General features: G+C 69.0%; 55 protein-coding genes and 1 pseudogene (2 of these 56 cut by a window edge). 20 read left to right on the forward strand and 36 right to left on the reverse strand.

What is annotated here, in order from left to right; all coding sequences use genetic code 11:
* The 19 genes from CA951_RS20150 to mftA form a co-directional block, all read right to left on the reverse strand.
* A protein-coding gene (locus tag CA951_RS20150; protein ID WP_087558498.1) for an AMP-binding protein crosses the window boundary here: on the reverse strand, nt 1–124 show its 5' portion. The gene continues 1514 nt to the left of window position 1, outside the view; only the first 124 of its 1638 coding nucleotides appear in the window; its start codon is at nt 122–124; its stop codon lies beyond the left edge, outside the window.
* Between the two features lie 161 nt (nt 125–285).
* On the reverse strand, nt 286–1626 hold the full coding sequence (locus CA951_RS20155; RefSeq protein ID WP_373414029.1) for an MFS transporter: 1341 nt from the start codon (nt 1624–1626) through the stop codon (nt 286–288).
* Nucleotides 1627–1745: 119 nt separating this feature from the next.
* Complete coding sequence (locus tag CA951_RS20160; RefSeq protein WP_087558499.1) at nt 1746–2291, reverse strand: hypothetical protein; 546 nt, start codon at nt 2289–2291, stop codon at nt 1746–1748.
* A gap of 78 nt (nt 2292–2369) precedes the next feature.
* Entirely contained in the window at nt 2370–3137 is a 768-nt protein-coding gene (gene eutC / locus CA951_RS20165) for an ethanolamine ammonia-lyase subunit EutC (RefSeq protein WP_087558500.1), read from the reverse strand.
* Nucleotides 3134–4546, reverse strand: a complete 1413-nt coding sequence (locus CA951_RS20170) for an ethanolamine ammonia-lyase subunit EutB (RefSeq protein ID WP_087558501.1) — start codon at nt 4544–4546, stop codon at nt 3134–3136. The genes eutC and CA951_RS20170 overlap by 4 nt, the downstream gene beginning before the upstream one ends.
* Nucleotides 4543–5997 carry an ethanolamine permease gene (eat, locus tag CA951_RS20175; protein WP_087558502.1) on the reverse strand — a complete coding sequence of 485 codons (1455 nt, stop codon included), beginning with the start codon at nt 5995–5997 and terminating at the stop codon, nt 4543–4545. Before eat ends, CA951_RS20170 begins: the two co-directional genes overlap by 4 nt.
* A 154-nt stretch (nt 5998–6151) precedes the next feature.
* A complete protein-coding gene (locus CA951_RS20180) occupies nt 6152–6694 on the reverse strand; it encodes a DUF779 domain-containing protein (protein WP_087558503.1) in 543 nt (180 codons plus the stop codon).
* Entirely contained in the window at nt 6694–8217 is a 1524-nt protein-coding gene (adh, locus tag CA951_RS20185) for an aldehyde dehydrogenase (protein ID WP_015889872.1), read from the reverse strand. Before adh ends, CA951_RS20180 begins: the two co-directional genes overlap by 1 nt.
* Nucleotides 8218–8295: 78 nt before the next feature.
* On the reverse strand, nt 8296–9612 hold the full coding sequence (locus CA951_RS20190) for a helix-turn-helix domain-containing protein (protein ID WP_087558504.1): 1317 nt from the start codon (nt 9610–9612) through the stop codon (nt 8296–8298).
* Between the two features lie 66 nt (nt 9613–9678).
* Nucleotides 9679–11151 carry a mycofactocin system GMC family oxidoreductase MftG gene (gene mftG, locus CA951_RS20195; protein WP_087558505.1) on the reverse strand — a complete coding sequence of 491 codons (1473 nt, stop codon included), beginning with the start codon at nt 11149–11151 and terminating at the stop codon, nt 9679–9681.
* Nucleotides 11151–12551: a mycofactocin biosynthesis glycosyltransferase MftF gene (gene mftF, locus CA951_RS20200; protein ID WP_087558506.1), complete on the reverse strand. Its 1401-nt coding sequence runs from the start codon at nt 12549–12551 to the stop codon at nt 11151–11153. The genes mftG and mftF overlap by 1 nt, the downstream gene beginning before the upstream one ends.
* Before the next feature lie 106 nt (nt 12552–12657).
* Nucleotides 12658–13380, reverse strand: coding sequence for a mycofactocin biosynthesis peptidyl-dipeptidase MftE (gene mftE, locus CA951_RS20205; RefSeq protein ID WP_087558507.1), 723 nt, complete (start codon nt 13378–13380; stop codon nt 12658–12660).
* Between the two features lie 50 nt (nt 13381–13430).
* Nucleotides 13431–15392, reverse strand: a complete 1962-nt coding sequence (locus CA951_RS20210; RefSeq protein ID WP_087558508.1) for a mycofactocin system FadH/OYE family oxidoreductase 2 — start codon at nt 15390–15392, stop codon at nt 13431–13433.
* On the reverse strand, nt 15389–16201 hold the full coding sequence (locus tag CA951_RS20215) for a mycofactocin-coupled SDR family oxidoreductase (protein ID WP_087558509.1): 813 nt from the start codon (nt 16199–16201) through the stop codon (nt 15389–15391). The genes CA951_RS20210 and CA951_RS20215 overlap by 4 nt, the downstream gene beginning before the upstream one ends.
* Nucleotides 16202–16209: 8 nt before the next feature.
* The gene (locus CA951_RS20220; protein WP_087558510.1) at nt 16210–18171 is read right to left on the reverse strand and encodes a mycofactocin system FadH/OYE family oxidoreductase 1; all 1962 of its coding nucleotides are present in this window, start codon (nt 18169–18171) and stop codon (nt 16210–16212) included.
* A 16-nt stretch (nt 18172–18187) separates the two neighbouring features.
* Complete coding sequence (gene mftD / locus CA951_RS20225) at nt 18188–19369, reverse strand: pre-mycofactocin synthase MftD (protein ID WP_087558511.1); 1182 nt, start codon at nt 19367–19369, stop codon at nt 18188–18190.
* 29 nt (nt 19370–19398) lie between these two features.
* Nucleotides 19399–20616, reverse strand: coding sequence for a mycofactocin radical SAM maturase (gene mftC / locus CA951_RS20230; RefSeq protein ID WP_087558512.1), 1218 nt, complete (start codon nt 20614–20616; stop codon nt 19399–19401).
* A 36-nt stretch (nt 20617–20652) separates the two neighbouring features.
* On the reverse strand, nt 20653–20955 hold the full coding sequence (gene mftB / locus CA951_RS20235; RefSeq protein WP_167372162.1) for a mycofactocin biosynthesis chaperone MftB: 303 nt from the start codon (nt 20953–20955) through the stop codon (nt 20653–20655).
* Between the two features lie 2 nt (nt 20956–20957).
* Nucleotides 20958–21053 carry a mycofactocin precursor MftA gene (gene mftA, locus CA951_RS20240; protein WP_005573048.1) on the reverse strand — a complete coding sequence of 32 codons (96 nt, stop codon included), beginning with the start codon at nt 21051–21053 and terminating at the stop codon, nt 20958–20960.
* 133 nt (nt 21054–21186) lie between these two features.
* On the opposite strand from mftA, the gene mftR reads away from it, so the two are divergent.
* The gene (gene mftR, locus CA951_RS20245; RefSeq protein WP_087558513.1) at nt 21187–21810 is read left to right on the forward strand and encodes a mycofactocin system transcriptional regulator; all 624 of its coding nucleotides are present in this window, start codon (nt 21187–21189) and stop codon (nt 21808–21810) included.
* Between the two features lie 38 nt (nt 21811–21848).
* On the forward strand, nt 21849–22673 hold the full coding sequence (mftM, locus tag CA951_RS20250) for a mycofactocin oligosaccharide methyltransferase MftM (RefSeq protein ID WP_087558514.1): 825 nt from the start codon (nt 21849–21851) through the stop codon (nt 22671–22673).
* Nucleotides 22674–22678: 5 nt separating this feature from the next.
* Here mftM and CA951_RS20255 read toward each other — a convergent pair whose 3' ends face one another.
* The 7 genes from CA951_RS20255 to CA951_RS20285 form a co-directional block, all read right to left on the reverse strand.
* Nucleotides 22679–23992, reverse strand: a complete 1314-nt coding sequence (locus tag CA951_RS20255; protein WP_087558515.1) for an HNH endonuclease signature motif containing protein — start codon at nt 23990–23992, stop codon at nt 22679–22681.
* 88 nt (nt 23993–24080) lie between these two features.
* Nucleotides 24081–24794 (reverse strand): copper homeostasis protein CutC, encoded by a 714-nt coding sequence (locus CA951_RS20260; protein ID WP_087558516.1) that lies wholly within the window; start codon nt 24792–24794, stop codon nt 24081–24083.
* Complete coding sequence (nagB, locus tag CA951_RS20265) at nt 24795–25574, reverse strand: glucosamine-6-phosphate deaminase (RefSeq protein ID WP_087558517.1); 780 nt, start codon at nt 25572–25574, stop codon at nt 24795–24797.
* Nucleotides 25562–26746, reverse strand: a complete 1185-nt coding sequence (locus CA951_RS20270) for an N-acetylglucosamine-6-phosphate deacetylase (RefSeq protein ID WP_087558518.1) — start codon at nt 26744–26746, stop codon at nt 25562–25564. Before CA951_RS20270 ends, nagB begins: the two co-directional genes overlap by 13 nt.
* Nucleotides 26743–28416, reverse strand: a complete 1674-nt coding sequence (gene ptsP / locus CA951_RS20275) for a phosphoenolpyruvate--protein phosphotransferase (RefSeq protein ID WP_087558519.1) — start codon at nt 28414–28416, stop codon at nt 26743–26745. Before ptsP ends, CA951_RS20270 begins: the two co-directional genes overlap by 4 nt.
* On the reverse strand, nt 28416–28685 hold the full coding sequence (locus CA951_RS20280; RefSeq protein ID WP_306300853.1) for an HPr family phosphocarrier protein: 270 nt from the start codon (nt 28683–28685) through the stop codon (nt 28416–28418). The genes ptsP and CA951_RS20280 overlap by 1 nt, the downstream gene beginning before the upstream one ends.
* Nucleotides 28686–28687: 2 nt before the next feature.
* On the reverse strand, nt 28688–29935 hold the full coding sequence (locus CA951_RS20285) for a PTS transporter subunit EIIC (RefSeq protein ID WP_087558521.1): 1248 nt from the start codon (nt 29933–29935) through the stop codon (nt 28688–28690).
* A 166-nt stretch (nt 29936–30101) separates the two neighbouring features.
* Here CA951_RS20285 and CA951_RS20290 point away from each other — a divergent pair, with 166 nt between their 5' ends.
* Both CA951_RS20290 and CA951_RS20295 read left to right on the forward strand, forming a co-directional pair.
* Nucleotides 30102–30413: a PTS glucose/sucrose transporter subunit IIB gene (locus CA951_RS20290; RefSeq protein ID WP_275957313.1), complete on the forward strand. Its 312-nt coding sequence runs from the start codon at nt 30102–30104 to the stop codon at nt 30411–30413.
* Nucleotides 30410–30871, forward strand: coding sequence for a PTS glucose transporter subunit IIA (locus CA951_RS20295; protein WP_087558522.1), 462 nt, complete (start codon nt 30410–30412; stop codon nt 30869–30871). The genes CA951_RS20290 and CA951_RS20295 overlap by 4 nt, the downstream gene beginning before the upstream one ends.
* 21 nt (nt 30872–30892) lie before the next feature.
* Here the strand turns inward: CA951_RS20295 and CA951_RS20300 are convergent, their stop codons facing one another.
* From CA951_RS20300 to CA951_RS20325, 6 genes are all read right to left on the reverse strand, one after another.
* Nucleotides 30893–31636, reverse strand: coding sequence for a GntR family transcriptional regulator (locus CA951_RS20300; protein WP_087558523.1), 744 nt, complete (start codon nt 31634–31636; stop codon nt 30893–30895).
* Between the two features lie 114 nt (nt 31637–31750).
* The gene (locus CA951_RS20305) at nt 31751–32230 is read right to left on the reverse strand and encodes a DUF1990 family protein (RefSeq protein WP_087558524.1); all 480 of its coding nucleotides are present in this window, start codon (nt 32228–32230) and stop codon (nt 31751–31753) included.
* A gap of 80 nt (nt 32231–32310) precedes the next feature.
* Entirely contained in the window at nt 32311–33735 is a 1425-nt protein-coding gene (locus CA951_RS20310; protein ID WP_087558525.1) for an FAD-binding oxidoreductase, read from the reverse strand.
* 48 nt (nt 33736–33783) lie between these two features.
* The gene (locus CA951_RS20315; RefSeq protein ID WP_087558526.1) at nt 33784–36795 is read right to left on the reverse strand and encodes an AAA family ATPase; all 3012 of its coding nucleotides are present in this window, start codon (nt 36793–36795) and stop codon (nt 33784–33786) included.
* Between the two features lie 60 nt (nt 36796–36855).
* Nucleotides 36856–37629: an SWIM zinc finger family protein gene (locus CA951_RS20320; RefSeq protein ID WP_087558527.1), complete on the reverse strand. Its 774-nt coding sequence runs from the start codon at nt 37627–37629 to the stop codon at nt 36856–36858.
* A complete protein-coding gene (locus CA951_RS20325; RefSeq protein ID WP_087558528.1) occupies nt 37626–40457 on the reverse strand; it encodes a DEAD/DEAH box helicase in 2832 nt (943 codons plus the stop codon). Before CA951_RS20325 ends, CA951_RS20320 begins: the two co-directional genes overlap by 4 nt.
* Before the next feature lie 373 nt (nt 40458–40830).
* On the opposite strand from CA951_RS20325, the gene CA951_RS20330 reads away from it, so the two are divergent.
* From CA951_RS20330 to CA951_RS20340, 3 genes are all read left to right on the forward strand, one after another.
* A complete protein-coding gene (locus CA951_RS20330) occupies nt 40831–41733 on the forward strand; it encodes an NADP-dependent oxidoreductase (RefSeq protein ID WP_087558529.1) in 903 nt (300 codons plus the stop codon).
* A gap of 73 nt (nt 41734–41806) precedes the next feature.
* Nucleotides 41807–42124 carry a hypothetical protein gene (locus CA951_RS20335; RefSeq protein WP_087558530.1) on the forward strand — a complete coding sequence of 106 codons (318 nt, stop codon included), beginning with the start codon at nt 41807–41809 and terminating at the stop codon, nt 42122–42124.
* Between the two features lie 65 nt (nt 42125–42189).
* Nucleotides 42190–42891: an HNH endonuclease family protein gene (locus CA951_RS20340; protein WP_087558531.1), complete on the forward strand. Its 702-nt coding sequence runs from the start codon at nt 42190–42192 to the stop codon at nt 42889–42891.
* A 5-nt stretch (nt 42892–42896) separates the two neighbouring features.
* Here CA951_RS20340 and CA951_RS20345 read toward each other — a convergent pair whose 3' ends face one another.
* Nucleotides 42897–44471, reverse strand: coding sequence for a molybdopterin-dependent oxidoreductase (locus CA951_RS20345; RefSeq protein WP_087558532.1), 1575 nt, complete (start codon nt 44469–44471; stop codon nt 42897–42899).
* Nucleotides 44472–44556: 85 nt separating this feature from the next.
* Here CA951_RS20345 and CA951_RS20350 point away from each other — a divergent pair, with 85 nt between their 5' ends.
* The 7 genes and pseudogenes from CA951_RS20350 to CA951_RS20380 form a co-directional block, all read left to right on the forward strand.
* Nucleotides 44557–45372, forward strand: coding sequence for a shikimate 5-dehydrogenase (locus tag CA951_RS20350; RefSeq protein ID WP_087558533.1), 816 nt, complete (start codon nt 44557–44559; stop codon nt 45370–45372).
* A 1-nt stretch (nt 45373) separates the two neighbouring features.
* Nucleotides 45374–45841, forward strand: a complete 468-nt coding sequence (locus CA951_RS20355; protein WP_087558534.1) for a DUF6328 family protein — start codon at nt 45374–45376, stop codon at nt 45839–45841.
* A 214-nt stretch (nt 45842–46055) separates the two neighbouring features.
* The gene (uraD, locus tag CA951_RS20360; RefSeq protein ID WP_087558535.1) at nt 46056–46565 is read left to right on the forward strand and encodes a 2-oxo-4-hydroxy-4-carboxy-5-ureidoimidazoline decarboxylase; all 510 of its coding nucleotides are present in this window, start codon (nt 46056–46058) and stop codon (nt 46563–46565) included.
* On the forward strand, nt 46562–46906 hold the full coding sequence (gene uraH / locus CA951_RS20365; RefSeq protein WP_087558536.1) for a hydroxyisourate hydrolase: 345 nt from the start codon (nt 46562–46564) through the stop codon (nt 46904–46906). Before uraD ends, uraH begins: the two co-directional genes overlap by 4 nt.
* A 2-nt stretch (nt 46907–46908) precedes the next feature.
* Nucleotides 46909–47802, forward strand: coding sequence for a factor-independent urate hydroxylase (pucL, locus tag CA951_RS20370; RefSeq protein ID WP_087558537.1), 894 nt, complete (start codon nt 46909–46911; stop codon nt 47800–47802).
* 10 nt (nt 47803–47812) lie between these two features.
* Nucleotides 47813–49279, forward strand: coding sequence for a nucleobase:cation symporter-2 family protein (locus CA951_RS20375; protein WP_087558538.1), 1467 nt, complete (start codon nt 47813–47815; stop codon nt 49277–49279).
* Nucleotides 49272–49538, forward strand: a pseudogene (locus tag CA951_RS20380) (LysR family transcriptional regulator); the annotation flags it as partial. The gene CA951_RS20375 and the pseudogene CA951_RS20380, both read left to right, overlap by 8 nt.
* A 60-nt stretch (nt 49539–49598) precedes the next feature.
* Here the strand turns inward: CA951_RS20380 and CA951_RS20385 are convergent.
* Nucleotides 49599–50108 carry an O-acetyl-ADP-ribose deacetylase gene (locus CA951_RS20385; protein WP_087558540.1) on the reverse strand — a complete coding sequence of 170 codons (510 nt, stop codon included), beginning with the start codon at nt 50106–50108 and terminating at the stop codon, nt 49599–49601.
* Between the two features lie 7 nt (nt 50109–50115).
* Complete coding sequence (locus CA951_RS20390) at nt 50116–51306, reverse strand: benzoate/H(+) symporter BenE family transporter (RefSeq protein ID WP_087558541.1); 1191 nt, start codon at nt 51304–51306, stop codon at nt 50116–50118.
* An 82-nt stretch (nt 51307–51388) separates the two neighbouring features.
* On the opposite strand from CA951_RS20390, the gene CA951_RS20395 reads away from it, so the two are divergent.
* Nucleotides 51389–51826: a thioesterase family protein gene (locus tag CA951_RS20395; RefSeq protein ID WP_087558560.1), complete on the forward strand. Its 438-nt coding sequence runs from the start codon at nt 51389–51391 to the stop codon at nt 51824–51826.
* Nucleotides 51827–51847: 21 nt separating this feature from the next.
* On the opposite strand, the gene CA951_RS20400 is transcribed toward CA951_RS20395, so the two are convergent.
* Complete coding sequence (locus tag CA951_RS20400; protein WP_087558542.1) at nt 51848–52876, reverse strand: phosphotransferase family protein; 1029 nt, start codon at nt 52874–52876, stop codon at nt 51848–51850.
* A gap of 115 nt (nt 52877–52991) precedes the next feature.
* Here CA951_RS20400 and CA951_RS20405 point away from each other — a divergent pair, with 115 nt between their 5' ends.
* The 5 genes from CA951_RS20405 to CA951_RS20425 all read left to right on the forward strand — a co-directional run.
* Complete coding sequence (locus tag CA951_RS20405) at nt 52992–53360, forward strand: DoxX family protein (protein ID WP_087558543.1); 369 nt, start codon at nt 52992–52994, stop codon at nt 53358–53360.
* A gap of 241 nt (nt 53361–53601) precedes the next feature.
* Nucleotides 53602–54699 carry a pyruvate dehydrogenase (acetyl-transferring) E1 component subunit alpha gene (pdhA, locus tag CA951_RS20410; protein WP_087558544.1) on the forward strand — a complete coding sequence of 366 codons (1098 nt, stop codon included), beginning with the start codon at nt 53602–53604 and terminating at the stop codon, nt 54697–54699.
* Nucleotides 54696–55679, forward strand: a complete 984-nt coding sequence (locus CA951_RS20415) for an alpha-ketoacid dehydrogenase subunit beta (protein WP_087558545.1) — start codon at nt 54696–54698, stop codon at nt 55677–55679. Before pdhA ends, CA951_RS20415 begins: the two co-directional genes overlap by 4 nt.
* Before the next feature lie 30 nt (nt 55680–55709).
* Nucleotides 55710–56954: a dihydrolipoamide acetyltransferase family protein gene (locus tag CA951_RS20420; RefSeq protein WP_087558546.1), complete on the forward strand. Its 1245-nt coding sequence runs from the start codon at nt 55710–55712 to the stop codon at nt 56952–56954.
* A 61-nt stretch (nt 56955–57015) separates the two neighbouring features.
* Nucleotides 57016–57671, forward strand: the 5' portion of a protein-coding gene (locus CA951_RS20425; protein ID WP_087558561.1) for an MFS transporter. Its footprint extends 493 nt past the window's final position; only the first 656 of its 1149 coding nucleotides appear in the window; it begins with the start codon at nt 57016–57018; its stop codon lies beyond the right edge, outside the window.

Consider the following 57671-nt stretch of genomic DNA (forward strand, 5'->3'; position numbering starts at 1 on the left):
GGTCGACCAGGGCGTCACGATCGGCGTGGGCCGCGACGGTCCGGTCGAAGTTGTCTCCGATGGTGTCGCCGAGCATGGGGGCGTCCCACACGCCGTGGGTGTAACTGGGAAGCGGGGTTGTCATCACTCTTCCTCTCCAGGAGCCCGTTCGGGCGCCTACGGGACGGGCAGACCGGAAGGCCCTTCCGCGGTCGAACTTACTCTTGGTTGTTGTGATCCAGGGCATACTGCACGGCGAGGGGTGCCGGTAACTGTGCGAAGTCCGGACACCCCTCGCCTGCGACGTCAGAGCGCGTCGTCTTTCGTTTCCACCAGGGCCTTGGTGCACAGCAGGCTCACCACGCCGAGGACGGCGAGCAGCACGCCGATCGCGGCGCTGCCGTACGCGGACGCCAGGGGCGCTGCGATCAGCGGCGGTACCGCCCCGCCGAGCACGCCGGCGAGGTTGTAGCCGAGGCCCGCGCCGGTGTACCGGTACCGCGTCTGGAACATCTCCGGGAGCAGCGCGCCGCAGGGACCGTATGCGATTCCGAAGATGGCGAGCGTGACCATCACGCCGATCGTGAACGCGACGGGCGAACCGGTGTCGAGCAGCGGGAACAGCGCGAGCGCCCACACGACGGCCAGCCCGCAGGAGATCATGATGACCCGTCGACGTCCGATCCGGTCCGAGTACAGCGCGGACACGACGATGGTGAATCCGAAGACCACCGCCGACGCGATCCCGACCGTCAGCACGAACGGGCGGCTGAACCCGAGGGTCTTGGTGCCGTAGCTGGTGAGAAACGCCGTGCCCATGTAGAAGAACGCGAACAGGGTGGCCAGTGCACCGGCCGAGAGGAGGATCTCCTTGGTCTGGAATCGCCAGGCGTCCATCAGCGGGAGGGTGCGCGGGGCCGCGTCGGCGCGGTCGGCCTGCTGAGCGGCGCGGAACACCGGCGTCTCCTCGATCGCCAACCGCATGTAGAGACCGATTCCGACGAGGACGGCACTGAACAGGAACGGAATCCGCCACCCGTAGTCGAGGAAGACCTCGTTGGTGTCGCCGAGCAGGCTGCCGGTGACGAGGAACGTGGTGCTGGAGAGGATGAACGCGACCGCGGGCCCGAGTTGTGGGAACATCGCGTACAGGCCGCGCTTGCCCGGCGGTGCATACTCCGCCGTCAGCAGCGTAGCGCCCGCCCACTCGCCGCCGACCGCGAAACCCTGCCCGAAACGCAGCAGCACCAACAGGATCGGGGCCGCGACGCCGATGGTCGCGGCGCCGGGCAGCAGGCCGATGAGGAAGGTCGAGACGCCCATCAGGATGAGCGTGGAGATCAGGGTCTTCTTCCGCCCGATCCGGTCGCCGTAGTGGCCGAACAGCATCGCACCCACCGGCCTGGCGACGAAGGCCACAGCGAACGTCGCGAAGGAGGCGACGGTGCCCGCGGTGGAACCGAGGGCGGGAAAGAACACCGTGGGGAACACCAGGGCTGCGGCGGTGCCGTAGATGAAGAAGTCGTAGAACTCGATGGTCGTGCCGATGCCACTGGCAATGGCCACCTTGCGGACGCTGGTACCGCCCTGTCGCACCGGTGTCGGGGCGTGGGGGGCGCCCGCACCCGAGTTGGAGACTGTGGTCACTCGATTCCTCCGTGGTCCGTGGGCAACGCCCTGGTGGGCGTATCCCGGATGAGAGGAAAAGTAGTGATCCGGCTCACTGCGTCACCACCCCCGAATGGGGGGTGGTGACGCGGCTCACGTCACTCGGTGGCGCCGGACGCGCCGATCAGCTCCCTGCGCAGCTCGGTCCACACGGTGGCGTACGAGTCGATCACCGGTTCCGAGATCCACTTCGTCTCCCCCGCAGCAACTTTCGCGAGAGCGTCGGCGAACAGGTCCTGGTAGCGGGACAACCGGGGCACGAACGCCGACAGGTCGTCGAACACGACCGACGCGCGGCGGTCCAGGTCGGCCAGCTGATCGGCGTCGGCCGTGTCGATCAATCCGACGAACTCCTCGTGGAACGGCACGAAGCTCTCGTACACCTCGGCGATCGAGTCCTCGTCGATGGACACGCGCTCGGCGTCGAGTTGGTCCTCGAGCTCCGCCAGCCCGGCGTCGGTGAGCGCGATCCGGCCGTCGGAGGCTTCCTGCGCCTTGCCCTGGGTCAGCAGCGCGTCGTACGCGGCCTGCGCGGACGCGGCGCTCACACCGAGATGTTCGGCGAGTACCGCCGCGCTGACCTGCTCTTTCAACCGGACCGCCTGCAGCAGGGCCAACTCGTCCACATTGCCAGCGAAGGCCATAGATCTCTCCTCGTCACACCCCGTCCAGGGCGGTTCTCCGCAGGCCCGGTCGGACCTGCCGCCCTTTAGATAACACGACTACAGTTCGAGGATCTCCGAGGGGGCTGCCAGCGCATCCGCGCGGGAAGTGTCCTTCAACTCCACTCCGGACCGGCCCAGTTTCCGGGCGCCGGATACGAGGCCCGCCACGACGCGCGCGGCGAGTTCGTAGCCGAGCCCCTCGGGTGGGTGGATGTTGGACACGCAGTTCCGGTCGGCGTCGGTGCGTCCGGGGCGCGGCAGGTGTGTGAGGTAGACGCCGACGCTGTCGGCCACCGACAGTCCCGGCCGCTCCCCGATCAGCAGGACGAGCGTCTGCACACCCAGCGCCTGCGCGATGTGGTCGCCGAGCGCCACCCGGGCCTGGGTCGCGATCACCGGCGGCGCCAATGAGTACGTTCCCCCGAATTCGTCGACCAGCGCCGACAGCAGGGACACCCCGTGATCGGTGAGCGCGCGAGGCGACAACCCGTCGGCGAGGACGAACCCCACCTCCGCGTTCCCCGCGGGGACACCGGACAGGTCTGCCGGCGTGCGGCCCAGGTCGGGGCGGCGCAGGTATTCGCTGCGATCCGACGCCTGACTCGTGACGACCACCGGTCTGCCCAGGCCCACCGCCTCGACCTGCTCGGCCAGCGCCTGTGCGTCGAGCGGCTGATGGACCGCATCGCGAGCCGCGGCGTGCGCCGACCGGAACTCGAGAACACGCTGCGTGGGCAGCGCGTCCCCGGTGCGGCCGAGTCCGATACGCGCCTGCGTCGTGGCTCGCATTTCCGCCCAGAAGTCTTGTGCGACAGGATCGGTCATCGTGCCCCCGTCAGTGCTCGCAGCGGCGACGCCGCGGCGTCGACCGGCAGCACCCGCCCCGCGTCGTCGACCATGCCGAGGCGGCGCATCCAGTCCTCGAATTCGGGCGCAGGCCTGAGTCCGAGCACCTGGCGCGCGTACAGCGCGTCGTGGAACGACAGGCTCTGATAGCCGAGCATGACGTCGTCCGCACCCGGCACCGCGATGACGAACGCCGCGCCCGCCACCCCGAGCAGGGTGAGCAGCGTGTCCATGTCGTCCTGGTCGGCCTCGGCATGATTGGTGTAGCACACGTCCACACCCATCGGCAGACCCAGCAGTTTCCCGCAGAAGTGATCCTCGAGCCCGGCCCTGATGATCTGCTTGCCGTCGTACAGGTACTCCGGCCCGATGAAACCGACGACCGTGTTGATCAGCAGCGGTTCCAGGTCGCGGGCCACCGCATACGCCCTGGTCTCCAGGGTCTGCTGGTCGACGGGCCTGCCACCCGTGCCGAGGTGCGCGCCGGCGCTCAGGGCCGACCCCTGCCCCGTTTCCAGATACATCACGTTGTCGCCGACGGTGCCGCGTTTCAGCGACCGGCCTGCCGCGTTCGCCTCCCGCAGCAGCGAGATGTCGACGCCGAAACTGGAATTGGCGCCCTGCGTCCCGGCGATGGACTGGAACACCAGATCGACGGGAACACCTTCCTCGATCAGGCCCATCGTGGTGGTCACGTGCGACAGCACACACGACTGCGCCGGAATGTCGAAACGCTGACGGATGTCGTCGAGCAGGTGCAGCAGTTCCGCGGTGGCGTGCGGCGAATCGGTGGCCGGGTTGATGCCGATGACGGCGTCACCACACCCGAGCAGCAGTCCGTCGAGGGTCGCCGCCGCGATACCGCGGGGATCGTCGGTGGGATGGTTGGGCTGCAACCGGGTTCCCAGATGGCCGGGTACGCCGAGCGTCGTCCGGAACCCCGCGGTGACGGTGACCGCCCGTGCGACCGCGATGAGGTCCTGGTTGCGCATGATCTTGCTGACCGCCGCCACCATCTCCGGGGTGAGCCCCGGGGCGACGCGGCGGAACGTCTCGGCCGCGCCGGCCCGCGCCGCGACGTCCAGCAGCCAGTCGCGCAGGCCGCCCACGGTGAGGTGGGAGATCTCGCCGAACGCGACCCGGTCGTGCGAGTCGATGATGAGCCTCGTGACCTCGTCGTCCTCGTAGGGCACGACGAGTTCGTTCAGGAACGTGCCGAGCGGCACATCGGCCAGCGCCCACTGCGCGGCGGCGCGTTCGGCGTCGGACGACGCCGCGCACCCGGCGAGTTCGTCCCCGCTGCGCAGCGGCGTCGCCTTGGCCATCAGGTCGACGAGACCGTCGAACGCGTACCCGGTTCCTGCGACTCCGTGACTGTAGGTGGTCATTCGAGTTCTTCCTCCGCCTTTGCAAGAACAGCAAACTCCTCGTCGGGCGAATTGGCAACGAGGTGATGACGGCTGTACAGGCCGAAGTACGCCATGAAGGCCGCGAACGCTATCAGCGTCCAGAGTGCCGCGACCGGATCGACGAGGAACGTGGCGATCACCGCGGCAGCCGCGATGACCAGCGCGAACGATGTGGTGACGATGCCGCCGGGTGTGCGGTACGGCCGCTTCATCTCCGGCTCGCGCCTGCGGAGGACGATGTGGCTGACCATCATCAGCACGTAGCTGACGGCCGCGCCGAGCACCGCCATGTTCAGCAGCATCGCGCCTTCACCGGTGAGCGAGAGTACGAACCCGATGACACCCGGCACGATGAGTGCGAGCGTGGGCGCCTTCCGCGAGTTGGTGACCGACAGGTTCGTCGGCAGGTAACCGGCGCGGGACAGCGCGAACGTCTGCCGCGAGTAGGCGTACATGATCGAGAAGAAGCTGGCGACGAGTCCGGCCAGGCCGATGTAGTTGACGACCTTCGCCGCGGTTCCGTCACCGAGCGCCTCGACCAGCGGATTCCCGGACGTCGACAGGCTCTCGGCACCCAGTGCCCCCGTCGCGAGGAACAGGACCGATGCCCCCGTGACGATGAGGATGAGCATGCTGATGATGATTCCTCGGGGCACGTTCTTCTCCGGCTCGCGTGCCTCCTCCGCGGCCAGCGGCACGCCTTCGACGGCGAGGAAGAACCAGATGGCGAACGGGACGGCCGCCCAGATGCCGAACGCGCCGAACGGCAGGAAACTCGACGCCCCCGCCGCATCGGTCGCGGCGATGTCGGTGAGGTTGCCCGCGTCGAACAGCCCGATCGCGGAGACCGCGAAGATCACGAGCCCGACGAGTGCGATCGCCGTGATGACGAACATGGCCTTGAGCGCCTCGCCGGCGCCGGTCAGGTGGATTCCGATGAAGATCGCGTAGACCGCCAGGTACACCCACCACCCGTCGGTGATGCCGAACAGGTTCAGCGATTCGACGTAACTGCCGATGAACGTCGCGATGGCGGCGGGCGCGATCGCGTATTCGATGAGAATGGCGGTGCCGGTGGCGAATCCGCCCCACGGCCCGAGCGCCCGCCGGGCGAACGTATAACCGCCGCCCGCGGCGGGCAGGGCGGAGGACATCTCGGCCATCCCCAGCACCATGGCCAGATACATGCCCGCGATGACGACACCGGCGATCAGCAGTCCGCCGAATCCGCCCTCGGCAAGCCCGTTGTTCCATCCGGCGTAGTCACCGGAGATCACGTAGCTGACGCCGAGCCCTGCGAGCAGCACCCAGCCCGCCGAACCCTTTCGGAGCGTGCGTTTTTCCAGATAGCTGTTGTCTTCGGAGTGGAAGTCGGCAGCATCGTGGTGGTTACCGGTTCCGGAATTCTTGGATGGTTCTACGAGTGACATTCCGTCCCCTACGTCGATCCGAATATTGCCTCGCCGACGCCACGCGAGATGCGGTGCCGAACGGCCGAGGCCAATGGTGAATGAGCTGTGTACACGTCGTGTCAGGAGAACGTGACCACGACGTAAAAACCGCGGTCGCAGTGAACTTCGGGCGCTAGGGGCCCGGGCGGCGAGCGGGCACGGGACATGCGTCGACGGCTTCGGCGACCACTTGCGGTTCGGGTGACGGTGCGGGCCTCCAGCCCTGCTCCCACCGCTCGCCCACGATGACGTCCTCCGCGGCGAGGCTGGTGTTCTCCTCCGGGGTGAAGGCACGCGCACGGCTGAGGAAGCGCATGCCTTCCGGGGTTTCGAGGCTGAAGCCCGACCCGCGACCGGGGACCACGTCGAGCACCAGCTGGGTGTGCTTCCACGCCTCGAACTGCGAACCGGAGATCCACACGGGCACGGCGTCGGCGCCCTCGGGCCGGGTGGACGGGGTCTCCCCGACACCGAGACGCAGGTCGAGGACACCGAGCAGCACGTCGCGGTCGCCGACGATGAATTCGCCGTCGGGATAACACATCGGCGCGGACCCGTCGCAGCATCCGCCGGATTGATGCATCATCAGCGCCCCGTGGGTACCGCCGAGGCGGCGGAGAAGCTCCACCGCCCCGGCGGTTGCCTTCAGGCGCTGAGGCGCCCGGGCTGCGTCCATCAGAAGAAGCCCTGAGCCTTCTGGGCGTAGCTGACCAGCAGGTTCTTCGTCTGCTGGTAGTGCTCGAGCATCATCAGGTGGTTCTCGCGGCCGATGCCCGACTGCTTGTAGCCACCGAACGCGGCGTGCGCCGGGTACTGGTGATACGTGTTGGTCCACACACGGCCGGCCTGGATGTCGCGGCCCGCTCGGTAGGCGACGCCACCGTCGCGGGACCACACGCCGGCGCCGAGGCCGTACAGCGTGTCGTTGGCGATCTCGATGGCCTGGTCGTAGTCCTTGAACGACGTGACGGACACGACGGGACCGAAGATCTCCTCCTGGAAGATCCGCATCTTGTTCTGGCCGGTGAAGATGGTCGGCTGCACGTAGTAGCCGCCGGACAGGTCGCCGCCGAGTTCGGCGCGCTCACCACCGGTGATCACCTTGGCGCCTTCGCCCTTGCCGATCTCGATGTACGACAGGATCTTCTCGAGCTGATCGTTGGATGCCTGCGCGCCGATCATCGTGTCGGTGTCGAGCGGGTCGCCCTGGCGGACGGCCTTGGTGCGGATGGCCGCCATCGCGAGGAATTCGTCGAAGATGTCCTCCTGGATCAGCGAACGCGACGGGCAGGTGCACACCTCACCCTGGTTGAGGGCGAACATCGTGAAGCCCTCGAGCGCCTTGTCCTGGTAGTCGTCGTTGGACGACAGGACGTCGGAGAAGAAGATGTTGGGGCTCTTGCCACCCAATTCGAGGGTGACGGGGATCAGGTTCTGCGACGCGTACTGCATGATGAGCCGGCCCGTGGTGGTCTCACCGGTGAACGCGATCTTCCGGATCCGCGGGCTCGAGGCCAGCGGCTTGCCCGCCTCGACACCGAAACCGTTGACGATGTTCACCACACCGGCGGGCAGCAGGTCGCCGATGACGGAGATCAGATGCAGGATCGAAGCCGGGGTCTGCTCGGCGGGCTTGAGAACGACCGCGTTGCCTGCGGCGAGCGCGGGGGCGAGCTTCCACACGGCCATCAGGATCGGGAAGTTCCAGGGGATGATCTGGCCGACGACGCCGAGCGGCTCGTGGAAGTGGTAGGCGACGGTGTCGGAGTCGATCTCCGACAGGGCGCCTTCCTGCGCGCGGATCGCACCGGCGAAGTAGCGGAAGTGGTCGATGGCCAACGGAATGTCGGCGTTCAGGGTTTCGCGGATCGGCTTGCCGTTGTCCCAGGACTCGGCGAGGGCGATGGACTCGAGGTTCTCCTCGATGCGGTCCGCGATCTTGTTCAGGATGATGGCGCGCTCGGCTACCGACGTCTTGCCCCAGGCCGGAGCCGCGGCGTGTGCGGCGTCGAGTGCAAGCTCGATGTCCTCGGACGTCGACCGCGCGACCTCGCAGAACGGCTGCCCGGTGACGGGGGTCGGATTCTCGAAGTACTGGCCCTTGACGGGCGCAACCCACTGGCCGCCGATCCAGTTGTCGTAACGCGATTGGAAGGACATGACGGCGTCGGGCGAACCCGGGCGGGCATACACGGTCATCGATAACTCCCTGGTGTCGTGAAACTCGATGGAACTTTCTCGGTGTGACTCACAACACTAGGGACCGTACCGTTGCAACTACGTTGCGTACTGCTGATCGAACAGATCGATCCTCGACTTGACCTGCGAATACAACGGGGAACGCGGATCGAGGCCCGCGAGGTACGCCTCCCATGCGGCGACGTCCTCGCGGCCGTGGACGGACGTGGTCCACTTCGCGAGCAACCGTTGATCGCCCTCCCGCAGCAGCGCCGCCTGGACGCGGGCCCGCAGTTCGCCGCGCAGGTCCTCGACCCCGGGAGCCTCCGACCCGGGCAGGACCGGACCCGAGTAGACGTCGAGGGCGGCGGACAGCTCACCGCGGTCCAAAGCTCCGCGCACCTGCCGGACGTCGGACGTCAATTCGGTGAGCAGCCGGTACGGCCGCGAACCGAGGTTCGCCGGACCGAAAACCTTGCGCAGGCGTGACATCTCGGCACGAATGGTGACGGCGTCGAGTTCGTTCTCGTCGAGCAGCACCGCGAGCCGGTCGGAGCTCAGGCCCTCGGGGTGTTCTGCGAGGAGCAGCAGGATTTCGGCGTGCCGCTGCGACAGCGGGATGCGGTCGGCGCCGCGCACCAGAGTCGGTCGTCCCGACCCCAGCACCTCCAGCCGCAGCACCGTCTCGACCAGCGGCTGCGGTGAGCGCAGCAGGTGCAGGCGCAATTCCGCCTCGGCGGCCGCGACGGTGGCCCGGATCAGCGACAGCACCTCGGGTACCGCCACCCGCGGCCCGCCGGTGATGTCGATGGCGCCGACGATCAGCCCTGTCGCCGGGTCGTGGACGGGCGCCGCCGAACAACTCCAGTCGTGCACCGACCTGCTGAAGTGCTCGGCTCCGAAGATCTGCACGCAGTGGTCGAGCGCCAGCGCGGTGCCCGGTGCGTTGGTGCCGACTGTGTCCTCACTCCAGTCGGCACCCTCGACGAAGTTCATCTCCAGTGCGCGGTCCTTGGCGGACGAATCGCCCTCGACCCACAGCAACTGGCCCTTCTCGTCCGTGATGGCGACGAGCAGACCGGTGTCGGCGGCGTCCTCGACGAGGAGTTTGCGCACCACCGGCCGGATGATCGACATCGGGTGCGACGCCCGGTACGCGGCGAGGTCCGCGGCCGCCAGATCGACCGCGCGGGCGGACCCGTCCGGGCTGACGCCCTTGCTCGTGCTGCGCATCCACGAATCGAGGATGACCGACCGCACCGAATTTCCGTCACCTGCCTGGTCACGGCCTGCGGGGGCGCGACGATCGACGAACAACTGATGCGCCGACGACACCCTGCGCGCCAGCATCGCGACGTCGTCTCCCGGGCGCACGGCGACCCACGGATTGCCCCCTGTGGGCGGTTGACTTTGCATCGAACTCCTCCACGGCGTCTCTGCCTACTGTAACCCGGGTCACACGGGGCCGGGTTCCGCCCTCCGTCACTCCCCGAGGAAGGTACTGACCCGCTCGGCGACCATGACCGCGGTGGCGTGCGGCCCCCGGCTCGGGACCACCGGGAACACCGAGGTGTCCGCGATGGTCAGACCCTCCATGCCGCGGACGTTGCACCGATCGTCCACGACCGCGCCCGCGTCTGCGCGTCCGCCCATCCGGCAACTGCCGCACAGATGCAGCGACGTCCCCAGGTGCGCGAGCACGGAGCGGTCGGACACCTCCTCGGACAGCGGCCGGACCAAGGGGCCGAGTTCCGGCGAGCGCAGCAGGTCCAGTGCGACGGCCAGCCCCTCACGCAGCGCCCGGCGGTCGGCCGCCGATTGCGCGTAGCGGTACTGGATCCGGGGACGGTCCCGGCGGTGCCCCGACGTGAGCCGGATGTCGCCCCGGCTCTCCGTCACCATGAGCCCGATCCCGAGGACCGGGTCGGGTTGCCCGGATCCGGGGACGAGCACGTCGAACGGCGCCGTGTACGGACGGATCTCGAGGTCGCCGACGTTCAGCACCGTTTCGACGACCGGACTCGTGCCACTGCGGCGGAGCGTGTTCCGGATACGGTACGGTAGCGCGACTTCGGGGTGATCGCTGAAGTCGCTGCCCACACCGGGCGCATCGAGGACGACATCGATGTCGTTGTCCCTCAGATGTTCTGCCGGACCGATTCCCGAAAGCATCAGCAGCACCGGGGTTTCGACGGGTCCCGCCGCCAGTACGACCCGGCCGGCGCGGACCGTGCGACGGATGCCGGCCGACTCGACCTCGACGCCCACCGTCTCGTGACCGGAGAACAGGATTCGCACGACAGCGGAGTTCGCCTCGACCGTCAGATTGGGCCGCTCCACTGCCGGCAGCAGATACGCGAGGGCGGTGCTGACCCGGCGGCCACCGTCGACGTTGAGCGGCACCGGGCCGATCCCGCCGTCGCCGGCTCCGTTCTTGTCGGGTTCCTCGGGATGTCCCGCGCCGAGCGCCGCGGCGCGGAACGCCGCGCTGATCTCGCTCAGCTGCTCCGCGGGCTGCCTGCGCACGGGCATCGGGCCGGTGGTGCCGTGCCGGGGGTCGTCGAAGTCGGCGTCGCGCTCGAGCGTCCGGAACGTGGGCAGCACGTTCTCGTACGACCACGACACGGGCCAGTTCCGGAAATCCGCTTCCGTCCCGCGGACGAAGTAGGCGCCGTTGACGGCGCCCGACCCGCCGAGGACGTGACCGCGCACCATGGCCGAGGGCACGCTCGGCGCCAACTCCACGCCGTACGCCTGCGCGAATGCGCTGCCCGGACCGACGGGCAGCGTTCGGTAGTCGAGGACGGGACAGTCGAGCGCCGACCGGTAACCGGGTCCGGACTCGAGGAGGAGGACCGATCGTTCAGGATCCTCGCTGAGCCGCGCGGCCACCACGCATCCACTCGAACCGCCGCCGACGACCACGACGTCGGCGGCGCGAATCGGATCGGCCACTACGACTTCAACCGGGGCTTCAATGCGTCGAAGTCGCGGGCGGCGACAGCGCCCTTCCAGAGCCCGGCACCGTACGCGACGTCGTCGAGCCGCTTGAACACCGTGTGCCGCACCGGTCCCAGCCCGCCGGGCTCCCGGTGGGTGACCCAGTCGGCGACCCCCTCGGCGACGGCGATCGCGAGCGCGATCCGGCGAATCCGTTTCGAGAACAACACCGCCAGCAGCGTGACGGGCCAGTAGTGGCGGCACATCGCGGACGCCAGCTGCCAGGCACCACCAGCGAAGCCCTGGGCGGCGAGGATGGCGGCGATGCGGGTCGGCTGGTCGAGTCCCGTGAACATGCGGCGCAGGCGCACCAGCATCATCGCGAGCGTGGCGACGGCGCCGAGCAGACCCAGCCGGGTGCAGGTGGCCGCGGCGAGGCACGCGAAGAACGTCCACGGCGACATCGACAGCGGTGGGACCATGCCCGAATGCCTCGCCGCCAGCGGCGCCGCACCGGTGCCGTAGAACAGCTTGCGGCCGAACCACTTTCCGAACGCCACGCGATGGTCGTGCGCGACGTGGGCCACGGGCTCGTACCGCAGTCGCCAGCCCGACTCCTGGAGTCGCCAGCACAGGTCGACGTCCTCCGCCACATGCATGGACTCGTCGAAGCCGCCGAACTCGTCGAGCACCTCACGACGGGCGATCATCGCGGCGCTCGGGACGTACGACACCGGGCCGCCGGACTGGACCGCGGACTCCTTCCGTCCGAGGTCGAGGGAGGAGCGGGCGTGCTCGTACCGGGCGAGCGTGCTCGCCTCGGATTCGAGCGCCACGATCCGCGGGGCGACCAGCGCGACCGCCGGGTCGCTGAAGTGGCCGAGCATGACCTCGATCCACCCGGTGCGCGGCAGGACGTCGGAGTCGAGGAACGCCACGAACGGAGTTGCGGCGTAACGCAGACCGGTGTTGCGGGCCGCGGCGGGCCCCTCGGCCGTCTCGTGGCGCAGCACGGTGACGTTGCCACCGCACCCGTTCTGCAGCGCGGGGGCGACGATCGGGACGTCGGAACCGTCGTCGACGACGACGACCTCGAGTCCGCGGAGCGCGGCCAGCACCCGGTGCAGGCCGGACGCGTTGTTCTTCACCGGAATGACGACGGTGACGTCCCGCGGGGACGGCGTGCTCATGGGGCGCGGGTTGGCGACCCCCGAGTCGAGGAGGCGGCGTGCGACGACGGCGGACTGCGGATCGACGACCTCGAGGTAGCCGTCTCCGATCATGGCCGCCGCGGTGGGCGCCAGCTTCAGCATCCGGGTCGGCGAACCGCCGATGAGCACTCGACCTCCGGAATATGCGCGTACCTTGGGGTCGATTCGGATCCCGAATCCGTCGGGAAGTCGAGCTTGGCGCATCAGTCGATCGTATGCGGATCGGACAGCGCCGGCAGGGCATGCCGGAAATCAGCCGCAAGGATGTGCCGAAAATCCGCCCTCGGCAACTCGAGGGCGCCCGTGCGGGTCATTGGAGCCTCCCATCGGCGCCCGGTTCGCACCGGAGCCGTCCGTCGGGGCCCGGTTCCCACCGGGCCAGTGCCTTGGTGACTGTGTGGACGAGCACGCCGAAGATCTGCGCCCCCTCCGCGGCCGTTGCGCCCGTCGGGTCACCGAGCACCCCATTGGCCGACACGGCGACCATACCGCCTTCACGCAGTCTTGGCATCAACCTCGCGACAGGTTCCGTATTACCGGGCTCGGCCCTGGACAACCGCACCCGACCAGGCGAAAGGTGTAGCAACAAGGAGGTTTCCGTACGCCCGGCATGCGCGTCGGCTCCGGGGACCGCGCACGGCACCCAGGCCACGTCCCGGGCCTCGTAACGAAGCAAGGCGACAGCCTTGACCAATGCGGGTCCGTTTCCTCCGTGCCCGTTGACGAACAGCACGCGGTCCGCCCACCGGCATGCGGACCTGCCGTATTCGACCAGGACGGCCTCGAGCGCCTCCGACCCCAGCGAGACGGTCCCGGGAAACCCCTCGTGCTCGCCACTGGCGCCGTACGCGATCGGGGGTGCGACGAGCACGTGCGGCAGCGCGCGGGACACGGCGTCGGCGATGGTGGTGTCGGTGTCGAGCGGCAGATGCGGTCCGTGCTGCTCGAGGGAGCCGACTGGGACGACGACCGTCGACACGTGGGACACGAGGTCGGGCCACACCGCGTCGTCGAGGTGTCCGGAATGGGGCATCCCCCGATGCTAGGCGACCGCGGATTCGACCCGGGCCGTGACCGCCTGCGTCAGAGCGCGAGCGCGACCCGCTCCCCCTCGATGACGGCGGAGTGCGCGCGGCGCGGAGCCAGGGCGTCCCCGACGCGATGCACCTCGATACCACTGTCGGCCAGCTGTTTCCAGAGCCCGTCCTCCGGTTTCTGATGTGCGGACGACACCACCCAGTCGACGGTGAGTCGACGCGACGCACCGGTCGGGTGGTGCAGGAGCGTGACCACGAGCCTGCCCTCGCCGGCGTCGTCGCACCCGGTCGGCACCACATCCGAGACCTGGGTGATGCCCTTGCCGTGCGCCCGCCGGTTCCATCCCTCGAGGTCCAGTGTGATCCCGAGATCCTGGCCGACGATCATCCCCGGCGTGCAGATCGTGACGGCACACCCGGCGTCGGCGACGAACTCCGCGACGGACGTGCCCTGATGGAATCCCAGTTCGTCGACAACCAGCACCGACCCGGACGGGTGCGCGCGACCCTCCAGCACGTCCCGCACATCCACCACCCGGTCCGACGCACCCGCCCAGCGCGGACGGCGCGGACGTGCCCCGGTCGCGAGCACCACCACGTCAGGTCGTCCCTGCGCGAGCGCCTCGGCGGTCGCGTCGGTGCCGGTCCGCACATCCACGCCGCGCCGAACGCATTCCGCTTCCAGGTCGACGACGAGATCGAGGAACTCGCGGCGTCCCGGGACGACGGCGGCCGTCCGGACCTGACCGCCGAGGACGGCGGCGCGTTCGAACAGCGTCACCTGGTGCCCCCGCTGCGCGGCGGTGGCGGCGGCCTTCAGCCCGGCAGGTCCGCCGCCGACCACCACGACCCGCCTGCCGCGGATCGTGGGTTCGGGCAGCAGGACCGATTCCCTGCCCGCACGCGGGTTGACGACGCAGCCGAGCCACCGGCCGAGACCCATGCGTCCGATGCATTCCTGATTGCACGCCAGGCACGATCGGATGGTGTCCTCTTCGCCGGCCAGTGCCTTCGCCGCGAAGTCCGGGTCCGCGATCTGGCCGCGCACCACCCCGATCAGGTCGCAATGCCCCTCGTCGAGAGCCCGGTCGGCCTGATGCGGATCCGAGAACCGTCCGACACCGACCACCGGAAGTCCGACTCGCTGCCGGATCGCATCGGGGACGAACAGCGCATACCCGCGGGGGACGGCCATGGACGCCTCGATCATGTGCAGCGTCTCGGTGGCCATCCCGATGGACGTGTTGAGGTAGTCGACCCGGCCGTCCGCCTCCAGCAGAGCGGCCACCTCCACCGCCTCGTCGAGGTGCACCCCGCCGTCGAACAGGTCCTCCCCCGCGAGCCTCACCCCGAGCGCGCGGTCCGGGCCGATCGCCGCGCGCACCGCCTCGACGACCTCGAGGAGGAAGCGCGCACGGTTGGCCAGCGACCCGCCGTAGCGGTCCCTGCGCTGATTCGTGGCGGGGGCGAGGAAACTGCGCACCAGCGACGAGTGCGAGCACTGCAGTTCGATGCCGTCGAATCCGCCTCGGACACAGTGCTCCGCCACGCGCGCGTACCCGTCGACGAGGGCCCGGATCTCCCGGTGATCGACCGCCTTCGGGACTTCGCGGAACAGTGGGTCCGGGACGGCACTCGGCGCCCACAGTGGCCGCCGCGAATACATGCTCGACCCCTGGCCGCCGTTGTGGTTGACCTGCGCGAGGATCGGGACTCCGTGTGCGTGGACCGCGTCGGTGATCCGCCGGTATCCCGGGACGACCTCCGGCCGGTAACCGGCGATCACCTTCTCGTACGGCCAGTCACCCGGGTGGATGGCGTGCTCTTCGGAGATGATCAGGCCCGCACCGCCCTTCGCGCGCGCCGCATAGTAGGCGGCGTGCTGAGCGGTGGGCAGACCGTCGACGGCGTACCCCGTGAGATGCGCCGAGAAGACCACCCGATTGCGCAGAGTCAGCGGTCCCAGGCGCAACGGGGTGAACAGGTGGCGGTACGCGGAGGTGCTCACACCTTGGTGTTGCCCATGTCGACGGCGACCTGGCTGCCCGTGACCCGCCGCGACCCGTCACCGGCCAGCCACACCACCGCGTCGGTGATGTCGTCGGTCTCGGCCAGCGGGTGCTCGGTGAGGATGGTGCCGAAGCTCGACAAGTAGTGCGGGTGCTTCTCGAGAATCACGAGGCTGCCCGGGTCGGTGCCCATCGGGGTCTTCACCCCGTACGGGTGAATGGAGTTGACCCGGATGTCGTACTCGCCCAGTTCCTTGGCCGCGGTCTGGGTGAGTCCCACGAGCCCGAACTTGGAGGCGGCGTAATTGGCCTGCCCCGGGAGCGGTTTGATCCCGGCGACGGAACTGATCACGATGATCGACCCGCCGCGGCCACCCTCGATCAGCGCCGGGACCGCTGCCTTCAGTGTCTTCCACGCGCCGGTGAGATTTACGTCGATCAGCGTCTCCCATTGCTCGTCGGGCATCTCCCAGAAGCGATTCCAATTGCAGATCCCGGCGTTCGCGATCACGATGTCGAGACGGCCGAACTGTTCGACTCCCCGGTCCACGACCGCCTTCAGTTGCGCGCTGTCCCGCACGTCCGCCTGCTCGGCGAGAATCTTGCCGCCCTCGGATTCCACGAGCCGCACCGTCTCGGCGAGGTCGTCCGCCGTCGCCGGCTCATAGGTGTTGAACTCCGACACCGGTCCGCAGATGTCGACACCGATGATCGCCGCACCTTCGCGCGCCAACCGCACCGCATGCGTCCGCCCCTGCCCACGGGCAGCCCCGGTGATGAACGCGACCTTGTCGTCGAACTGTCCCATGAAATGTCCTATCTCTCGGTGACGAGGGTGAACGGATGGTGATCGAACTCGGACCGCCGGTGTGCGGCCACGGCCAGCGCCTCGGTGCGACCCTCCCGGACCGCCTCGAGCAGTGTGCGGGGGGCCACGCAGTCGCCGGCCCGCACCGCGTCCGGGCGGGTCGCGCCGAGCGTGTCCGCGGGGAGACGATGCGAACAGTCGATCAGCACGGCGCACGGCACCACCGACTCTTCGCCGGTGTACCGGTTGCGCAACCGCATTCCGTCGCCGTCGATCGACACGATGCGGCTGTCGAGGTGACGCGTCACCCCGGCCCGTTGCAAGCGGGTGTTGGCGTCGGCGAGGTCGCCGGTCAGGCCGAGTCGTGAGCCGGCCACGGAGTCCTGGGTCACGATGCTCACGTCGCGTCCCCGCGCCGCGAGCCAGTCGGCGACCGCCACGCCGACGGGTCCGCCGACCGGGTCGAAGACGACGTGGGGTCCCTCAACCGGTTCGTCACCGTCCTGCAGGTCCGCGGCGCCGAAACACCGGACACTTCCCCCGACGGGGAACGGCAGCGGCCTGGGCGTGCTGCCGGTCGCGAGGATCACCGTCACGCCGTCCCGTTCCGCGGCGTCGAGTTCGGCTTCGAAGACCGTTGTGCCGAGACGGAATTCGACGCCGAGACCGCGGCATTCGTTCTCCAGCCAGTCGGTCAGCGCCCTGAGGTGCGGCGCCCCGACCGCAGCCCGCACCATCCCGCCGAGCCGTGTCGACGCCTCCGCCACGGTGACCCGGTGACCTCGCAGCGCAAGTACCCGCGCCGCCTCGAGTCCGGCCGGACCACCCCCGACCACCAGTACCGTGCCGCCGACCACAGCGGCGTCCTCGGTGGGATCGACGGTCTCGTGCCCGGCCGTCGGATTTCCGATGCACGTGACGACCGGGTTGCGGGGGTCGAGTACCTGGCACGTCTGATTGCACAGGACGCACGGCCGCGGCGCTGCACCGCGGCGGATCTTGACGACGAGATCGGGATCGGCGATTTGGGCACGCGTCATCTCGACGACGTCGGCGACACCCTCCTCCAGCGCCCACCGGGCATCGGCCGGATCGACGACGCTGCCCTGGAGAACGACCGGGACCGCGCCCGTGACGGCCGTGCGGATGCCGCGGCAGAGTTCGGTGCCGAACGCCTGCGGCCGGTGGAAGTCGGGGCGGTAGGCGTTCGGCGACAGCGGCCCGCCCCGGACCACCACGAGCAGATCGAGTGCGTCGGCCACGTCCCGTACGTGACCGGCGGCGATCGACGGCGTGATCCCCGCCCAGGACGTCTCCTCGTCGCAGCTCAGGCGCAGGGACAGTATCCGGCCGGGGCCCAGCTCTGCGCGGACGGCGGTGAGGACCTCGCGGATGAGCCGGAGCGGGTCGGTACCGTACTCGTCTTCGCGCACGTTGGTGAGGTTCGAAAGGAACTGTCGCAGTAGCGCTCTCGGTCCGGCGTCGAGTTCGACACCGTCCACGTCCGCTGCGACCGCCGCAGCGGCCCCGGCCCGGAAGCCGTCGACGAGACTGTCGATCTCCGCCTGCTCCATCTGCATCGGCATCTCACGGGAGATCACGTCGGCGACCCCCGACGGTCCCCACAGCACCGACTGCGAGTAGGCGCTCGACCCCTGCAGTCCGGTGTGCCCCAACCCGGCCAGCACCAGCGTGCCGTGCGGGCGGCAGGCCGCGACCACGTCCCGCCATCCGGCGACGCAGTCGGTCGCCAGCGGAGCCCGCTCGTACGGCCAGTCGGAGGCATGGACCGACGCCACCTCGGTGACGACGATCCCCGCGCCGCCACGCGCCCGGCGCTCGTAGTACGCGACGTGACGCGGTGACAGTGTTCTACCCGCACCGAGATTGGTGGGATGCGGACCCAGAAGCACCCTGGACGGAGCGTGGCGTCCGGCCAGGGTGATCGGGCCTGTCAGTTGCGCAGACATCTACGCCGTTCGTGGTTCAGGATTCGGCGCCGAGTACGCGGGTGAATCCGGGTGGGATCACCACGTCGGACGGGGTGAGGTCGTGGATGTTCGAGTGGCCCAGCCCGAGCAGTGCCGAATCGATACCGCCGCGCAGGACGTCGAGGACGTTCTCGACGCCGGCCTGACCGTTCGCCGAGAGACCCCACAGGTACGCGCGGCCGATCATCACCGCCCGTGCACCGAGCGCGACGGCCTTCACGACGTCGCTGCCGCGGCGGATGCCGCCGTCGAGGAGCACCTCGACCTGATCGCCCACGGCCTCCGCGATGGCGGGCAGCGCGCGGATCGGCGCCGGGGTGCCGTCGAGGTTGTTGCCACCGTGATTCGACACGGAGATCGCGGTGACACCGGCGTCGACGGCCCGCTTCGCGTCGTCGACCCGCATGACACCCTTGAGCATGAACGGGCCGCCCCACTGCTCACGCAGCCACGCGATGTCGTCCCACGTCGGCAGCGGCGTCTGCATCCACTCGCCGTAGGCGCCGAAGAAGGTCGGCGGTTCCTGACCGGGCTGCGCCAGGTTCGGGGTGGTCAGATCCGGGATCTTGCGGGTCTTCGCGAACTCGTACAACCACTTCGGCCGGGTGATTCCCTCCGGCGCGAACTGGAGAATGGCCCTCAGGTCCATCTTCTCGGGGATGGCCGGGCTACCCCAGTCACGTCCGTACGAGAACGACCAGTCGGTGGTGATGATCAGTCCGGTCGCCCCAGCGGCGCGGGCGCGCTCCATCCGCTGGATCAGCACCTCGCGGCTGCCGACCCAGTACATCTGGAAGAATGTCTGAGGATTGGCCGCCGTGACCTCCTCGACCGACTTGCTCGCGAACGAACTCAGACCGATCGCCGTCCCCCGTGCCGCCGCCGCACGCGCGACCGCGACCTCACCGTCGGGATGCACCGCCTGCACACCGGTCGGGGAGATGATGACGGGCAGCGAAATCGGCTGTCCCATCACGGTCGTGGACAGCTCGCGCTTGTCGGACAGCCCCACCACGTGCGGGGCGAACCCCAGTTCGCCGAACGCCGCGATGTTGTCGTCGACCGTCACGCCGCGCTCGGACCCGGCGATCAGCGCCGCGTACACCGACTTCGGCAGGCGCTTCTTCGCGCGTCGCTGAGCCTCGGCCACCGTCTCGAAGAACGGATTCTTACCCATGGAAATACCTCTCGTACCCGGCAGACGTGTTACGTCTGGTCCATGCCCGCAAGCGGGTTCTCGTCACAAATCTTTGCCGGCGGACGCACCATCAGCGTCAACGGAACCGGCGCCCGCGGAGTCCGGCGCTGGCCGGTGCGGGAGTGGTCGACACTGGATTTGGGGATCTCCCCCGCGGCAGCCAACGCCAGTTCGCCGTTGCCGATCACACATTCGGGGTCCGGGCCGTCCATCGGCAGGCCGGTGAAGAACTTCGCGGCCATGCACCCGCCGCGGCAGGAGTCGTAGTGGTTGCACTTGCTGCACGCGCCGCCGGTCTGCGGGGACCGCAGCTCCTGGAAGAGCTCCGACGTCTGCCACACCTGCTGGAAACCGCCGTCCGCCACGATGTTTCCGGCGAGGAACTGGTCGTGGATCGCGAACGGGCAGGCGTAGACGTCGCCGATCGGGTCGATCAGGCACACCACCCGTCCGGCGCCGCACAGGTTCAGGCCGGGCAACGCGTCGCCATAGGCGGACAGGTGGAAGAAGGAGTCGCCGGTGAGCACACCCTCGCCGTTGGCGACCAGCCAGTTGTACAGCTCGCGCTGCTGCGCCTGCGTGGGATGCAGTTCGTCCCACACGTCCGCGCCGCGCCCCGACGGTCGCAGGCGGGTGATGCGCAGGGTGGCGCCGTACTTGTCGGCCAGCGCCTTGAAGTCGTCGAGCTGGGACACGTTGTGCCGGGTGACCACCACGGAGATCTTGGCGTCCTTGAAACCGGCCTCGGACAGATTCTCGAGCGCCCGCACCGCCATCGCAAACGAACCCGGACCACGGACGGCGTCGTTGACCTCGGCCGTCGCACCGTCGAGGGAGATCTGCACGTCGACGTAGTCGCTGGCCGCGAGCCGGGCGGCGACCTTCTTGTCGATCTTCACCCCGTTCGTGGAGAACTTCACCCCGACCTGGTGGGCGGTCGCGTAGTCGACCAGCTCCCAGAAGTCCGAGCGAACCGTCGGTTCGCCGCCACCGATGTTCACGTAGAACACCTGCATGCGCTGCAGTTCGTCGATGATCGACTTGCACTGCTCGGTGCTCAGCTCCCGCGGGTCACGCCGGCCCGACGAGGACAGACAGTGCACACACGACAGGTTGCACGCGTAGGTCAACTCCCAGGTCAGGCAGATCGGGGCGTCGAGACCGAGTTCGAACTGGTCGACGAGGCGGCCGACCGGGGCGGAAGGCCTTTCGAGCATGGAGGTCATGGGCTGTGTCCTCTGATACGGGGTGAAGAGAGCTGGTCAGGCGGGGACGATCATGTGCGACTCGGCCAACGTGCCGAGCGCTCGCGCGTACTGCGCGGCCGCGTCGTCCCCGATACCCTGCGCCCGCAGTGCGGACCGGGCGTCGGCGTGTGAGGGAAGCGATTCGACCACCGCGACGATCGTGCGGTTCTTCAGGAACGACAGTTTGCGCGTCCCGAAGTGGTAGAGCAGCGCCCCGAAAGGTTCGGGACGCAGCGCCACCTGCGGATGAAGCTTCCAGCCCACATCGAGATCGATACCGGCGTTGCCGGTCACTGAAGCAGATGCTGGAGCGGACATGATCAGTACACGCCGCACATGCCGTCGATCGAGACCTCTTCCACCAGGGATTCCTCGACCAAGTCGTTTTCCAGCACGTTGTTGTCGCGATCCGACATGATTTCCTCCTACTGTTCGGTGATACGGCGCGAGCCGGAGGGATGTTCCCCGTCATAGGTGACCATTCCTGTGACTCGCCTCACCACTGTAATGGCATCGAGTGCAGAATGACAGCTCGGGAGGGTACGAAAGTTGAGAAGTCGGCGAAAACCATCCAGTCGGATAGGGCGACGCCCGTCCACGACGCAGGATCGGATCAGCACCGTCGGGATCGAGTTGTTCACGGAACAGGGGTTCGACGCCACCAGCGTCGACGAAGTCGCCGAGGCGTCCGGCATCGCCCGCCGCACCCTGTTCCGCTACTTCCCGTCCAAGAACGCGATCCCGTGGGGCGACTTCGACGCCCACCTCGCCGAAATGCGCGCCCAACTCGCCGCGCAACCCGGCGACATCCCGATCGTCGACGGGCTCACCGCGGCACTCCTGGAGTTCAACGCGTTTCCCGAGAGCGAGGAAGTCAACCACCGCAAACGCATGGGGTTGATCCTGCGAGTGCCCGCCCTGCAGGCGTATTCGGTGGTGATGTACGAAGGGTGGCGCAACGTCATCGCCGAGTACGTCGCGAGCCGGCTCGGGGTCTCACCGACCGACCACGTTCCGCGGACCGTCGGCTATCTCCTACTCGGCGTTGCGATGTCGGCGTACGAGCAGTGGCTCGACGACGATTCGCTCGAACTGAACGAACTACTCGCCAGCGGAATGCAATCGCTCTACGATGGGCTGAGTTCCCTCGGCGAGCCCGACACCCGAACCTGACCCACTCCCGCCATCACCTCTCGGCAAGGTTGCTTCGAATGACTTCCACTCTCGACACACCCGCGTTCGACTCTCTCGCTCCGTGCGAACCCGGGCTGTGGTCGCACGGCCACGTCACGGTCGAACGGGTGGCGGACGGGCCGCTCACCCTCACCCGCGACGGCGACCGGTTGCGGGTCACACACGCCCTGACACCCGAGGATCTGAGCGAGAGACTCGTCGCCGCGGTCACCGCGTCCATCGAGGACGCCGACTTCGGTCAGGGTGAGTTCGAATCGACGATGGTCGGACTGGTGCGCTCCACCGTCGACGGTGCGCTCGAGGCGTGGACCGTCTACTACCGCAACTCGCTGAACGAGCTGCTCGACGGCACCGCCGACTTCGCACCGATCCACGAGAAGGCGGAACAACTGGTCCGCGGCTCCGTCCTCGACCTCGGGTCGTGCTTCGGCTTCCTCCCTTTGCGACTCGCCCGCGCCGGACGGTCCGTCACGGCAACCGACATCCTTCCCGGCACCATGACCCTCCTCGACGCGGTGGCACCGGAACTCGGACTCCATCTGCGCACCGTCGTGTGCGACGCCGCACACGTGCCGGTCCCCGACGACAGCGCAGACACCGTCACCGCCATCCACCTCCTCGAGCACGTCGACGAAAACATCGGGGCCGCAGTAATATCCGAGGCCCTCCGGGTTGCGCGCGAACGGGTTGTCGTCGCCGTCCCCTACGAGGAAGAGGCAACGGCCTGCCACGGACACATCCGCACCTTCGACACACCGTCGCTCACCGAACTCGGCGAATCGACGGGACGCCCGTTCGAGGTGTTCGAGCACCACGGCGGCTGGCTCGTCATCGACTGCTGATCTCCTCATGACGCTCGGAGGTGCGCGATCAGGATCGCCTCGATCTCCGACCGTCGCGCCGCGGACGGCAGTCGTGGGGCCGCCGACCGGTAGTGATGCCCGGTCGGGGTACCGAGGTCGAAGAGATGCGTGCGGCCGTGCCGCCTGACGGGGCGGGCGGTCCAGCCGTCGCCTTCCTTCGCGTAATTGCAGGCCGCGCACAAACCGGCCCCGTTGTGCGCGGTGGTGGCACCCTTATTGCGGCGGGACAGGATGTGGTCGTGATGCCGGATCGGCGCATCACACCACGGCGTCCGGCACGTCCGGTCCCGCAGGTCGATCAACGTCCGCAAGCCTTTCGGGAACGCCCGCGACTGCGACTCCATCGCCGTCAACGCCCCCGACAACGGACACGAGTACACGTTTCGCAGGGTCACCGCGGCATCGCCATCGAGGGCATTCGCCACCAGTTGCCGCGCGATCCCCGCCGGCACCGGACCGAAGCCCGCCACATCCGCCGCCTCGTTCTCCCCTGCCAACAAGGCCTCGTCGGAGATCACCAGATTCACTGCCACCGGCACACCATCGGCCACCGAGGCTCCGGTGCCGCGGTCGAACAACAAATCCGCCATCAACTGATTCCGGGTGCGGCCACCACTGTCCCCGGTGGCGATGAGACTGTCGGCGTCCCGACCCAGCGTCGCCCGTAGGCACACCGCTTGCTCCATCGGCAGCAGCACACTCAGATACGCCATCGAATCCGGGGCCGGCCGCGTCGTCACCCGACGCTCGGAGACGGCCTTGCGGTACCGGGCCACCACCGCGGCAGCGTCGAGTTCCACCGCCANNGCCTTCGCCTTCGCGACCAGCCCGCGGTCACCGACNCCGTCGAGAACGTCCGGGTCCGAACACAACCGCCGATCCACCACCGCGCGATCCTGAGCCGACAGGCACGCCGTCTCCCGCACCAGAAGCGTCGCACGCCATTCGTTCAACCGCCCCGACCGCAGCAACGCCAACGTGTGCGGCATCTCGTGCACCACNGCCTGCGCGAACCCCAGATGCCGGCCNCCNCGGTTCGGGGATTCCCTGCGCGCCAACGCGATCTGCGAGGCNATGCCGCGGTTCCACTCCGCCCGCGGCAACCGGCGGGCCTTGCGGTCCTCCCGCATGCAGGTGGCGACATCATCGGTCACGACGGCCTGCACCGCACACCCCACCGACTTCAACGACTCCACCGCGTCGATCCACTCGATCCCCAACCCGGCATCACCACACGCCTCGACGCACCGCAACCGCGTCGTGAACGCCCGCAACTCCTCCAGGTCCGGTGCCTTCATTTCCCCCACGACCAGCCCTCCCCCGAGGTTGTTCGAAACTTTGTTCGACTCTAGCAGCCCGACTGGACCACAGGCAATGACCGAAAGTTCAGATCCCCAGTGCCGCAGCGGCCGCGAGGACGAGGGATTCGTCGACCGCGTCGTAGCCGCCGGACCCACCGCCGGGGCCGCCGCTGTCGGCGACGGTGCGGCGGGCGGACAGGTGTATCGCATCGACACCGGTCCCCGCGACCGCGGCGATGTCGTCGACGCGGATCCCGCCTCCTGCCATCACCTGGATCCGCCCGTGTGCGTGGGCGACCATAGCCGTCAGCGCGTCGAGGCCGTCGATGCAGCGCGGCGCTCCGCCGGAGGTGAGGACGCGGATGATGCCCGACCGTGCGAGCGCGTCGAGGGCGGTCGCCCTGTCGACGACGACGTCCATCGCACGATGGAACGTCACCTCCACCGCGTAGGGGTCGATGCCGTCGAGCAGGCGGGCCAGAGCGCCGCGGTCGACGGCCATGCCGGGCGTCAGCGCACCGACAACGACGCCGGATGCGCCCGCGCCCACGGCGGCCCGGATGTCGCGCGCCATGACCGCGATCTCGTCGGCGTCGTAGACGAATCCGCCGGGCCGGCAGCGGATCAGCGGATGCACCGCGATCCCCTGAGCCGCAACGGCTTCGATCATGCCGATGCTCGGCGTCAGCCCACCGGTCGCGCCGAGCGCGGTACACAACTCGACCCGCGAGGCTCCGGCGCGCCGTGCGATCCGGGCGCCCGCGACGTCCTGGACGGCCAGTTCGAGTACGGGCGCCATCTAGAACGACTGCCAGGAAGGCTTGTGTTCCAGCGCATACCGGTAGTAGTCGGCGAGTTGCAGCTTGCTCGCTGCGGCTTCGTCGATGACGACGGTGACGTGCGCATGAAGTTGCATCACCGAAGCGGGGCAGAACGCGGAGAGCGGTCCCTCCGCGGCGGCGGCGATCGCCTCTGCCTTGCCCTTGCCGAACGCGATCATCACCAGGTGCCGGGCTTCGCAGATGGTGCCCAGCCCCTGAGTGAGGACGTGGTGCGGGACGTCGTCCACGCTGTCGAAGAACCGCGCGTTGTCGAGGCGGGTCTGCTCGGTGAGGGTCTTGACGCGGGTGCGTGACGTCAGCGCGGAGCCCGGTTCGTTGAACCCGATGTGGCCGTCGGTTCCGATGCCGAGCAGTTGCACGTCGACGCCGCCCGCCGCGGCGATGGCCGCGTCGTAGCGTGCGCCTTCCTCGGCGATGTCCGGCGATTCGCCGTTCGGGCTGAGCACCCGGTCGGGGTCGAGGTTGACGTGGTCGACGAACTCCGAGCGGATCACCGAGAAGTACGACTGGTCGTGACTTTTCGGCAGCCCGACGTATTCGTCGAGGAGGAAGGCCCGCGCGTCCGTGAAGTCCAGTCCGGACTCGCGGTGCCGTCGCGCGAGTTCGCGGTAGCTCCCGAGCGGGGACGACCCGGTGGCGAGGCCCAGTGTCGTCGGCCCGCGCCGGACGTACCTCTCGACGATGTCCGCCACGGTCGTGCTGACCTCCGACGGGGTCTGCCGGATTACGATTTCCATGCGAGTCCTTCCGTTCCGGCGGGCATTCCGCCGGAAAACACGCCACGCGGGCGCAGTTGGTGATCGGTCACGACGATGTCGGCGCGGAGGCCCGGGGCCAGGGTTCCGCGTTCGGTTTCCAGGCCGAGCAGCCGGGCCGGGGTCCTGGTGGCGGACGCGACGGCGTCGACGAGTCCGACGCCGCTGTCGACAACGGCGGTGCGCACGACGTCCAGCAGTCGTGCGGTGCCGCCCGCGATGGCCCCCTCAGATCCGTCGGCGGTCGCGAGCCGGGCAACACCGCGGGAGACGCACACGTCCAGAGGCCCGAGTTGGTAGTCGCCGTCCGAGACGCCGGCGGCGGCCATGGCGTCGCTGACGAGGACGATCTGCTCGGGTCCGACGGTGTCGAACACCATCGACACGGTGTCGGGCGCGAGATGCACTCCGTCCGCGATCAATTCGACGACGATGTCGCCGCGACCGGCTGCGGCGAGAAACGCGGCCACCGGGCCCGGCGCGCGGTGGTGCAGCGGCGGCATCGCATTGAACAGGTGCGTGGCGGTCAGCGGCCCGCCGGCGGCGTCGGCGATCCGCGCGGACGTCGTCGCCGCGTCGGTGTCGGTGTGGCCGAGGCTCGGCAGCACGCCGCGCCGGCGCATCGCGGTGAGAAGCTCACCGAAGTGCGCGGTCTCCGGTGCGAGCGTCATCGACCGGACGGAGCCGCGCGCCGCGTCGCAGATCCGCTCGAACAGGCCGGGGTCGCCGGGCATCACGGACGCGGGATCCTGCGCACCGCAGCGGGCACCGGAGATGAACGGGCCCTCCAGGTGGATCCCGAGGAGATCACCGCGTTCCACCAGGTCGGCGAGGATTCCGGCCTGCCGGAGCAGGTCCTGCTCCCCCGCCGACACCAGGCTTCCGAGCAGCCCGGTGGTGCCGTGCCCGCGGTGGTGGTCCGCGGCCAGCCTCGCCCCGTCGGCGTCCGCGTTGGGAAAGCCCGCGCCGGCGCCGCCGTGGCAGTGCAGGTCGATCAGGCCCGGAAGCAGTATCGACGAACTCGGGTCCGGCAGCGGCACCTGCCCGCGGTACTGCGACGCCGCACCGACCCAGGAGATTCGGTCGCCGTCGGTGACGACGACGCCGTCGGCGAGGACGCCGTCCTCCACGACGGCCCTGCCGCGCAGGATCATCGCGGTGCCCCGGACGCGAGAGCCGCGACTGCCGACCGGGCGGCCTGTGGGGACTGTGCGCTGCGCGCGGCGACCGCCATCTCCCGGCACCGGTCGAGGTCGGTGGCGGCCAGGCGGGCCCGCACGGCGCCCAGCGACGGCGCCACCATGGACAGGCTCGTGACACCCAGCCCGACGAGCACCGGCGCCAGCGCGGGATCGGACGCGGCCTCACCGCAGACCCCGACGGGTACCCCCGCCTCGGCGCCGGCCGCGCCGACCAGGCCGACGAGGTCCAGGACGGCGGGCTGCCACGGGTCGAGCAACGTGGCGAGACCGCCGGCCATCCGGTCTGCGGCGCAGGTGTACTGGCTCAGATCGTTGGTGCCGATGCTGACGAAATCGAGGTGTTCGAGCAGGTCGCGGGCTCGAAGGGCGGCCGAGGGGATCTCGATCATCGCCCCGACCTTCGCGATGCCTCGGGACCGGGCGAGCGCGGCGAAGCCCTCCGCCTCGTCCGCCGTGGCGACCATCGGGGCCATCACCCACAGGTCGGCGCCGGTGGCGGAGGCAGCGACGCCGAGCGCTTCCAGCTGGGTGGCCAGGACGTCCGGGTAGACGGAGCCGACCCGCAACCCGCGCACGCCGAGGGCCGGGTTCTCCTCGGCGCCCAGGTCGAGGAACGTCAGTGGTTTGTCGGATCCGGAATCGAGTGTCCGGACCACCACCTTCCGTCTGGCGAACTTCTCCAGCACGGCGGTGTACGTGGTGATCTGCTCGTCGAGGGTGGGCGCGGTCTGCCTGCCGAGGTACAGGAACTCGGTGCGGAACAGTCCGACGCCCTCCGAATCCGCGGTGGCGGCGCGCACGGCGTCGTCGACGGTGCCGATGTTGACGAGCAACCCGACGGGTGCGCCGTCCCGGGTGCGGCCCGGACCGGTCGTGACCGCGACCCGCGCCTCGGCGATCCGCGCCGCCACCTCCGACCGTCGGTGTTCGCCGGGGTCGACGACGACCTCACCCGTGGCGCCGTCGAGCACCACCGGTCGCCCCTCGACCAATCGGTCGAGGCCGGCGCAGTTCACGATCGCGGGCAGGCCGAGCGACTTCGCCAGTATCGCAGTGTGACTCGTGGGCCCGCCCTCCGCGGTGAGCAGACCCACCACCTCGCTGCCGCCGAGCATCGCGGTGTCCGCGGGCGACAGGTCCCGTGCCACGAGCACGAACGGGTGTCCCGGATCGGGGATTCCGGGCATCGGCACGCCCAGCAGCACCGCGACCGCGCGATGTCCGAGGTCCCGCAGGTCCGCGACACGCTCGGCGAGATACCCGCCGAGGGCCTCGAGTGTGGTGCAGAAGCCGTCGAACGCGACGCTGACGGCGTGTGCCGTCGGCATGCCGCAGCGAAGGTTCTCCTCGGCGGCGGACACGATTCCCGGGTCGCGGGCCATGGCCGCCGACACGAGCAGGATCTCGGACGCGACGCCGTCCACCTGCGCGGCGCGGGCCTCGAGGTCGCCGGACACCGTCGCGAGGGCGTCGCGCACCCGGGCGATCTCCGCTGGGACCGATTTGCCGACAGGGTCTTCGGCGGACGTCTCGACCGGCGTCCCGAACGCGAGCCAGGGCGCGCAGACCAGCCCCGGACTCACCCCGAGTCCGTGCACCACCTGTTCCGTGGTCGTCGGCATCAGGCGGCGTCGAGGTCGGAGGCGAGCAGGTCGGCGAGGCGGTCGAGGGCCTCCTCGCTGCCCTCCCCGTCCGCGGTGATCGTCACCTCGGTACCGAATGCGGCGCCGAGGGTCATGACCGCGAGCATGCTGCCCGCGTCCACCGGCGCGGATTCGCCGACCGCGATCTGCACCGGGATGGGCACGGCCGCGGCGGCCTGGGTGAACTTTGCGGCGGGGCGGGCGTGCAGGCCCACCTTCGAACCGATGAGGACCGTTCGTGAAGCCATGATCACTGACCTGCCTTTTCCGTGTCGGTGTCGGTGTTGGTGTCCGCGTCGTCCTCCCGGCCGGGGGTGCGCAGGTTCCATTTCTTGATGACGAAGCTGAACAGGACGTAATAGATCACCGCGTACCCGAGCCCGATGGGGATCAGCATCCACGCGTTGGTGGCCTTGCCGAAGTTGAGGACGTAGTCGAAGAAGCCTGCGGAGAACGTGAATCCGTCGTGGATGCCGAGCGCGTTGACCAGGGCCATCGAGGTGCCGGTGAGGAACGCGTGGATCAGGTACAGCGGCCAGGCGACGAACATGAACGCGAATTCGAGGGGCTCCGTGATCCCGGTGAGGAACGCCGTCAGCGCGGTGGAGAGCATGATGCCGCCCACGACCTTCTTCTGCGACGGCCGGGCGTTGCGCCAGATCGCCAGTGCGGCAGCGGGAAGCGCGAACATCATGATCGGGAAGAAGCCCGTCATGAAGATGCCGGCGCTCGGGTCGCCGGCGAAGAACCGGTTGAGGTCGCCGCGGACGAGTTCTCCGCTCGAGTTCTGGTAGTCGCCGACGAGGAACCACACGGTGGAGTTCAGGATGTGGTGCAGGCCGGTCGGGATGAGCAGGCGGTTGGCCATGCCGTAGACGCCGCCACCGATCACCGAGTTCTCCGCGACGGTCTCGCCCACCCACGTCAGGGCGGAGTTGAACGCCGGATACAGGAACGCCATGAGGACGCCGACGACGAGACCGGTGACGGCGGTGAGGATGGGAACGAGCCTGCGCCCGTTGAAGAATCCGAGGTAGTCGGGCAGTTTGGTGCGGTAGAACCGCTGCCACAGGATGGCGGACAGCAGACCCATCACGATGCCCGCGAGGACACCGTAGTTGATCAGCGCCTGGTCGCCGTTCGGATCGGTCTTGCCTTCCAGCACGACCGGGGACATGGCCTCGAACACGCCGTTGATGACCATGTATCCGACCACGGCGGCCAGGGCGGTGGATCCGTCCGCCTTCTTGGCCCAGCCGATGGCGATGCCCACCGCGAAGATGAGGGGAAGCCAGGTGAACACGGCCTGGCCGGCCGCGGAGATGACGGACGCGGCGGTGTGCATCGAGTCGAATCGTCCGAGGAGGTCGTCCTGGCCGAGCCGGAGCAAGATGCCGGCCGCGGGAAGTACCGCGATCGGCAGCATCAGGCTGCGCCCGAGGCGCTGTAACCCGGCAAACACCGCTGATTCCTTTTTCGGGCTGTCTACGACAGTCATATCGGCCTTCTCTGTGCGCTTCGGTCGCCGAATCGGCGTCTGGTGAGTCCCGAAACCAGTGGCGGCGAGCGCGTCGTACGGCTTCGGGAAAACTATTGTGGACCAGCACCCCCAACGGGTACTGTCCGGTCATAACCAGTTGCTAGTTTGACCAGGTGAGCACAGGATGTCAACAGGCAAATGTGATCCAGCTAACTCATTCCGCACCTTCACCTGCAGCGCAAACACGAACTACGAGGGAGAACCGATGTCCAAAGCGGACGCAATCATCAGCGGCCTCGGCGGTGCCGACAACATCGTCGAGATCGAGGCCTGCATCACCCGGCTGCGTACCGAGGTCAAGGACGGCGCCAAGGTCGACGAGGCCGCGCTCAAGGCCGCAGGCGCCCACGGGGTGTTGAAGGCGGGCAGCGTCGTGCAGGTCATCGTCGGCCCCGAGGCGGACACCCTGGCCGAGGACATCGAGGACATCCTGTGAGCCTGTCCGTACAGGCACCACTGCCCGGCCGGGTACTCGCCCTGGCGGACGTGCCCGACCCCGTGTTCGCCGGACAGATGGTGGGTTCCGGAATCGCGATCGAGCCGGCACGCGACCGCGGCGCCCTCGACGTGCTCGCGCCCATCTCCGGCAAGATCCTCAAACTCCACCCGCACGCGTTCGTCATCCTGGGCTCTGCGGGCGGCGGCGTACTGGTCCACCTGGGTATCGACACGGTGAAGCTGCAAGGCGAGGGGTTCACCCTGCTGGCCGCGGAGGGCGACGAGGTGGACGCCGGCGACCCCGTGGTGCGATTCGATCCGACCGAGATCGACGGCACCGGGTACTCCGCCGTCTGCCCGATCGTGGTGATGGATTCCAAGCCGGATTCGGTGTCCACCGACACCATCGGATCCGACGTGACCACCGGCGACGTCCTGTTCGACTGGACGGCGTAATAAAAGCCGGGGCTGCCGGGCTCAGACGCTGCGCCGAGTCCGCTCCCCTTGCACTTCCATCTGCAGTTGGTAGCGATCGGACCGGTACCAGCTGCGGGTGTGCTCGACCGGCGTGGGGCCGCTGAAGGACACCCGGTCGAAGTACATCACCGGGGCGCCCTTCTTGATGCCGAGCAGGGTCGCGATCTCCTGGCTCGCCCCGTCGGCGCTGACGGTCTGCTCCGCCCGGTCGATCGGCATGTCGTACCGGTCGGCGGTGGCCCGGTAGATCGACCCGGTGAGGTCGAGGTCCAGCAGGCCGGGAAGCAGCGCGGCGTTGAACCAGCCGTCGTCGACGCTGACCGGTTCGCCGTCGGCCAGTCGCAGCCGTTTGACGTGATAGGCGCTGGTGTCCGGCGCGATCCGCAGCGCCTTCGCGGTGGCCTCGGGCGCCGCGTCCTCCTCGCTCTGGAGCACCACCGTCGTCGGCTTGTGCCCCTGCGCCCGCATTTCCTCCGTGAACGAGGCCAGGTGCAGTTTCGACTGCACCGGACGATGCGCCACGAACGTGCCCTTGCCGCGCACCCGCACCAGGTGACCCTCGTTGACGAGCTGCCCGATCGCCTCGCGAACGGTGATGCGACTGACGCCGTAGTCCTGCATCAGTTTTCGTTCGCTGGTCATCAGGTCGCCGGGCTGAAGTTCCTTTGTGCACTTGTGCAGCAGGATGGCACGGAGTTGCTCGTGCTTCGGAATCACGCTGTCGCGTAGATGTACGGGCATCATGCCGGCGGCTCCAGCTCTGTTCAGGGGTCGGACACATCGGATCAGGCAGTCGGACTGCAAAGGTCCCGTCCGGTCCGGTCCAACACCGAGAATACGTGATCCGGGCGCCCGGGCCTACCGTGCCGCGGCCGCCAATGCCTCGAGGTACCTGCGCGTCATCACCTTCTGCACGACCCGGCCCGCCGGCCCGCCGATCCGCGTGAACCACCGACCCGGTTTCGAGAACGCCGACACGGTCGCGACGACGGCGCCGTCCGGCCGCTGTTCAACGACGAAGCTCTCCTCACCCCGCTCGGGGTGACCCGGCAACGTGCCGTAGGCGAATCCCTTGCGCTGCGGGTCGTCGAGCACGTAGACGACCCGGCAGGAGAACGCCAGCCGGAGCGGACCGATCCCCCAGCGCAGTTCGACCGTCGTGCCGGGCACGGCGGTCGGAGTCTCGGCCCGCACGTCGAGCCCGGCGCCGCGGTGCATCCCCCAGGAACCCAGGTGGGCCGCGGCCGCCTCGAATGCGTCTGCACCGTAACCGATCACCTTCTGCTCGCGCAGATGGTGGTATCCCGCGGGGAACGGAACGTCGCGGCTCGCACCCACCTCCGGGTACGTGAACGCGGGCAGGTCGTCTCCGGCGGTGCTGATGGCGGTCGATCCTCTCGGTCGGGAGGTTGCCCAGCCTACTGCTCCGACCGGACCGCGGGACGGATGTTCTGATTCACATGGAAGAGGTTGTCCGGATCGTACTTCGCCTTCACCTGTGCGAGCCGGTCGTAGTTGCCGAGGTAGGAGGCACGCACCCGGTCCTCGCCCTCGGACATCATGAAGTTGACGTACGCCCCGCCCGCGGTCGTCGGGTGGAGGGCCTCCCAGTACTGCTTGGCCCAGTCCGTGATGACCTGGGCGTTCGCCGGATCCGGGTCGACACCGACGATCACGCCCGCCCAGCCACCGTCCCGGTACGCGAACGCCGTGCCATCTTCGGCCACCCGCGTCGCCGCGCCGTCGATCGGATACATGTGCATCGTCGAATGGCCGGTGGGCAGCCGACGGCCGAACTCCAGGTGGATGTCGACGGCCTCGTCGGAGATCTCCCGGACGAAGTCTGCGCGCCAGTACCACTGCAATCCCGCCGGGTACAGTGCGTCGAACGCCGATTGCAATGCCGTGAAGGGCATTTCGCCGACCCCTACCAGCAGTGGGTCACCGAATTCGCGGATCGGTTCGAGCACCGCGTCGGCCTTGCCCGGATCACCGGTGTAGCACCAGATGATGCCGCACACCTTGCGTCCCCACAGTTCCTCGGGGAACGGCGGTGCCGGCGGAATGGTCAGCAGTCCGATCCAGCCGTTGAGTTCCTCGGGCAGCGACGGCAGGAGTTCGCGGTACCACCGCATCACGTCGGGGGTGTCCTCCAGGTCGTACAGCACCGGCCCGCCGACGATATTTCCGTGGTCGCCGATCTCGTGACACGCGAACTGGAACGACGTGACCACACCGAAGTTTCCGCCGCCGCCACGCAGCGCCCAGAACAGGTCCGGATGCGAGCGTTCGCTCGCCGTCACCAGTGTGCCGTCGGCGAGGACGACGTCGGCGGAGAGCAGATTGTCCACCGTGAGACCGAAACGGCGCGTCAGGTAGCCGATCCCGCCGCCGAGCGTCAGCCCGCCGACACCGGTGGAGGCGATGAACCCGGAGGGGGTGGCCATGCCGAACGGCACGGTGGCATGGTCGACGTCGCTCCAGGTGCACCCGCCGTCGACCCGGACGGTCCGGTCGCCGGGCGAGACCGTGGTCCCGCGCATCCCCGACAGATCGATCACGAGGGCGTCGTCCCACACGCCGAGGCCCCCCGCATTGTGTCCCCCTCCGCGGACCGCGAGTTCGACGTGCTGCTCCCGGGCGAACCGCACACACGCGACGACGTCCGCGGCGTTGGCGCACCGCGCGATGGCCGCGGGCCGACGGTCGATCATGGCGTTGTACACCGCGCGCGCGTCGTCGTAACCGGCGTCGCCGGGCGTGATCAACTCTCCGCGCAGAGACGCGGCCAGTTCCGTGAAAGGCGGTGTCGTCGTCGGTGTCGAACTGGTGGTGGTGCTCATGACCTTCTCCTCGGATCGGCGGCCCCGGAACGGGTAGTTCCTGGTACTTCACACCGTAGGAATCGGGCGTTCGCGCACCGTTCGCGCCGAATCCCCGCCTGCGAACGGTCCGACGTCCGCGCGAAGCCGGAGGACCTGCGGCAACCACCACCGGTCGTCGTGTTGCTCGGCGGCGATCAGGGCGGCATCGAGGGTGGCGCGGGCGGCGGCCGTCGACCCGATGTCGATCTGGACCTCCGCCAGCAGCGAGAGCCAGTACGGCATCCGCGCGAACGCCCGCTGCCGTCGCAACGCGGCGAGCCCGTCGCGGATCTTCGCGATGCCCGGTTCGCCGCCGAGAAGCCGGCCTTCGAGGATCTGCGACCACTGGCTGTAGTACGCGAAGTGGTAGCGCTCGCACAGCTGCCGCAACTCCGTCAGCGAGGCGAGCAGCGCGGTGTCGTCGCCCCGCACCTGATGCAGCACCGACGCGTATCCCAGCGCCACCGCGAGACTGTACGGATGGCCGCAGGTCCTGCCCAGCGCGAGGGCATCCGCACACGCCTGCTCGGCCGCCTGCTCGTCGCCGATCATCCAGTACGCGTGCGACGCCCACGCGTGGCAATGCACCTCGAGCCGCGTTCCGAGGATGAACGAATAGTCGTCCGAGAACGATCGCTGCGCGATGTCGAAATGTTCGATCGCTTCCCTCGGCCTGCCGAGACCGAGGGCGCCCCCCGCCACGGCGAAATGCGCCTGACCCTCGAATTCCGGATCCGCCGCGGACAGTTCGAGGGCGCGCACGCCGAGCCTGTGGGCCTGTGCGGTGTGCCCCTGCACGAAGTGGACCGCGAACAATCCGATCAGCGCACCGAGCACCACCTTCGGCCTGCGGAGTCGTTGCCCCAACTCCATGGTGCGGTCGAGCGTCCGTTCGAGCGGCGGGGCGGAGTACCCGTACAGGGTGGTCAGCGGCGCCGACATGCCCAGGCGCACGTCCACCTCGTGAGCGTCCCGGTTGCGGCCCAGCGGCATCGCCTCGAGAAGGTCGAGGCAGTCCCGGAAGAGGCGCAGGGCGTCGGCGTTCGCGAACACGCCTGCCGCTACCTCGGCGGCGCGCTGCAGATAGTGGAGGGCACGGTCGGGGCGGCCGCCGCGCCGATACTGCTCGGCGAGTTGGGCGGCCACGTCATCGGTGCGGCCGGTGTGGAGGAGTTCGAGTCCCTGCGCCAGACGCCGATGCAGGAGCCAGCGTCGCGGTGGACCGACCGAGCGGTACGCGGCCTCCCGGACCAGATCGTGCACGAAGTCGTACCCGGTGCCCGCGGGCCGGACGATCCTGCGCCGCCACAGTTCGTCGACCGCCTGCACGAGGGAATCGGTGTCCAGGTCGCTCGCCTCGCTGAGCAGGTCCAGATCGAAATCCGTGCCGAGCGCCGCGGCGAGGCCTGCGACGTCCCGGGCCGGTTCCGAGCACTGCTCGAGTCGCCGGGCCAGCACCTCGCCGAGGTCGCCGGCGCCCCCGCCGCGCCCGGTCCCATCCGCGGCGGGCACCATCCTGGCGGCCTCGACGACGTACAGCGGGTAGCCCGCGGTCGCGGCGTACAGCACCGCTTCCTCGGAAGGATTCAGCGCCGGGCCACCGAGGGACCTCGCCAGTTCGGCGGTCGCGTCCGCGGTCAACGGGTCCACCTGGACGTCCGTGACCAGTCGCGCCGACCGGAGGGCCCCCACCGCGTCCGTCACGTCGCGGCGGGACTGCGCCTCGTCCGTGCGGGCGGTCGCCGCGACCAGGACGCGCAGGTGGGTGTCGAGGGACAGCAGGAACGCGAGCCACGCCGTCGTCTCCGCGTCGCACCACTGCAGATCGTCGAGGACGAGCAGCACCGGCCGTCCGGGCGACAGCACCGCCCGCGCCGTCCCCTCGAAGAAGCGGTGCCTCTGCCACGCGTCGACCATCGCCCGGGACGTCGCGGGCCGCGGCGCGGACTCGGCGCTCGGGACCAGCCGCTCGACCTCGGCCCTCCACAACGGGTCCAGCGACCCGACCGCCGATCGAAACTCCGCGCTGCGCAGCCACTCGGCGACGGGGGCGAGCGCGACGCGGCCCGGCAGTCCGAAACACCGCGCGGTCGCCACGACTGCCCCGTCGGCGCGGGCGATCTCCGCGAGTTCGGTGGTCAACCGGGTCTTGCCGACTCCCGCGTCACCCGACACGAGCACCAGGCCCTGGCTGCCGTCGAGGGTCTGCCGCCACCGCCGCTGCAATTCCCCGCATTCGCGTTCCCGCCCGATGAGGGCGGGCACCGCCGTCCGGACGTGTTCGGGCCGGGGAGCCGGGGCGGGTTGCTCCCCGAGCAGGTTGTCGAACAGCCGGGTGGTCGCGGCGCCCGGCGCGACCCCGAGTTCGGTCTCGAGCACTGCCGCGCACCGGTGATACGTGGTCATCGCCGCCGCCCGGTCGCCCGATGCGGCCTGCAGTTCCATGAGCGTCCGGTACCCGGCCTCCGCCAGCGGGTCGAGTTGGATGCGACGGCGTGCGCACGCCGTCGCCGTCTCCACATCACCCGACTCGCGCAGCACCCGTACCGTCGCCTCGCAGAGTTCGATGCACTCCCGGCGCAGCACGTCGCGATGGTCGAGGACCCAGTCCTCGTACGCCCCGGGCATGAGGTCACCGCGATAGGTGTCGATCGCGAGGTCCGCGTGTTCGAGAAATGCCTGGGTGTCGGAATCCGCGAGGGCGGCGAGGGCGGCCGCCCGCTCGTTGCGGAACGTGTCGACGTCCACCCGGCACGACGGCGAGTCGGACCACGCCAGCGTCGGCCCGTCCGCGGTCGGCGCACCGTCCGATCCCAGGAGACCGCGGAGGTTGTGCAGTTCCCGCCGCAGGTTGGTGCGGGCCTGCTGCTCGCTCGACTCGGGCCAGAACAGCCCGGCGAGACGGGTCCGGGACTGCGCGAGACCGGCGTGCAGCACGAGATAGGCCAGCAGCGCGATCGCCCGTGACGAGACGGTGCCCGCCCGGTCGTCCTCCGGGTCCGACACGCGCTGCTCGCCGAGCAGGTAGACCGTCACCATGACTGACCAGCTCCCGGTCGCGGAACGAGGCGAGCTTCCGCGTCCTTCATCATCGCACGGTCAGCGGAAGTGCTGGTACAGCGCTTTCAGCTCCCGGATCGCGGCGTCCACCGCACGCTCGTCCTCACTGACCGAGCGGATCGCCTTCCGAAGCAGCAGCGGGTCGAGGTCGTCGATCGCCGCCCGGAAGTCGACGTCGGGCAGTCCGGGCAGCGAGGACTCGTCACCGAACCAGTCGTCGACATCGGCTTCGGCGGAGTCGCCCCCGACGCCCTCGATCAGCATGTCCAGATCGACGCCGCGCAGCGTGAGGATCTCGAGCGGGTTCTCGTCGATGCGTTCGGTGGTGAGGTACGCGACCGCCGCCGCATGCTTGCACGGCCATCCGTCGTCCGGGCAGGTGCAGTCGTAGTTCAGCGCGGACGCTCCGGCGGGCAGCAGCATGGGGCCGAGCGCCTCCGGAACCCCGCCGCCCGCCAGCATCGCCAGACTGCCCGGTTGCATGCGCACCAGCGCGACCAGTTCGGCGACCTCCGACTCGTCGAGGCGATCGATCGACACGGTCGCGACGAAGGGCTGGAGTTGACTGCCCTGGACCTCCCCCGTCACCGTTCCGCCCGCGATCTCGAGCGAGATCACCTGACCGCTGCGCGCGTAACTCCGCCCGCGGCTCATCCGGCCCTTGTCAGCGACGAACTCGATGATCTCGACGAATTCGCGGCCCCACCACGTGCGCCCGAACGATCCCCGCTGCGACCGTGCCTCCAGCCCGCCCGACACCGGTCGTCGCCGGCCGTACTGGCCGAAATACGGTCCGGGGCGCCGATTCGTCATTCGCCCACCGCCTCGTCGCCGAGCCGCAGCAGTTCGCCCAGCTGTTCGGTGCTCATCTCCGTCACCCAGTTCTCGCCCGTCCCGACGGCGAGGTCCGCCAACTCCTGTTTGGTGGCGATCATCGCGTCGATCCGCTCCTCCAGCGTGCCGACGCACACGAGTTTGCGTACCTGCACGTCGCGCCGCTGGCCGATCCGGAACGCGCGGTCCGTGGCCTGGTTCTCGACCGCCGGGTTCCACCACCGGTCGAGGTGGACGACGTGGTTGGCCGCGGTGAGGTTCAGCCCGGTTCCGCCGGCCTTCAGCGACAGCATCATGATCGGCGGCCCGTCGTCGCCCTGGAACGAGGCCACCATGTCGTCGCGCTTCTGCTTCGACACGCCCCCGTGCAGAAACGGCACGGGAGTACCGAAACGTTCGGCGAGGTACGGAGTGACGAGATCACCGAATTCACGGAACTGGGTGAACAGCAACGCCTTCTCGCCGTCCGCGACGACGGAATCGAGGATGTCCTCGACGAGCCCCAGCTTCCCGGAGCGGTGCTGTCCGCGCCGCATCACCGCCGAACCGTCGCGCAGGAAATGCGCCGGATGGTTGCACACCTGCTTGAGTTTCGTCAGAGCGGCGAGCACGGCGCCCTTGCGCTTCATCCCCTTCTTGTCCTTGATCTGCGCCATCATGTCGTCGACCACCGCCCGGTACAGCGCGGCCTGCTCGGCGGTGAGGTTGGCGCGGACCGTCATCTCGAACTTGTCCGGAAGATCCGCGATGACCGCGGGATCGGTCTTGACGCGGCGCAGCACGAACGGAGATGTGACGGCGCGGAGCCGGGCGACGGCCGTCTCGTCCTGCTCCCGCTCGATCGGCACCACGAAACGCTTGCGGAACATCGCCTCCGAACCCAGGATGCCGGAGTTCGCGAAATCGAGGATCGAGCGCAGTTCGTCCAGCCGGTTCTCGACCGGAGTGCCCGTCAACGCGACGCGGTGCTCCGCCGGGATGCTGCGGGCCGCTCGCGCCTGCCCGGTTTTCGCGTTCTTGATGTGCTGCGCCTCGTCGAGGACCACCCGCCGCCAGTCCTGTTCCTTCAGTTGCGCGACGTCGCGGGCGAGCAGCGCGTACGTGGTGATCACCAGGTCGCTCTGCGTCACGGCGGCGGTGAGGTCGTCGCCGTTCAGCCGCTGCGGACCGTGGTGGACCAGCACCCGCAGCGAGGGAACGAAGCGGGCCGCCTCCCGCTGCCAGTTGCCGACCACCGACATCGGGCACACCAGCAGGGTGGGCGTGGCGGCGTTCTCGTGCGCCAGCAGCGCGAGAAGTTGCAGCGTCTTGCCGAGACCCATGTCGTCGGCCAGGACCGCCCCGAGCCCGAGGCGGCTCATGAACACCAGCCAGTCGAGCCCCCGCTTCTGGTACGGCCGCAGCGTGGCGTCCAACCCGTCGGGGGTCGGCACGTCCTGCGGCTTCGTGTCGCCGTCCAGCAGCGCGGCCGCCCAGCCGGTGGCGGTGACCTCCTCGACGGGGAGGTCGGACAGATCGTCCGCGATCAGGTCTTTCAGTAGGTCCACGATGGCGCGGTCGCCGGAGCCGTGCCGCTCCGCGACGTACCGGGCGGCACGGGAGAGCACCTCCTGATCGGCCCGGACCCACTCACCCCGCAGCCGCACGAGATCGCTCTTCGCATTGACCAGCCGGTTCATCTCGGCGGCGGTGAGCACCGTGTCGCCGAGTGCCAGTTCCCAGTTGTACTGCACCAACTGGTCTTTGCCGACGGACCGGTTCTCGGCGCTGGCCGGGGTGCTCGGCGAGCTCACCCGCAGTCGCATCGACGGCGACGCCACACTCCACGCCCGCGGCAGCAGCAGGCTGATGCCCTTCTCCTTCAACGCCACCGCACCGTGCCCGACGAGGTCGATGACCACCGCGGTCGGCAGCATCAGGTCGAGACTGTCGGGATCGCTCGGGACGTCCTGCAGTCGCGGGTAGGCGGCGACGGCCTCAGTCAGTTTGCGAACCCCGGTCTGCAGGCGGCTCGCCTCGGTGCGGTGCAGCGGAATCGGCACCGGCGCTTCACCTTCCGGCCGCAGGCACACCTGCAGCCGCCACAGCACCGTGTCCGGGTCCCAATCCCCCTCCACGTCCACATCTTCCGGCTCGAGCAGTCGCAGCACCAGTTCGGGCTCGTCCACCTTCAGGCTGTCCCGCCACCCGTCGAGCGAACCCGCCAGCTGGGCGGTGCCGTCGGCGAAGTCCTCACCCCGAACCAGAGCCTCGATCAGCGGGTGCTCCGCGTCGCTGCCGGAATCGTCGGGGTGCCCGCCGCCCAGGACCCGCCGGGCGACGGGGTCGGTCAACTCGGTCACCATGTCGTCGAGCACCGCCCGCGGGGTGGTTCCGTGGCGCTGCACCGGGGGCATCGCGACCGACAGTTCCGTGAGCCACGCACGCTGCCGTTCGCCGCCGAGGAGCCGCCAGCGCGGCCACCAGCCGCCCTCCGCCCGGTGCACCTCCGGCACCACGCGTCCCGCACGCACCCAGCGCTCGACACCGCGCGCCACATGGGCGAGGTAGCGCAGATCCCCGGCGATCCGGGGGTCGCGGGCCGACACCGACAGCAGAAAATCCGTCGCGTCCGGCGGCGCGAGGGCGACCGCCGCCCACTCGAGCATCTCCGGCCCCGACGGCGTCGGCATCGGCACCTTCACGTGATGGCGGAACTTCCGGGCGAGCACCCGCCCGACCGCGTCGGTCTGCTCCTCGGCGGCCGGATTGCGGTCCTCGACCCACAGCATGAGACCCGAACCGGGTGTCCAGAGGCCGTGCAGCATGCACCCATCCAATCAGGCCCGACCGACAGCGGGAGAAATCCCTGCTCGGGGACTGTAACCATCCACGACATTCCACCGATGAACGAGGTGGCGGCTGTCCACGCCGGAATCGACCGGGATCGCTGCCGTTCGTAGATCGCAGTGATCGGAGGAGATAAAAATGGACCCTACACAGATGTTGCAAGTTCTCGTTCAGCTCGTTCAGCTCCTAGGACCGATGATGGGTGGCGGCGGAGGCGGCGGAGGCACAGGCTCCCTGGGTAGCCTGTTCGGCTCCTGAGTTCTCACGAGAAGGCCCGCCGACTCCGGTTCGGCGGGCCTTCTTCGTGCCCGGATCCTGGTTCCGGTTCGTGATAGGACTGTGGGCGTGAGCATGGCATACGGCTTCAGTGAATACGGCGGCCCCGAGACGCAGCAGTTCTTCGACGTCCCCATTCCCTCCCCCGGCCCCGGACAGTTGCTGGTCGCCGTCCACGCGGCGGGCGTGAATCCCGCCGACTGGAAGGTGCGGGCGGGAACGCGCAAGGACACTGTCCCGGTCACCCTTCCCGCGGTTCTCGGGCGGGAGGTCGCGGGTGTGGTCGCCGATGTCGGCCCCCGGGTGGCCGATTTCGCGGTCGGCGACGCCGTGTTCGGCGCGACCGCCACCGGATTCGGTGGATACACCGAGTACACCCTGGTCAACACGGCCGCTGCGGCACACAAGCCCGACGGGGTCTCGTTCGCCGACGCGGCCACCCTGCCCGTCGCGGCGGGGACCGCGTACGACGCGCTGACCACCCTGGACCTGGCGCCCGGCAGCAGGCTGCTCGTCGTCGGCGCGGGCGGTGGCGTGGGAGTGGCGGCGCTGCAGTTGGCCGCGGCCCGGGACGTCACGGTGATCGGGGTCGCGAGCGAGGGCAAACGGGAGGTCGTCGAATCGCTCGGCGCCACCTGGGTGGCGTCCGGGGACGGACTCGCCGAACGCGTGCCCGGCCCCGTGGACGCCGTCTTCGATCTCGTCGGCGGTAACGCGCTGGCCGAGGCGGCGCGGGTGGTGACGGACCCGGCGGCGATCATCAGCGTCGGCGACCCCCTCGCGGCACGGGACCTCGGCGGCTCGGGAGTGGAACGACGCCGCACGTCCGCGGTATTCGCGGAGGTGGCCGCACTGGTGTCCGACGGAACCCTCGACCCGCGGGTCGCCCACCGGTTCCCGTTCGCCCACGCCGGTCACGCTCTCGCGACGGTCGAGTCCGGTCACACGAGCGGCAAGGTCGTGATCGAGTTCGGTTAGCGGGTCTGGCGTTCACCCGGTCCGAGGTAGATGCTGGAGAGACGTAGCTGCCGGAAACTCTCGGGAGTCGGTCATGAGCATCCTGATCCAGGTTCTCGAACAGGGGTACGCGCTCACCACCCCGTGGGAGCAACGGAAGTACGCCTTCGTCGATGCCACGCACATCGTCACCATCCGCTTGGACGGGCAGTCGGGTGTGTGGCTCGACGGAATGAAACACGGTGAGGCACACCGGCTTGCGGTCACTCCCGTCGCCAGCGAGGCGATCTTCTTCCTCCTGCGCACCCTCGACCTGCTCGCCGAATGCCGGCAGAGCGGCGGTTCCTGGGTCATCGGCCACGACGGCATGCACGTGTCGTCGATCGCCGCGGTGCGTCTGCCCTTCAGCTGACCTGTCGGAGGCCGGGTGCATACTCCTGGACGGTAGGGGGAGAGTGTTCGAGCGCCGGGGGACGCATGAGACTTCTGTACGTGACGGCGTGGCTGGCCGTGATGCTGTCGGTCGGCGGCTGCGGGGTGTCGCTGCTCGAACTGGGCGACAGCCCCGCACCGGGCAGCCCGCCCCGCGCGCACATCGAGGAGTTGCTCGGGCGGGTCGCCACCGTCGAATCCCGCCCGCACCCCGGCGGATACCAGCGCGGGTGTTCCGGCCGGGAGTTGTGCGTCTTCGGACCGGCCTGGACCGACGACCAGGACGCCGCGGGCGGCCACGACGGGTGCGATACCCGCAACAACGTTCTGGCGATCGATCTCCGCTCCGTGGTGTTCCGCGACGGCACCCGCGACTGCGTGGTGCTCAGCGGGACCCTCGCCGATCCGTACTCCGGTGGGGTGCTCCAGTTCGACCGGGCGGACGCGAAAGCCGTCCAGATCGACCACGTCTACCCGCTGGCGGCGGCGTGGGACATGGGCGCGTCGACGTGGCCGCCCGAGCGCCGGCTCCGGTTCGCCAACGACGTCACGTTCAACCTGCTGGCCGTCAACGGTGCGGACAATCAGGACAAGGGGGACCAGACCCCGCAGGACTGGCTGCCACCGAATCCCGCGTACCGCTGCTTTTACGCGGGCAAGTACCTCTCGGTGGCGGTGGAGTACGGACTTCCGGTGACGCTGGCGGACCGCGACGCGCTCGCCGAGGTGGCGGAGCGGTGTCCGTGACTGCCTCAGGCCACGGTGAACGACCGGGTGTGCCAGCCGGTGGCGCCGCTCGGGACCGGCGGCGTCCGCTCCTCCACCTGCACGTTGCCGTCCAGATCGGTGGCGCGCACCTGGAGTGTGTGCAGGCCGGACGCGGCCTGCCACTCCCACGTCCACTGCCGCCAGGTGTCGATGGTGTACTGCGGGGCGAGGGTCGCGGTCTGCCATGCGCCGTTGTCGACCCGCACCTCCACCTTCTCGATGCCGCGGTGCTGCGCCCATGCGGTTCCGGCGACGAGTACCGGGCCGGGCGCGGTGGGTGCGAACGGGGCGGGCACGTCGATCCGGGACGCGGTCTTGATCGGACCTTCCGCGGACCATCCGCGCTTCGTCCAGTAGGCCTCGGCCTTGTCGAATCGTGTGAGTTCCCAATCGACCACCCATTTGGTGGCCGACACGTAACCGTAGAGACCGGGGACGACCTGCCGCACCGGGTAACCGTGTTCGAACGGCAGCGGCTGACCGTTCATCGCCACCGCGAGAATCGCGTCGCGTCCGTCCCGCAGTGCCGCGACCGGGGTGCCCGCCGTGAAGTGGTCACTGCTCGTGGACAGCAGCATGTCGGCGTCCGGGTGCACGCCGGCCTCGTCGAGGATGTCCTTGATGGGGTAGCCGATCCACGTGGCGTTGCCTGCGAGGTTTCCGCCGACCTCGTTGGACACGCACGTCAACGTGACCACCCGTTCCACGGGCGTCCGCGCGATCAGGTCGTCCCACGAGAGGGTGAGTTCGCGGTCCACCATGCCGTGGATGCGCAGTTGCCAGTCGTCCGTCGTCAGTCGCGGCACCCGCAGGGCGGTGTCGATCCGGTAGAAGTCCTCGTTCGACGTGACGAACGGGGTGCCGCCCGGCACGCCGATGTCGGTGCCCGGGGCGATCGCGCCCGCCCGGTCCGTCACACTCGGAATCGCGAAGGCGCGGCGGTTGTCCACGGCGCCCGCGACCTGCTGCCCGAGGTACCGGCCCGCGGCTCCGGCGGCCGCGGCCGTCGCGGCGGCTGCCGCCGCCAACAGGAGAAAAGTGCGGCGCGGCAACCACGAATCCTCGGAATCCGAATTCTCCGGTGCCCGCGCGGTGGCCGTCAGCACCCGCAGGACCGCGATGCCGGCGACGACCCCCACCACGGTCGGCAGCGCATACATCCAGGTGGCGCCGGGACGCTGGGTGGCGGCCACGATTCCCACCAGCCCGAGCACCGCGAGAATCGCACTGCCGAACGGGGCGCGGGGGCGCTCGACGATCCCCGCGACCGCGGCGAGGAGCACGATGAGGATCGTCATGCCCACGAACAACGCGGGTTTGTCGTTGGTGCCGAACGTGTGTATCGCGAACTCGCGGGCCCACGCGGGGCTGCGGTCCACCGTCGTCGAACCGACCGCGTAGAACGGCGACGAGTTCGGGTCGATCAGCGCCGCGAGCAGTTCGCCCACTCCGAGTACCACGCCGGCGGCGATCACTCCGGCGAGCGCGCGGGAGAACAGGTGCCGCCGTCTCCGCGGCGTCCGCGCCGCCTCGTGCCGGTCACCGATCGTGGTAGTCATCGCAGCCTTGCTCCTTTGCCGTCGTCACCGTGTATTCGGAGCTGAGAACGCGCACGGATGGGACCCCACCACTAGTATTTACCGGATGAACCAGCTCGACAAAGACACTCTTCTCTGCATCTCGCTCTCCGGTCGTCCGAGCAACATCGGCACCCGGTTTCACAATTATCTGTACGGCGAGCTGGGCCTCAATTTCGTGTACAAAGCCTTCACCACCAACGACCTCCAGGCCGCGGTCGGCGGCATCCGGGCGCTGGGGATCCGCGGCGCCGGCGTCTCCATGCCGTTCAAGGAGCAGATCATCGACTACGTCGACGTGATGCACGAATCGGCGTCGGTCATCGAGTCCGTCAACACGGTCGTCAACGAGGACGGGGTGTTGCACGCCTACAACACCGACTATCAGGCCATCGCGAACCTGTTGCGCGACAACGCGTTGCCCCATTCGCTGTCGGTGGCGGTGGCCGGCAGCGGCGGCATGGCCAAGGCCGTCGTGGCGGCCGTGCGCGACTACGGGTTCACCGACGTCACCGTGATCGCCCGCAACGAGAAGACGGGCGGCGCCGTCGCGAAGCAGTACGGATTCGACTGGCAACCCGAACTGGGCACGGCGCGGCCGGGGCTGTTGATCAACGCCACCCCCATCGGAATGGCCGGTGGTCCCGAGGCCGAGGATCTGGCATTCGAACTCGACGCCATCGCCGCGGCGGACGCCGTGTTCGACGTGGTCGCGATGCCCGCCGCGACGCCGCTGATCCGGGCCGCGGCCGAACGCCACAAGACCGTCATCACGGGCGCCGAGGTGATCGCACTGCAGGCCGCGGAACAATTCGTCCTCTACACCGGCGTGCGCCCGTCCCCCGAAGAGATCCGCAGGGCCTCCGAGTATTCACGGTCGTGAGGTGAGCACCGCCGAGACACCCGCGCAGCGGCTCGCACGCAATTTCAGCGAGCTGCTGCAGGAACTCCGTGTCGCGCAGGCCGGTGTGCAGATCCTGTTCGCCTTCCTCCTCGCGGTCGCCTTCACCGAGGCGTACGAGGAGCAGTCGTTCGGCCTCCGCATGCTGCACCTCGTGACGGTGCTCCTGACGACGGTGTCCTCGGCGCTCCTCATCGCCCCGGCGGTCTGGCATCGCGTGTTGTTCCGTCAGGGCCGCCGGGCCGACATCCTGCGCAAGGCCAACCTGTTCGCGCTGTGGGGTGTCGGATTTCTGGCCGCCGCCATGACCGGCGCCGTGATCCTGATTGCAGAAGTGGCAGTGGGCGGTCCGGTCGCGATCGCGATCGGCGTGGTGGCCGCGCTGATGTTCGCGACGCTGTGGTTCGTGTTGCCCCGTCTTTTCAACCACCACGCCGACGGCGAGGACTAGGTCCCGCCGTCCCGTTGTCCGTGAGCTGTTGCGCAGCAACGCTTTCCTCACCGGGGGTTCCCCGCTCCCGGGACCCGACGCGCCTCCGTCCGGCCGTGAACCCCTCCCGTGTCCGAATCTGGATTAATTCAATTTTGGGTCTTGACACGCATTGTGACCCCTGTCACGCTTCTCTATACGGAATCATTATTTCGCATTGTGGAAGAAGGGTCGCATGGTTTTCGATGCAGGACTCCGACGATTCAACGAGGCCTCCCAGTCCGAGGCGACGGAATGGGCGCGAATCTGCCTGGACATCCCCCGGTGGGCAGACGAACTCGTCTCCGCCCGGCCGTACCCCGATCGCTCCTCGTTGCTCACCGCCGCCAGGACGGGGGCCGGCCCACTGTCCGCGGAGGAGATAGAACTGGCCCTCGCCCGTCACCCCCGGATCGGTGAACCCCCGGGCGGCGACAACGCCGAGGCGCACCTGGCCCGCTCGGAACAGTCGAACGTCGATTCGTCCGACGCGGCGGCGAAGAAGCGGCTCACCGACGGCAACCGTGCCTACGAGGACAAGTTCGGACGGGTCTTCCTGATCCGCGCCGCCGGGCGCAGCACGTCCGACGTCCTCACCGCCCTCGACCGCAGGCTGGCCAACGACGAGCACAGCGAATTGGCCGTTGTCGCAGAGGAACTGCGCGACATCGCCGCCCTCCGGCTCGCCGGGATGCTGGACGCATGAGCGACGTCAGCCAGGTCACCACCCACGTCCTGGATGCGGCGGAAGGCGTGCCCGCACAGGAGGTGCCGGTCACGCTCGCGGTCCGGCGAGAGTCCGAATGGATCACCGTCGCCGACGCCGTCACTGACGACGACGGACGCGCCGTCACCCTGGGACCCGCCCGACTCGAGCCGGGCACCTACCGGATCGTCTTCGACACCGGACGCTACTTCGCCGCGAAGGGCCGTCCGACGTTCTACCCCGACATCACCATCACGTTCGCCCTCACCGACAGCGAACAGCACTACCACGTACCTGTCCTTCTCAGCCCATTCGCATACTCGACCTACCGAGGGAGCTAATCATGAGCAAGATCGTGCTCGGCCAGAACCAGTACGGCAAGGCGGAAGTCCGGTTGGTCAAGATCACCCGGGACACCAAGCGACACGAGATCGAAGACGTCAGCGTGACTTCGCAACTGCGCGGAGACCTCGACGCTGTACACACCGAAGGCGACAACGCGCACGTCGTGGCCACGGACACCCAGAAGAACACGGTGTACGCGTTCGCTCGCGACGGCGTCGGCGCGATCGAGACGTTCGCGCTGCGTCTCGGGAAGCACTTCACCGGCGAGTTCGAGTGGATCACGGGCGGCCGCTGGGAGATCGAGCAGTACTCGTGGGCGCGGATCCCGGTCGACGGCGAGGGCCACGACCACTCCTTCGTCCGATCCAGTGACGAACGGCGGAACACCGTGGTCACGATCGACGGCGACCGGACGTGGATCGTGTCCGGTCTCAGCAACATGGTCGTGTTGAAGTCGACGGGTTCGGAGTTCCGCGGATACCCGAAGGACAAGTACACCACCCTGCGGGAGACGTCCGACCGGATTCTCGCAACGTCGGTGAGCGCCCGATGGCGGTACCTCACCACAGACGTCGACTTCGACAAGACGTTCGAGAACGTACGCGCAATCATGTTGGAGGCGTTCGCCACAACCCATTCACTCGCGCTGCAGCAGTCGCTGTTCCAGATGGGTTCGGCGGTCCTCGAGGCGCATCCCGAGATCGCCGAGGTGAAGTTCTCGATGCCGAACAAACACCACTTCCTGGTCGACCTGGAACCGTTCGGACTCGACAACCCCGGGGAGGTATTCTTCGCGGCCGACCGCCCCTACGGGTTGATCGAGGCGACCGTCGAGCGTGAGGACGCGCCCGACGCCGGCCGCGCCTGGGACTCCGTTCCCGGATTCTGCTAGGAGCGCGGCGATGAAACGGATCGGACATCGGGTCGCCGGAACGACCGGACCCGAAGACGAGCGTTTGCCGCTCGGAAAGTCGTACATCTACGGGCTGCAGCACATCCTGACCATGTACGGCGGCGTGATCGCGCCGCCCCTGATCGTGGGCGGCGCCGCCGGACTCACCGGCGTCGAGATCGGCTTGCTCGTGTCGGCGGCCTTGTTCGTCAGCGGCGCCGCCACCCTGCTGCAGACCCTCGGCGTTCCCTTCTTCGGCGCCAGACTCCCCCTGGTGCAGGGCATTTCCTTCGCCTCGGTGTCGACGATGGTGGCGGTGGCCGCCGGTCCGGGCGGGCTGCGCTCCGTGTTCGGAGCCATCATGGTCGCCGGCGTGATCGGATTGTTGATCAGCCCGTTCTTCTGCAAGATCGTGCGTTACTTCCCGCCCGTCGTCACCGGGTCGATCATCACGGTCATCGGCATCTCCCTCCTCCCGGTCGCGGTGCGGTGGGCGATGGGCGGCAACGCCAAGGCCCCGGACTGGGGGTCGATGTCCAACATCGGACTCGCCGGGTTCAGCCTGTTCGTCGTGTTGCTGGTGAGCCGCCTGGTCCAGGGCACCTTGTCGCGGTTGTCCATCCTGATCGGCATCGTGGTGGGCACCCTGTTCGCCGCCCTGATCGGCAAGGCCGACTTCAGTGCCGTCGGAAAGGGTGCGATCTTCGAACTGCCGCAGGTGTTCGCGTTCGGAACCCCGCTGTTCCAGATCGGCGCGATCATCTCGATGACGGTGGTGATCCTGGTGATCATGACCGAGACGACGGCGGACATCCTCGCGGTCGGCGAGATCGTGGGGACGAAGGTGGACGCCCGCCGGGTCGGCGACGGACTCCGCGCCGACATGCTCGCCACCACCGTGGCGCCGGTGTTCGGGACGTTCCCGGCCAGCGCGTTCGCCCAGAACGTCGGGCTCGTCGCGATCACCGGGATCAAGAGCCGGTACGTCGTCGCGGCCGGCGGTTCGGTCCTGTTCGCCCTGGGCCTGTTCCCCATTCTGGGTCGGCTGGTGGCCTCCGTGCCGCTGCCCGTCCTCGGCGGTGCCGGGATCGTGCTCTTCGGTTCGGTGGCCGCGAGCGGAATCCGCACCCTGTCCAAGGTGTCGTACGACGGCAATCTGAACCTGGTGATCGTCGCGGTGGCCCTCGGATTCGGCGTCATCCCGATCGCGGTGCCCGAGTTCTACTCGGCCTTCCCGGAGTGGGTGCACATCGTCTTCGACTCGGGAATCAGCGCGGCGAGCATCGTCGCGGTGTTGCTGAACATCCTGTTCAACGAGATCAAGGCAGGCAACCGGCCCACTCCGTCGGTGGTGTCGGCGGCGCCTCCCGTCGCCGTCCACCGCGCCGAGGACACGGAGCACCCGGCCGACACCGAGCTGCCGGATAACGAACACCGGGCGGACACGGCGCGCACCTCCGTCGTGCGCAATGAGTGATCAGCCGTATCAGCCGACGCTGACGCAACTCCGCGCTTTCGCCGCCGTCGCCACCCACCTGCATTTCGGCTCGGCGGCATCGGATCTCGGGATCAGCCAGCCCACCCTCTCGCGGGCGCTGGCTGCTCTCGAGACCGGGCTCGGGGTCACCCTGATCGAGCGGAGCAGTCGCCGGGCGATCCTGACCCCGGTCGGCGGGCGACTGCTTCCGTACGCCCAGCGCACCCTCGACGCCACCGAGGAATTCGTGGCCTCGGCCACCGCGATGGCGTCGCGCCGTATCCGGACCCGGTGAGGGTGGGGACGCGGGCGGGCGGCCTCATCCCACCTCGGCCCGCAGCAGAGACGCCATCCGCGCGTCGAACGCCACGAACAGCACCCGCGGGATCCCGGAGTCCGATTCACGGACGGCGCCGACCGCCTGCCGAACGGCGTCGTCCGCGGGCCAGCCGTACACCCCGGACGAGATCAGCGGGAACGCGACGGACTGCGCGCCGAGGTCGGCGGCCACTGCCAGGCTGGCGGTGTAGGCGCTGCGCAGGGTGGCCGACCGGTCGTCCGAAGAGGAGTAGACGGGGCCGACCGTGTGGATCACCCATCGGGCGGGCAAGCGGCCCGCCGTCGTCGCGACCGCCTGTCCCGCCGGTAGTCCGTCCTGCAACGTGGTGGCCCGCAGTTGCTTGCATTCGGCGAGGATCTCGGGGCCCCCGGCCCGGTGGATGGCACCGTCCACTCCACCGCCGCCGAGCAGTCCGGAGTTGGCGGCGTTGACGATCGCGTCGACCTCGACCGTCGTGATGTCACCCTGCACTACCTCGATGGTGGTCATGTGCCCATTATCGCCGCGAGCCCACCGCGATCCGCACGATCAGGCCGGCGACCAGCGCCCAGAACGCGGACCCGATGCCGAGGATGCTCACCCCCGAGGCGGCGATCAGGAACGTGACGACGGCGCCTTCCCGTTCGCGGACGTCGTCGAGGGCGGATGCCAGGGCCCCGCCGAGGGTGCCGAGGAGGGCGAGTCCGGCGACCGCCTCCACGACGCCCTCCGGCGCCGCGGCGATGAGGGTGGCGACCGCGGCGGAACACGCCGCGAGCACCAGGTACGCCCAACCTGCCGTGAAGGCCGCGACCCAGCGTTTCCGCGGGTCGGGATGTGCGGACGGCGCGGCGGCGAGGGCGGCGCTGATCGCGGCGAGGTTGATGGCGTGCCCACCCGCGGGGGCGCCGACGAGGGTCCCGACACCGGTCACCAGCATGGCCGGCCGCCACGGCACCCGGTAGCCGAAGGAATTCATGACGGCGGTGCCGGGAATGTTCTGGGACGCCATCGTCACGATGTACAGCGGGATCGCGATCCCGATCATCGCCTGCCACGTCCACGCCGGTGCCGTGACGTCGAGCCTCGGCAGGAGCGCGCTCGTGTCGAGGGTGTCGCTGCCGGAGACGAGACCGGCCGCGATCACCACCGCGGCGGCGGCGAACGCGGCCGGGACCGCCCATCGCGGCGAATACCGCTGCAGAACCAGCCACACGAGGACGACGGGCGCGACGGCGAGCGGGGCGTCCCGCAGCGCCAGCACCGGCGCCAGGCACAGCGGCAGCAGCACCCCGGCGAGCATCGCCTGCGCCAGCGCCGGGGGGATGGCCGCGATGAGCCGTCCCAGCCGCGGCCACAGCCCGGTGAGGATGACGGCCGCCCCCACGACGGCGAACGCGCCGACCGCGGCCGGCCACCCGCCGGTCACCGTTCCCGCCCCGGCGAGGAGAGCCGCGCCCGGCGTCGACCACGCGAGGGTGATCGGCATGCGGTAGTGCCGCGACATCCACAGCATCCCCAGCGCCTGCGTCACACACAGCGCCAGCAGCCCCGACGCGGCCTGGGCGGAGTTCGCGCCCACCGCCGTCAGCCCGGTGAGTACGACCGCGAACGAACTGGTGAAGCCCACCAGGGCGGTGACGATTCCGGCGCTGATCGGCTGGGCGGCGGAATCCGGTGAACGCACATCACTGTCGGGCACAGACATAGGACGCGATTCTGCCCGACGCGCGGTGCAGACGATCCGTGGCATTAGGGTCGGGACGGTGAAACACGCCGACACCCCCGCGATGCCGACCGCCGCCGACTTCCCCGCCCTGTGGCCGGTGCCGACCCGCTGGGCGGACAACGACCACTACGGGCACGTCAACAACGTCACGTACTACTCGTATTTCGACACCGCCGTCAACGGGTGGCTGATCGCGACGACCGGCACCGACATCCGGGATCTGCCCGCGATCGGCGTGGTCGCCGAGACGTCCTGCAGGTATGTCAGCGAACTGACGTTCCCGGACCGCCTGCAGGTGGGATTGTCCGTCGAGAAGCTGGGCACCCGGAGCATCGTGTACGCCTTGGCGATCTTCCGCGAGATCGGCGACGCACTCGACCTCGCCGCTCTCGGCCGCTTCGTTCACGTGTACGTGGACGCGGAGACCCACACACCGGTTCCGATTCCCGACGAGATTCGCAGCGCCGTAACTCTTCTGGTGGTACCGGACACGCTCTGACGGCCCGGCACCACCGGGAGTTCAGTGCAGGCCCTCGGCCTCGGCCGTGGCCACCGCCCGGGCGATGATCCCGTCGATCAGCGCGACCGTCGGCGCGCCGGTCTCGGCCTTGTTCCGGGGGTCGTCGATCACGCGGCGCAGCACGCCTTCGGCGATGATCGCCAGCTTCCACAACGCCAGCACGTGCCAGTACCCGACGTGCGTGACGTCGCGTTTGGTGTGGTGGACATAGGCCTCCACGAGTTCGGCCCGGGTGGGGAATCCCTCGAGAGTGGAGGCGGGGAACGGTCCGGCGTCCTCGTCGCCCGCCTCGGGCCAGTAGGCCAGCAACGCGCCCACGTCGGCGAGGGGGTCGCCCAGCGTGCACAGTTCCCAGTCGACCACCGCGACCACCTCGCCTTCCTCCGGCGAGGTGATGACGTTGCTCAGGTGAAAATCTCCGTGCACCAACGACAGTTCGGCCTGTTCCGGCATGTTGCGTTCGAGAATCCCGGCCAGATCCTCGATCGCCGGGACCTCCCGAGTGTGGGACTTCGCCCACTGATCCGTCCAGCGCTTCAACTGCCTTGCCGCGTAAGGCTTGTGGCTGGCCAGATCCTCCAGCCCGGCGTCCCGGAGATCGACCGCATGGATCTTGGCGAGCGCCTTCGGCATCGCCAGCCCGACGGCGTTCCGCTGTCCGGGTGTCAGCTTCTTCGCCACGCCGACGCTGTCGATCACCACCCCCGCGACGTAACTCATCAGCACGAGCGGCGCGTCCGTGACCTCCGGATCTTCGGTGAGCCCGAGGATCTTCGGCACCGGAACGTCGGATCCCTGCAGAGAGGACAGAATCCGGTGTTCGCGGACCACGTCGTGCGCCGACGCGAGCAGATGTCCGAGCGGGGGCCGCCGCAGCACCCACCGTCCGCCACCCGCGTCGCTGACCGCGTACGTGAGATTCGACTGACCGTTCCCGATCCTCTCGAAGCTCAGCGGCGCGATCGCTCCCACACCGAGTCCGGCAATCCACGCGGAAACGGCATCTTCGTTCAGCCCCACAGCATTCACGCGCTCGATGCTAACCGCTCGGAAGCCCGATGCGGAGGGAACCGGTCCGCACCGCAGGTCGCGGCCCTAGGGTGGCAACAGTGAGGCCGATTCGGCCGGAACTGGAGGGACGGACGTGGAAGTTTTCCTCATCGTGTGTGGCGTGCTCCTCGCCGTGAGTGCCGTCGCCGTGAGCATTCCCAAGCTGAGACTGAAGGGAACCGCGTGGACGGGGTTGCAGGCCCGGGGCCTGAGCGGGCAGCAGGTGCGGCTGATCGGCGTGGCGGAACTCGCCGGAGGTATCGGCGTACTCATCGGCCTCTACTGGACTCCACTGGGTGTGATCGCGACGGTGGCGCTGCTGATTCTCCTCCTGTGCGCTATCGCGTTTCACGTCAGACAGGGCGATTACGGCAATCCCGACACCCGGGGAGTCGCGATGCCCGCGGTCTACCTCGCGGTGCTCGCCGTCCTCGCCTCGATCGGGTTCGTGTTCGCAGGGTGATCCGGACGTTTCGGACAATTGCAGCGACAACCATGCGTCGGTGGCATTCGCATTGGTCATTAGACGCAGCATGACACCCTCAACACCCCCGAAACTGGGCATTCTGCTCGACGTCGGTGGTGCCACTTGCGCACTTCGCGTTCCCGTGGATGCTGTGAAGTAGGACACACCCGTCCTACCGCAGTACCCGTCTCCGACGAACCCACAAGGTTCACGGACTCGACAACACGAGGTGACCCCGATGGTCGACAAGATTGCCTATCCGGTCCAGCTCATCCAGCCGGACGGCCGACGGGTCTTCAGACCCGACTACACGAGCCTCGTCCGAGACATCGGACCCGACCAACTGCGCGACCTGTACGAGGATCTCGTCGTCGCGCGTCGGATGGATGTCGAGGCGGTCGCTCTGCAACGCCAGGGTGAACTGGGACTCTGGGCCCCATTGCTCGGTCAGGAAGCCGCCCAGGTCGGCTCCGCCCGCGCGCTCCGTCCCGACGACTACGCGTTCATCAGCTACCGCGAACATGCCGTTGCCTACTGCCGGGGCGTGGACCCGGGTGTGATGACCCGCATGTGGCGGGGATGCGCCCATTCCGCCTGGGATCCGAGTTCCGTGAACGTGACGAATCCGGCGATCGTGGTCGGCTCCCAGGGGCTGCACGCCACCGGGTACGCCATGGGCGCCCACCTCGACGGTGCGGAGATCGCGACGATCGCCTACTTCGGCGACGGCGCCACCAGTCAGGGCGACCTCGCGGAGGCCCTCGGCTTCTCGATGAGTTTCAACGCGCCGGTCGTATTCTTCTGCCAGAACAACCAGTTCGCGATCAGCGAACCGGTCCACCTGCAGAGTCCCGTCCCCATCGCGCAGCGCGCCGCCGGTTACGGCATGCCCGCCCTCCGGGTGGACGGCAACGACGTTCTCGCGGTCCTCGCGGTCACCCGCCAGGCCACGCAGCGGGCCCGCGAAGGCAGTGGGCCGACGTTCATCGAGGCCATCACGTACCGCATGGGTCCCCACACCACGTCGGACGATCCCACCCGGTACCGGGCGGCGGCCGAGACGGAGATCTGGAAGGCCCGCGACCCCATCGACCGGATGAGGCGACTTCTCGAGAGGGAGGGACTGCTGGGCGACGAGTTCCTCGCCCGGGTGCAGGCCACCGCCGACGCCGTCGCCGCGCGTCTGAGGACGGGGACCGTCGAGGCGCCCGACCCCGCGCCGCTCGACCTGTTCGACCACGTCTATTCCACCGACCACCCGCTCATCGAGGAGGAACGCGAGCAGTACGCCGCGTACCTCGCAGGTTTCGCCGGCATCGAGGAGGCACTGTCATGACCACCACCACGCTGTCGCTCGGCGGCGCACTCAACGCAGGTCTGCGGCGCGCTCTCGAACACGACCGGAAGGTCGTGATCATGGGCGAGGACGTCGGACGCCTCGGCGGGGTCTTCCGCGTCACCGACACCCTGCAGAAGGACTTCGGCGACAACCGGGTCATCGACACCCCGCTCGCCGAATCGGGGATCGTCGGCGCCGCGTTCGGGATGGCGCTGCGCGGCTACCGGCCCGTCTGCGAGATCCAGTTCGACGGATTCGTCTACCCCGCGTTCGACCAGATCGTGTCGCAGGTGGCCAAGATTCACTACCGCACACAGGGCCGGGTCACCGCGCCCCTGACGATCCGGATCCCGTACGGCGGCGGCATCGGCGCGGTCGAACACCATTCGGAGTCGCCGGAGGCGTACTTCGTCCACACCGCCGGACTCCGCGTCGTCACCCCCAGCAACCCGGCGGACGCGTTCCACATGATCCAGCAGTCCGTCGCGGCGGACGACCCGGTGGTGTTCTTCGAACCGAAGCGGCGGTACTGGGACAAGGCCGAGTTCGACGTGGACGCCGAACCCGACCTGCCGCTGCATCGGGCCCGGGTGGCCCGGGTGGGCACGGATGCCACCATCGTCGCGTACGGCTCCGTCGTGCCGACGGCCCTGTCGGCCGCGTCGATCGCCGCCGACGAGGGGCACTCCCTCGAGGTGATCGACCTGCGCTCCCTCTCCCCGATCGACTTCGACATCATCGAGGAATCGGTTCGCAAGACCGGCAGACTCGTCGTCGCGCACGAGGCGTCGATGTTCCTCGGGCTGGGTGCGGAGATCGCGGCCCGCATCTCCGAGCGGTGCTTCTACCAACTGGATGCGCCCGTCCTGCGGGTCGGCGGATTCGACGTCCCGTATCCGCCGTCGAAGCTGGAACGGCACCATCTGCCGGACGCCGACCGTCTGCTCGACGCCGTCGATCGCAGTCTCGCGGCCTGATCGCCCACATCGGAGGAGAGGAGTCGTCCGTTGGCACAGGAATTCCGCCTACCCGATCTCGGTGAGGGACTGACGGAGGCCGAACTGGTCTCCTGGGCCGTCGAGGTGGGCCAGACGATCGAACTCAATCAGGTGATCGGCGAAGTCGAGACAGCGAAGGCGCTCGTCGAGTTGCCCTCGCCGTATCCGGGTGTCGTGGAGGAACTGCTGGTTGCCCCGGGCGCGACGGTCCCGGTGGGGACACCGATCATCCGGATCGCGACGGATGCGGCCACCCAGGAGGCTCCCGCGCGCACGCCCGTCCTGGTGGGGTACGGGCCCGAAGCCGCCGCCGAGAGCAAGCGCGCCCGGCGGCGATCCGTCGGCCCGGAGAGTGCCCGCCCGGAGGCTGCCCGCCCGGATGGTCGGCGCCCCGACGCGTCGCCGGCCGCCCGGCTCGCGGCGCGTGAACGCGGGATCGACCTCGCGGTCGTCGCGGGGACGGGACCGTCCGGTGCCGTCACCAGGAACGACGTGGAATCCCACGCCGGATCGACCGAGCATGCCGTCTCGCCGGAGCCGTCCGAGTCGCTGCAACGCGAGACCCGCACCCCGATCCGCGGCGTCCGCAAGCAGACGGCGGCGGCGATGGTCCGCAGCGCGTTCACGGCCCCGCACGTCACCGAATTCGTCACCGTCGACGTCACGCGCTCGGTGGAACTGCTCGAGCGTCTGCGGCACCTCCCCGAATTCGAGGGACTGTCGGTGACCCCGCTGAGCCTGGTCGCGAAGGCGATGATCGTCGCGTTGCGGGCGAACCCGAGCCTCAACGCCTCGTGGGACGAGGAGAACCAGGAGATCGTCACCAAGCACTACGTCAATCTCGGTATCGCCGCGGCCACACCCCGCGGCCTGATGGTCCCCAACATCATGGAGGCGCAATCGCTGAGCCTGGTCGAATTGTGCCGCGCGATCACCGAACTGACCGCGACCGCGCGCAGCGGCAAGGCCGAACCGGCACAGCTGACCGGCGGCACGGTGTCGATCACCAACGTCGGGGTGTTCGGTGTCGACGCGGGCACGCCCATCCTCAACCCCGGCGAGGCGGCCATCCTGTGCCTCGGCAGCGTCGGGAAGCGACCGTGGGTGCACGAGGACGAACTCGCGGTCCGGTGGGTCACGACGTTGAGCGTGTCGTTCGATCACCGGGTGGTCGACGGCGAGCAGGGGTCGAGGTTCCTGTCGTCCGTCGCGGCCATGCTGCACGATCCCGCCTCACTGCTCGCGCACCTCTGATCCTCGGTACGTTTGGTCGGTGAGCACTTCCCGAGCGTCCCCGGTCGACAAGCGTGTGCCGGTGGCCGAGCCGCTCCGCCGGGCAAGGGCGGGAACGTTCGGGGTCTTCGGGATCAACGGGTTCCTGCTGGGCATGTGGGTCGTGCACATCCCGGCGATCGAGCACCGGACCGGCATCAGCCACTCCACGCTGGGTTCGCTGCTGCTCCTGCTGGCGGTCGGCGCGATCGGCGGCATGCAGGTCAGCGGCCCCCTGGCCGACCGGTTCGGCAGCAGGCGGATGGTGATCGTCGCCGGACTCGCGCTGTCGGTCGCCACCGTGGGTCCGGGGCTGGCGTCCACTGCCTGGCAACTCGGTCTCGCCCTACTCGTGTTCGGCTTCGCCAACGGCGCACTGGACGTGTCGATGAACTCCCAGGCCGTGGAAGTCGAGCAGCGGTATCGACGGCCGATCATGTCGGCGTTCCACGCCCTGTTCTCCGTCGGCGGGGTGGTGGGATCGCTGCTCGGCGCGGCGACGCTCGCCGCCGGATGGGCACCGCAGACGGCGCTGCTGGTCGCCGGCGGCATCGGGGTCGTCACCGTCGCCGCAGGCTCCCGCCGGCTGATGGCGGACCGTCCCCGCTCCCGGCACGACCCGGAACCCGCCGAGAAGGCCCACGGCCGACTGTCCGCGCGGGTGCTCGCGCTCGGCGGCATCGCCTTCGTCCTCATGCT

Source organism: Rhodococcus sp. NCIMB 12038 (genome assembly GCF_002165735.1).
GTDB lineage: Bacteria > Actinomycetota > Actinomycetes > Mycobacteriales > Mycobacteriaceae > Rhodococcus_F.

Coding starts and splice junctions, on each gene's coding strand:
- CA951_RS20345 (WP_087558532.1), bottom strand. CDS start 44,471: ATGACTACCACGATCGGTGACCGGCACGAGGCGGCGCGGACGCCGCGG.
- ptsP (WP_087558519.1), bottom strand. CDS start 28,416: ATGCCGACGACCACGGAACAGGTGGTGCACGGACTCGGGGTGAGTCCG.
- mftC (WP_087558512.1), bottom strand. CDS start 20,616: ATGACCTCCATGCTCGAAAGGCCTTCCGCCCCGGTCGGCCGCCTCGTC.
- uraD (WP_087558535.1), top strand. CDS start 46,056: ATGGTTTTCGATGCAGGACTCCGACGATTCAACGAGGCCTCCCAGTCC.
- CA951_RS20180 (WP_087558503.1), bottom strand. CDS start 6,694: ATGGACGCAGCCCGGGCGCCTCAGCGCCTGAAGGCAACCGCCGGGGCG.
- eutC (WP_087558500.1), bottom strand. CDS start 3,137: ATGACCGATCCTGTCGCACAAGACTTCTGGGCGGAAATGCGAGCCACG.
- mftA (WP_005573048.1), bottom strand. CDS start 21,053: ATGTCGGATCGCGACAACAACGTGCTGGAAAACGACTTGGTCGAGGAA.
- mftM (WP_087558514.1), top strand. CDS start 21,849: ATGACTTCCACTCTCGACACACCCGCGTTCGACTCTCTCGCTCCGTGC.
- pdhA (WP_087558544.1), top strand. CDS start 53,602: ATGGTCGACAAGATTGCCTATCCGGTCCAGCTCATCCAGCCGGACGGC.
- mftB (WP_167372162.1), bottom strand. CDS start 20,955: ATGTCCGCTCCAGCATCTGCTTCAGTGACCGGCAACGCCGGTATCGAT.
- CA951_RS20350 (WP_087558533.1), top strand. CDS start 44,557: ATGAACCAGCTCGACAAAGACACTCTTCTCTGCATCTCGCTCTCCGGT.
- CA951_RS20390 (WP_087558541.1), bottom strand. CDS start 51,306: ATGTCTGTGCCCGACAGTGATGTGCGTTCACCGGATTCCGCCGCCCAG.
- nagB (WP_087558517.1), bottom strand. CDS start 25,574: ATGGAAATCGTAATCCGGCAGACCCCGTCGGAGGTCAGCACGACCGTG.
- CA951_RS20310 (WP_087558525.1), bottom strand. CDS start 33,735: ATGAGCACCACCACCAGTTCGACACCGACGACGACACCGCCTTTCACG.
- CA951_RS20280 (WP_306300853.1), bottom strand. CDS start 28,685: ATGGCTTCACGAACGGTCCTCATCGGTTCGAAGGTGGGCCTGCACGCC.
- mftF (WP_087558506.1), bottom strand. CDS start 12,551: ATGCGCCAAGCTCGACTTCCCGACGGATTCGGGATCCGAATCGACCCC.
- pucL (WP_087558537.1), top strand. CDS start 46,909: ATGAGCAAGATCGTGCTCGGCCAGAACCAGTACGGCAAGGCGGAAGTC.
- CA951_RS20375 (WP_087558538.1), top strand. CDS start 47,813: ATGAAACGGATCGGACATCGGGTCGCCGGAACGACCGGACCCGAAGAC.
- CA951_RS20300 (WP_087558523.1), bottom strand. CDS start 31,636: ATGATGCCCGTACATCTACGCGACAGCGTGATTCCGAAGCACGAGCAA.
- mftD (WP_087558511.1), bottom strand. CDS start 19,369: ATGGGTAAGAATCCGTTCTTCGAGACGGTGGCCGAGGCTCAGCGACGC.
- uraH (WP_087558536.1), top strand. CDS start 46,562: ATGAGCGACGTCAGCCAGGTCACCACCCACGTCCTGGATGCGGCGGAA.
- CA951_RS20340 (WP_087558531.1), top strand. CDS start 42,190: ATGAGACTTCTGTACGTGACGGCGTGGCTGGCCGTGATGCTGTCGGTC.
- mftE (WP_087558507.1), bottom strand. CDS start 13,380: ATGCCCCATTCCGGACACCTCGACGACGCGGTGTGGCCCGACCTCGTG.
- CA951_RS20160 (WP_087558499.1), bottom strand. CDS start 2,291: ATGGCCTTCGCTGGCAATGTGGACGAGTTGGCCCTGCTGCAGGCGGTC.
- CA951_RS20190 (WP_087558504.1), bottom strand. CDS start 9,612: ATGCAAAGTCAACCGCCCACAGGGGGCAATCCGTGGGTCGCCGTGCGC.
- eat (WP_087558502.1), bottom strand. CDS start 5,997: ATGTCACTCGTAGAACCATCCAAGAATTCCGGAACCGGTAACCACCAC.
- CA951_RS20285 (WP_087558521.1), bottom strand. CDS start 29,935: ATGACTGTCGTAGACAGCCCGAAAAAGGAATCAGCGGTGTTTGCCGGG.
- CA951_RS20290 (WP_275957313.1), top strand. CDS start 30,102: ATGTCAACAGGCAAATGTGATCCAGCTAACTCATTCCGCACCTTCACC.
- CA951_RS20330 (WP_087558529.1), top strand. CDS start 40,831: ATGGCATACGGCTTCAGTGAATACGGCGGCCCCGAGACGCAGCAGTTC.
- CA951_RS20260 (WP_087558516.1), bottom strand. CDS start 24,794: ATGGCGCCCGTACTCGAACTGGCCGTCCAGGACGTCGCGGGCGCCCGG.
- CA951_RS20325 (WP_087558528.1), bottom strand. CDS start 40,457: ATGCTGCACGGCCTCTGGACACCCGGTTCGGGTCTCATGCTGTGGGTC.
- adh (WP_015889872.1), bottom strand. CDS start 8,217: ATGACCGTGTATGCCCGCCCGGGTTCGCCCGACGCCGTCATGTCCTTC.
- CA951_RS20335 (WP_087558530.1), top strand. CDS start 41,807: ATGAGCATCCTGATCCAGGTTCTCGAACAGGGGTACGCGCTCACCACC.
- CA951_RS20395 (WP_087558560.1), top strand. CDS start 51,389: ATGCCGACCGCCGCCGACTTCCCCGCCCTGTGGCCGGTGCCGACCCGC.
- CA951_RS20170 (WP_087558501.1), bottom strand. CDS start 4,546: ATGACCACCTACAGTCACGGAGTCGCAGGAACCGGGTACGCGTTCGAC.
- CA951_RS20215 (WP_087558509.1), bottom strand. CDS start 16,201: ATGGGACAGTTCGACGACAAGGTCGCGTTCATCACCGGGGCTGCCCGT.
- CA951_RS20270 (WP_087558518.1), bottom strand. CDS start 26,746: ATGATCCTGCGCGGCAGGGCCGTCGTGGAGGACGGCGTCCTCGCCGAC.
- CA951_RS20385 (WP_087558540.1), bottom strand. CDS start 50,108: ATGACCACCATCGAGGTAGTGCAGGGTGACATCACGACGGTCGAGGTC.
- CA951_RS20415 (WP_087558545.1), top strand. CDS start 54,696: ATGACCACCACCACGCTGTCGCTCGGCGGCGCACTCAACGCAGGTCTG.
- CA951_RS20220 (WP_087558510.1), bottom strand. CDS start 18,171: ATGTCTGCGCAACTGACAGGCCCGATCACCCTGGCCGGACGCCACGCT.
- CA951_RS20320 (WP_087558527.1), bottom strand. CDS start 37,629: ATGACGAATCGGCGCCCCGGACCGTATTTCGGCCAGTACGGCCGGCGA.
- CA951_RS20315 (WP_087558526.1), bottom strand. CDS start 36,795: ATGGTGACGGTCTACCTGCTCGGCGAGCAGCGCGTGTCGGACCCGGAG.